58 protein-coding genes and 1 other RNA gene (1 of these 59 only partly in view) are annotated in these 57,029 nt (G+C 45.8%); 30 read left to right on the top strand and 29 right to left on the bottom strand.

Annotated elements, in window-relative coordinates:
- Both relA and rlmD read right to left on the bottom strand, forming a co-directional pair.
- A protein-coding gene (relA, locus tag L1D60_RS11770; protein WP_239841237.1) for a GTP diphosphokinase crosses the window boundary here: on the bottom strand, nt 1–2,151 show its 5' portion. It extends 72 nt beyond the left edge of the window; 2,151 of the gene's 2,223 nt are visible here — the first part of the coding sequence; the start codon lies at nt 2,149–2,151; its stop codon lies off the left edge, out of view.
- Nucleotides 2,152–2,259: 108 nt separating this feature from the next.
- A complete protein-coding gene (gene rlmD, locus L1D60_RS11775) occupies nt 2,260–3,585 on the bottom strand; it encodes a 23S rRNA (uracil(1939)-C(5))-methyltransferase RlmD (RefSeq protein WP_239841238.1) in 1,326 nt (441 codons plus the stop codon).
- 165 nt (nt 3,586–3,750) lie between these two features.
- On the opposite strand from rlmD, the gene barA reads away from it, so the two are divergent.
- A complete protein-coding gene (gene barA / locus L1D60_RS11780; RefSeq protein ID WP_239841239.1) occupies nt 3,751–6,564 on the top strand; it encodes a two-component sensor histidine kinase BarA in 2,814 nt (937 codons plus the stop codon).
- 96 nt (nt 6,565–6,660) lie between these two features.
- Here the strand turns inward: barA and acpS are convergent, their stop codons facing one another.
- From acpS to rpoE, 11 genes are all read right to left on the bottom strand, one after another.
- Entirely contained in the window at nt 6,661–7,041 is a 381-nt protein-coding gene (gene acpS, locus L1D60_RS11785) for a holo-ACP synthase (protein WP_032549800.1), read from the bottom strand.
- 28 nt (nt 7,042–7,069) lie between these two features.
- The gene (gene pdxJ / locus L1D60_RS11790) at nt 7,070–7,807 is read right to left on the bottom strand and encodes a pyridoxine 5'-phosphate synthase (protein WP_239841240.1); all 738 of its coding nucleotides are present in this window, start codon (nt 7,805–7,807) and stop codon (nt 7,070–7,072) included.
- Nucleotides 7,804–8,535 (bottom strand): DNA repair protein RecO, encoded by a 732-nt coding sequence (gene recO, locus L1D60_RS11795; protein WP_032549802.1) that lies wholly within the window; start codon nt 8,533–8,535, stop codon nt 7,804–7,806. The genes pdxJ and recO overlap by 4 nt, the downstream gene beginning before the upstream one ends.
- Nucleotides 8,536–8,622: 87 nt before the next feature.
- Complete coding sequence (era, locus tag L1D60_RS11800; protein ID WP_239841241.1) at nt 8,623–9,594, bottom strand: GTPase Era; 972 nt, start codon at nt 9,592–9,594, stop codon at nt 8,623–8,625.
- Nucleotides 9,587–10,264, bottom strand: coding sequence for a ribonuclease III (rnc, locus tag L1D60_RS11805; RefSeq protein WP_032549805.1), 678 nt, complete (start codon nt 10,262–10,264; stop codon nt 9,587–9,589). The genes era and rnc overlap by 8 nt, the downstream gene beginning before the upstream one ends.
- 26 nt (nt 10,265–10,290) lie before the next feature.
- The gene (gene lepB, locus L1D60_RS11810; protein ID WP_239841242.1) at nt 10,291–11,187 is read right to left on the bottom strand and encodes a signal peptidase I; all 897 of its coding nucleotides are present in this window, start codon (nt 11,185–11,187) and stop codon (nt 10,291–10,293) included.
- A gap of 97 nt (nt 11,188–11,284) precedes the next feature.
- Nucleotides 11,285–13,078, bottom strand: coding sequence for a translation elongation factor 4 (gene lepA / locus L1D60_RS11815; protein ID WP_239841243.1), 1,794 nt, complete (start codon nt 13,076–13,078; stop codon nt 11,285–11,287).
- Between the two features lie 134 nt (nt 13,079–13,212).
- Complete coding sequence (locus tag L1D60_RS11820; RefSeq protein ID WP_239841244.1) at nt 13,213–13,683, bottom strand: SoxR reducing system RseC family protein; 471 nt, start codon at nt 13,681–13,683, stop codon at nt 13,213–13,215.
- The gene (gene rseB, locus L1D60_RS11825; RefSeq protein ID WP_239841245.1) at nt 13,680–14,645 is read right to left on the bottom strand and encodes a sigma-E factor regulatory protein RseB; all 966 of its coding nucleotides are present in this window, start codon (nt 14,643–14,645) and stop codon (nt 13,680–13,682) included. Before rseB ends, L1D60_RS11820 begins: the two co-directional genes overlap by 4 nt.
- Nucleotides 14,642–15,283, bottom strand: coding sequence for an RseA family anti-sigma factor (locus L1D60_RS11830; RefSeq protein WP_239841246.1), 642 nt, complete (start codon nt 15,281–15,283; stop codon nt 14,642–14,644). Before L1D60_RS11830 ends, rseB begins: the two co-directional genes overlap by 4 nt.
- A 26-nt stretch (nt 15,284–15,309) precedes the next feature.
- A complete protein-coding gene (gene rpoE / locus L1D60_RS11835) occupies nt 15,310–15,888 on the bottom strand; it encodes an RNA polymerase sigma factor RpoE (protein WP_032549813.1) in 579 nt (192 codons plus the stop codon).
- Nucleotides 15,889–16,277: 389 nt separating this feature from the next.
- Between rpoE and nadB the strand changes: the two genes are divergently transcribed.
- Nucleotides 16,278–17,888: an L-aspartate oxidase gene (gene nadB, locus L1D60_RS11840; protein WP_239841247.1), complete on the top strand. Its 1,611-nt coding sequence runs from the start codon at nt 16,278–16,280 to the stop codon at nt 17,886–17,888.
- Between the two features lie 404 nt (nt 17,889–18,292).
- Here the strand turns inward: nadB and L1D60_RS11845 are convergent, their stop codons facing one another.
- Nucleotides 18,293–18,553, bottom strand: a complete 261-nt coding sequence (locus L1D60_RS11845) for a succinate dehydrogenase assembly factor 2 (RefSeq protein WP_032549815.1) — start codon at nt 18,551–18,553, stop codon at nt 18,293–18,295.
- A gap of 168 nt (nt 18,554–18,721) precedes the next feature.
- Here L1D60_RS11845 and ygfZ point away from each other — a divergent pair, with 168 nt between their 5' ends.
- The 3 genes from ygfZ (at nt 18,722) to L1D60_RS11860 (ending at nt 20,950) form a co-directional block, all read left to right on the top strand.
- Nucleotides 18,722–19,693, top strand: coding sequence for a tRNA-modifying protein YgfZ (gene ygfZ, locus L1D60_RS11850; protein ID WP_239841248.1), 972 nt, complete (start codon nt 18,722–18,724; stop codon nt 19,691–19,693).
- A 6-nt stretch (nt 19,694–19,699) separates the two neighbouring features.
- Nucleotides 19,700–20,161: a YbaK/EbsC family protein gene (locus L1D60_RS11855; RefSeq protein ID WP_239841249.1), complete on the top strand. Its 462-nt coding sequence runs from the start codon at nt 19,700–19,702 to the stop codon at nt 20,159–20,161.
- 582 nt (nt 20,162–20,743) lie between these two features.
- A complete protein-coding gene (locus L1D60_RS11860) occupies nt 20,744–20,950 on the top strand; it encodes a DUF1107 domain-containing protein (RefSeq protein ID WP_032549819.1) in 207 nt (68 codons plus the stop codon).
- Between the two features lie 78 nt (nt 20,951–21,028).
- On the opposite strand, the gene L1D60_RS11865 is transcribed toward L1D60_RS11860, so the two are convergent.
- The 3 genes from L1D60_RS11865 to L1D60_RS11875 are packed head-to-tail and all read right to left on the bottom strand — an operon-like array spanning nt 21,029 to nt 24,044.
- Entirely contained in the window at nt 21,029–22,255 is a 1,227-nt protein-coding gene (locus L1D60_RS11865; RefSeq protein WP_239841250.1) for an FAD-dependent 2-octaprenylphenol hydroxylase, read from the bottom strand.
- Between the two features lie 11 nt (nt 22,256–22,266).
- Nucleotides 22,267–23,445 carry a 2-octaprenyl-6-methoxyphenyl hydroxylase gene (gene ubiH / locus L1D60_RS11870; protein ID WP_239841251.1) on the bottom strand — a complete coding sequence of 393 codons (1,179 nt, stop codon included), beginning with the start codon at nt 23,443–23,445 and terminating at the stop codon, nt 22,267–22,269.
- A gap of 23 nt (nt 23,446–23,468) precedes the next feature.
- Nucleotides 23,469–24,044, bottom strand: a complete 576-nt coding sequence (locus L1D60_RS11875) for a YecA family protein (RefSeq protein WP_239841252.1) — start codon at nt 24,042–24,044, stop codon at nt 23,469–23,471.
- Nucleotides 24,045–24,350: 306 nt separating this feature from the next.
- Here L1D60_RS11875 and zapA point away from each other — a divergent pair, with 306 nt between their 5' ends.
- The 5 genes from zapA to serA all read left to right on the top strand — a co-directional run bounded on the left by zapA (nt 24,351) and on the right by serA (nt 27,694).
- The gene (gene zapA / locus L1D60_RS11880) at nt 24,351–24,659 is read left to right on the top strand and encodes a cell division protein ZapA (RefSeq protein WP_032549823.1); all 309 of its coding nucleotides are present in this window, start codon (nt 24,351–24,353) and stop codon (nt 24,657–24,659) included.
- Between the two features lie 12 nt (nt 24,660–24,671).
- A non-coding RNA gene (gene ssrS, locus L1D60_RS11885) (6S RNA) lies at nt 24,672–24,856 on the top strand.
- Nucleotides 24,857–24,862: 6 nt separating this feature from the next.
- Nucleotides 24,863–25,462, top strand: coding sequence for a 5-formyltetrahydrofolate cyclo-ligase (locus L1D60_RS11890; RefSeq protein WP_239841253.1), 600 nt, complete (start codon nt 24,863–24,865; stop codon nt 25,460–25,462).
- Between the two features lie 82 nt (nt 25,463–25,544).
- Entirely contained in the window at nt 25,545–26,201 is a 657-nt protein-coding gene (rpiA, locus tag L1D60_RS11895; RefSeq protein ID WP_239841254.1) for a ribose-5-phosphate isomerase RpiA, read from the top strand.
- Nucleotides 26,202–26,464: 263 nt separating this feature from the next.
- Complete coding sequence (gene serA, locus L1D60_RS11900; protein WP_239841255.1) at nt 26,465–27,694, top strand: phosphoglycerate dehydrogenase; 1,230 nt, start codon at nt 26,465–26,467, stop codon at nt 27,692–27,694.
- Between the two features lie 92 nt (nt 27,695–27,786).
- On the opposite strand, the gene L1D60_RS11905 is transcribed toward serA, so the two are convergent.
- Nucleotides 27,787–28,500, bottom strand: a complete 714-nt coding sequence (locus tag L1D60_RS11905) for an oxidative stress defense protein (RefSeq protein ID WP_239841256.1) — start codon at nt 28,498–28,500, stop codon at nt 27,787–27,789.
- 110 nt (nt 28,501–28,610) lie between these two features.
- Nucleotides 28,611–29,507 carry a LysR family transcriptional regulator ArgP gene (locus L1D60_RS11910; RefSeq protein ID WP_239841257.1) on the bottom strand — a complete coding sequence of 299 codons (897 nt, stop codon included), beginning with the start codon at nt 29,505–29,507 and terminating at the stop codon, nt 28,611–28,613.
- A 140-nt stretch (nt 29,508–29,647) separates the two neighbouring features.
- On the opposite strand from L1D60_RS11910, the gene L1D60_RS11915 reads away from it, so the two are divergent.
- Nucleotides 29,648–30,283 (top strand): LysE/ArgO family amino acid transporter, encoded by a 636-nt coding sequence (locus tag L1D60_RS11915; RefSeq protein WP_239841258.1) that lies wholly within the window; start codon nt 29,648–29,650, stop codon nt 30,281–30,283.
- Nucleotides 30,284–30,360: 77 nt separating this feature from the next.
- Here L1D60_RS11915 and mscS read toward each other — a convergent pair whose 3' ends face one another.
- From mscS to epd, 4 genes are all read right to left on the bottom strand, one after another.
- Nucleotides 30,361–31,236 (bottom strand): small-conductance mechanosensitive channel MscS, encoded by an 876-nt coding sequence (gene mscS, locus L1D60_RS11920; protein WP_239841259.1) that lies wholly within the window; start codon nt 31,234–31,236, stop codon nt 30,361–30,363.
- Between the two features lie 368 nt (nt 31,237–31,604).
- Complete coding sequence (gene fbaA / locus L1D60_RS11925) at nt 31,605–32,681, bottom strand: class II fructose-bisphosphate aldolase (RefSeq protein WP_239841260.1); 1,077 nt, start codon at nt 32,679–32,681, stop codon at nt 31,605–31,607.
- A 152-nt stretch (nt 32,682–32,833) separates the two neighbouring features.
- On the bottom strand, nt 32,834–33,997 hold the full coding sequence (locus L1D60_RS11930) for a phosphoglycerate kinase (RefSeq protein WP_239841261.1): 1,164 nt from the start codon (nt 33,995–33,997) through the stop codon (nt 32,834–32,836).
- 151 nt (nt 33,998–34,148) lie between these two features.
- The gene (gene epd / locus L1D60_RS11935) at nt 34,149–35,183 is read right to left on the bottom strand and encodes an erythrose-4-phosphate dehydrogenase (protein WP_239841262.1); all 1,035 of its coding nucleotides are present in this window, start codon (nt 35,181–35,183) and stop codon (nt 34,149–34,151) included.
- 201 nt (nt 35,184–35,384) lie between these two features.
- Between epd and L1D60_RS11940 the strand changes: the two genes are divergently transcribed.
- Nucleotides 35,385–35,621: a hypothetical protein gene (locus L1D60_RS11940; protein WP_239841263.1), complete on the top strand. Its 237-nt coding sequence runs from the start codon at nt 35,385–35,387 to the stop codon at nt 35,619–35,621.
- 93 nt (nt 35,622–35,714) lie between these two features.
- Here the strand turns inward: L1D60_RS11940 and tkt are convergent, their stop codons facing one another.
- Nucleotides 35,715–37,709: a transketolase gene (tkt, locus tag L1D60_RS11945; protein WP_239841264.1), complete on the bottom strand. Its 1,995-nt coding sequence runs from the start codon at nt 37,707–37,709 to the stop codon at nt 35,715–35,717.
- A gap of 347 nt (nt 37,710–38,056) precedes the next feature.
- Between tkt and metK the strand changes: the two genes are divergently transcribed.
- The 4 genes from metK (at nt 38,057) to L1D60_RS11965 (ending at nt 41,767) form a co-directional block, all read left to right on the top strand.
- Entirely contained in the window at nt 38,057–39,211 is a 1,155-nt protein-coding gene (gene metK, locus L1D60_RS11950; protein WP_239841265.1) for a methionine adenosyltransferase, read from the top strand.
- Nucleotides 39,212–39,566: 355 nt separating this feature from the next.
- The gene (locus tag L1D60_RS11955) at nt 39,567–40,364 is read left to right on the top strand and encodes a DUF2189 domain-containing protein (protein WP_239841266.1); all 798 of its coding nucleotides are present in this window, start codon (nt 39,567–39,569) and stop codon (nt 40,362–40,364) included.
- Nucleotides 40,365–40,441: 77 nt separating this feature from the next.
- Nucleotides 40,442–40,945: a SprT family zinc-dependent metalloprotease gene (locus L1D60_RS11960; protein ID WP_239841267.1), complete on the top strand. Its 504-nt coding sequence runs from the start codon at nt 40,442–40,444 to the stop codon at nt 40,943–40,945.
- 90 nt (nt 40,946–41,035) lie between these two features.
- Complete coding sequence (locus L1D60_RS11965) at nt 41,036–41,767, top strand: endonuclease (protein WP_239841268.1); 732 nt, start codon at nt 41,036–41,038, stop codon at nt 41,765–41,767.
- A 79-nt stretch (nt 41,768–41,846) separates the two neighbouring features.
- Here the strand turns inward: L1D60_RS11965 and L1D60_RS11970 are convergent, their stop codons facing one another.
- Entirely contained in the window at nt 41,847–43,187 is a 1,341-nt protein-coding gene (locus tag L1D60_RS11970) for a hypothetical protein (protein WP_239841269.1), read from the bottom strand.
- A gap of 193 nt (nt 43,188–43,380) precedes the next feature.
- On the opposite strand from L1D60_RS11970, the gene rsmE reads away from it, so the two are divergent.
- The 5 genes from rsmE to L1D60_RS11995 all read left to right on the top strand — a co-directional run bounded on the left by rsmE (nt 43,381) and on the right by L1D60_RS11995 (nt 46,443).
- The gene (gene rsmE / locus L1D60_RS11975; RefSeq protein WP_239841270.1) at nt 43,381–44,112 is read left to right on the top strand and encodes a 16S rRNA (uracil(1498)-N(3))-methyltransferase; all 732 of its coding nucleotides are present in this window, start codon (nt 43,381–43,383) and stop codon (nt 44,110–44,112) included.
- A 13-nt stretch (nt 44,113–44,125) separates the two neighbouring features.
- Nucleotides 44,126–45,076 carry a glutathione synthase gene (gene gshB, locus L1D60_RS11980; protein ID WP_239841271.1) on the top strand — a complete coding sequence of 317 codons (951 nt, stop codon included), beginning with the start codon at nt 44,126–44,128 and terminating at the stop codon, nt 45,074–45,076.
- A 94-nt stretch (nt 45,077–45,170) separates the two neighbouring features.
- A complete protein-coding gene (locus L1D60_RS11985) occupies nt 45,171–45,734 on the top strand; it encodes a YqgE/AlgH family protein (protein WP_239841272.1) in 564 nt (187 codons plus the stop codon).
- 31 nt (nt 45,735–45,765) lie between these two features.
- Entirely contained in the window at nt 45,766–46,188 is a 423-nt protein-coding gene (ruvX, locus tag L1D60_RS11990; protein WP_239841273.1) for a Holliday junction resolvase RuvX, read from the top strand.
- A 96-nt stretch (nt 46,189–46,284) separates the two neighbouring features.
- Nucleotides 46,285–46,443 (top strand): hypothetical protein, encoded by a 159-nt coding sequence (locus tag L1D60_RS11995; RefSeq protein WP_239841274.1) that lies wholly within the window; start codon nt 46,285–46,287, stop codon nt 46,441–46,443.
- A gap of 55 nt (nt 46,444–46,498) precedes the next feature.
- Here the strand turns inward: L1D60_RS11995 and L1D60_RS12000 are convergent, their stop codons facing one another.
- Nucleotides 46,499–47,608 (bottom strand): PilT/PilU family type 4a pilus ATPase, encoded by a 1,110-nt coding sequence (locus tag L1D60_RS12000; RefSeq protein WP_239841275.1) that lies wholly within the window; start codon nt 47,606–47,608, stop codon nt 46,499–46,501.
- 15 nt (nt 47,609–47,623) lie between these two features.
- Entirely contained in the window at nt 47,624–48,661 is a 1,038-nt protein-coding gene (locus L1D60_RS12005) for a type IV pilus twitching motility protein PilT (RefSeq protein WP_239841276.1), read from the bottom strand.
- Nucleotides 48,662–48,687: 26 nt separating this feature from the next.
- On the opposite strand from L1D60_RS12005, the gene L1D60_RS12010 reads away from it, so the two are divergent.
- The 7 genes from L1D60_RS12010 to hemW are packed head-to-tail and all read left to right on the top strand — an operon-like array spanning nt 48,688 to nt 53,455.
- On the top strand, nt 48,688–49,392 hold the full coding sequence (locus tag L1D60_RS12010) for a YggS family pyridoxal phosphate-dependent enzyme (protein WP_239841277.1): 705 nt from the start codon (nt 48,688–48,690) through the stop codon (nt 49,390–49,392).
- 57 nt (nt 49,393–49,449) lie between these two features.
- Nucleotides 49,450–50,268 carry a pyrroline-5-carboxylate reductase gene (gene proC, locus L1D60_RS12015; RefSeq protein ID WP_239841278.1) on the top strand — a complete coding sequence of 273 codons (819 nt, stop codon included), beginning with the start codon at nt 49,450–49,452 and terminating at the stop codon, nt 50,266–50,268.
- A 54-nt stretch (nt 50,269–50,322) separates the two neighbouring features.
- A complete protein-coding gene (locus L1D60_RS12020; RefSeq protein ID WP_239841279.1) occupies nt 50,323–50,880 on the top strand; it encodes a YggT family protein in 558 nt (185 codons plus the stop codon).
- Nucleotides 50,880–51,170, top strand: coding sequence for a DUF167 family protein YggU (yggU, locus tag L1D60_RS12025; protein ID WP_239841280.1), 291 nt, complete (start codon nt 50,880–50,882; stop codon nt 51,168–51,170). The genes L1D60_RS12020 and yggU overlap by 1 nt, the downstream gene beginning before the upstream one ends.
- 28 nt (nt 51,171–51,198) lie before the next feature.
- Nucleotides 51,199–51,630, top strand: coding sequence for a DUF4426 domain-containing protein (locus L1D60_RS12030; RefSeq protein ID WP_032549854.1), 432 nt, complete (start codon nt 51,199–51,201; stop codon nt 51,628–51,630).
- A gap of 38 nt (nt 51,631–51,668) precedes the next feature.
- Entirely contained in the window at nt 51,669–52,268 is a 600-nt protein-coding gene (locus L1D60_RS12035) for an XTP/dITP diphosphatase (protein ID WP_239841281.1), read from the top strand.
- On the top strand, nt 52,268–53,455 hold the full coding sequence (gene hemW / locus L1D60_RS12040; RefSeq protein WP_239841282.1) for a radical SAM family heme chaperone HemW: 1,188 nt from the start codon (nt 52,268–52,270) through the stop codon (nt 53,453–53,455). The genes L1D60_RS12035 and hemW overlap by 1 nt, the downstream gene beginning before the upstream one ends.
- A 200-nt stretch (nt 53,456–53,655) precedes the next feature.
- On the opposite strand, the gene glsB is transcribed toward hemW, so the two are convergent.
- Entirely contained in the window at nt 53,656–54,576 is a 921-nt protein-coding gene (glsB, locus tag L1D60_RS12045) for a glutaminase B (RefSeq protein ID WP_150869313.1), read from the bottom strand.
- A 165-nt stretch (nt 54,577–54,741) separates the two neighbouring features.
- The gene (trmB, locus tag L1D60_RS12050; protein ID WP_239841283.1) at nt 54,742–55,461 is read right to left on the bottom strand and encodes a tRNA (guanosine(46)-N7)-methyltransferase TrmB; all 720 of its coding nucleotides are present in this window, start codon (nt 55,459–55,461) and stop codon (nt 54,742–54,744) included.
- 165 nt (nt 55,462–55,626) lie between these two features.
- Between trmB and mutY the strand changes: the two genes are divergently transcribed.
- Both mutY and L1D60_RS12060 read left to right on the top strand, forming a co-directional pair.
- Nucleotides 55,627–56,688, top strand: a complete 1,062-nt coding sequence (gene mutY, locus L1D60_RS12055) for an A/G-specific adenine glycosylase (protein ID WP_239841284.1) — start codon at nt 55,627–55,629, stop codon at nt 56,686–56,688.
- A 28-nt stretch (nt 56,689–56,716) separates the two neighbouring features.
- Complete coding sequence (locus L1D60_RS12060; protein WP_032549860.1) at nt 56,717–56,989, top strand: oxidative damage protection protein; 273 nt, start codon at nt 56,717–56,719, stop codon at nt 56,987–56,989.
- Nucleotides 56,990–57,029: the final 40 nt, after the last annotated feature.

Genomic DNA, 57,029 nt, shown 5'->3' on the forward strand with positions numbered 1-57,029 from the left:
AATGTTGGTCACCTCTAAGTCAAAGTCCATCACTGACAGCTGACGCTTGTAGTCGGTGCGACTCTTCATAGTCGTAACACTTATCTTCTCATTCGCGAACAGCGATGTGATGTCTTTTAATAGACCACTGCGCTCTAGCGCTTCAACACGCAGCGTTAGGATGTAAGAGCCGACGAAACCATTACCCCAAACCGTATCAATAATACGCTCTGGCGCGTGGATTCTTAGCTCGCTCAACTGTTCACAGTCGCTACGGTGAACCGAAATACCACGACCTTGAGTGATGTAACCCTTGATGCTGTCACCTGGAATTGGCTGACAACAGCGAGCAAGGTGCGTCATTAGGTTATCGACACCTTCCACCACTACCGCGTCTTTCTTAGGGCGGCTCTGCTGAGCTGGCTTGTTCTCTGACTCAAGCAGCTTCTCTAGCGCTTTTTGATCTTCCTCTTCCGCCGTTGGTTTATTCACCAAAGCGTTGATGTGGTTGATCACTTGGTTGATACGCAAATCACCGCTACCGATACCGGCATACAGCTCATCTGGCGTATTCACGTTGAAACGCTTCAGGGCATATTGGTCTGCATCTTTGAGCGTTGCGCCAATTTTATGCAGCTCACTCTCTAGAATGTCACGACCTGCCTCGAGGTTTTTCTCACGGCTTTGTGCACGGAACCAAGCGTTAATCTTGGCGCGAGCACGACCTGAATGAACGAAACCTGTGGTTGGGTTTAGCCAATCACGTGAAGGGTTTGGTTCTTTCTGAGTGATGATCTCAACCTGATCGCCCATCGAGAGTTTGTGAGTAAATGGAACGATACGTCCACCTACTTTGGCACCGATACAACGGTGACCGACCATTGAGTGGATATGGTACGCGAAGTCCAATGGAGTTGCGCCCATTGGTAAGTCGACCACATCACCGCGTGGTGTAAATGCATATACACGGTCATCAAAGACTTGGCTACGAACTTCATCCAGCATCTCGCCAGAGTCCGACATCTCTTCTTGCCAATCGATCAGCTTACGCAGCCATGTGATCTTCTCATCGTAACCACTGCGACCACCTGATGAGCCTTCTTTGTACTTCCAGTGCGCCGCCACACCCAGTTCTGAGTCTTCGTGCATCTGTTTAGTACGGATCTGGATCTCGATGGTTTTGCCTTCTGGTCCCAGAACCACGGTATGGATAGATTGGTAGCCATTCGGTTTCGGATTCGCGACATAGTCATCGAACTCGCTTGGCAGATGTTTGTATTTGGTATGAACAACACCGAGTGCTGCATAACAGTCTTGCAGTTGGTCTGCGATGATACGTACCGCACGCACATCGAACAGCTCGTCAAAGGCCAAGCCTTTCTTCTGCATTTTGCGCCAGATACTGTAGATGTGTTTCGGACGACCACTCACTTCGGCATTGATGCTAGAGCGCCCCATTTCAGACGTAAGATCATCAACGAAGTCAGTGATGTACTGTTCACGAACGATACGACGCTCAGAAAGCTGTTTAGCAATCTGTTTATAGGTGTCTGGTTGTTGGTAACGGAAGGCGTAATCTTCGATTTCCCATTTAAGCTGACCAATACCAAGGCGGTTTGCTAGGGGAGCGTAAATGTTGGCACACTCTTTCGCTGCCGCTCTACGCACCTCATCTGGGGCTTTTTTCACCTCGATAAGGTTACAGATACGCTCAGCAAGCTTGATAACAACGCAACGGAAATCATCCACCATCGCCAATAACATGCGACGCACGTTATCAACCTGACCCGACGCTGCACTACCCTCAAGGGTAACGTTGAGTTGGCCAAGTGCCGCCATCTCTTCAACGCCATCAATCAGTTTAACGATCTCTTTGCCGTAGCTCTCTTCAAAGGCTTCTCGCTCAAATACACCACTGGAGACAACTGGGAAAAGCTGAGCCGCAACGAGTGTCGCGCGATCCATTGATAGCGTCACCAAGATTTCTATCATCTCTCGGCCACGCCACAATAGCAGTGAGGCTTGCTCATGCTCTTTTAGCAGTTCTTCACAGTGACGATAAACCTTGATCAGTTTATTCGACGTTTTGGCATCCTGATTTAAAGATGCAATCCAGCTTTCTAGCTCAAACTGTTCGCTTGGGTTTAAATGTGCGCTTCGTACCGCAACCATCATGCCTTCCTAGTTATTATGTTTTATACCCAACTCAGTATGACTAACCGCGTCCAAGTTAGTTCGACTCATACTGGTAATAAGACGTTTCTTATACGCCTTTTCGTTTTATGAATTCTCTTTGACAAATAGTGCCATAGATTCCAAATGACTGGTATGCGGAAACATGTCTAACATACCCATTTTGACCATTTGATAACCTTGATTTTGCAAGCTTGCCGTGTCTCTAGCTAGAGTAGCAGGATTACATGAAACATAAACCACGCTCTTAGCCCCTAGCGCTGAAATTTGGTCGACGATCCCACTTGCTCCGGCACGTGCTGGATCAAGCAACACCTTATCGAATTTCTCTTTCGCCCACGGCTGAGAAGAGAGCTCTTCCTCTAGGTTCGCTTGGTAAAAAGTCGCGTTGCCAAGCTGATTGATTTCGGCATTACTCGTTGCTTGTTTTACCATTTCATCGACACCTTCGACACCAACCACCAGCGCCGATTGTTTTGCGATAGGCAAACTGAAGTTACCTAAGCCACAAAATAGATCGAGAACACGCTCATCAGCTTGTGGATTCAACCATTCAATCGCTTGTGCCACCATCTTCTGATTCACTTGTTGATTCACTTGAATAAAGTGATTCGGCTCAAACGGCAGCGTAACGCCTGTTTCACTGTATGTCGGCGCCTCACCCACTAAACGAATCAGCTGATCCGTTTCTGGCATTGAATACAAGATTGCACCCTGCTCTGTCGCTAAATCGATAAGCGCTTGCTGGTCTTTGTCCGCTAGCGGTTTAAGATGACGCAGCACAATCACAGGGCCTTTGTCAGACAGAACCAACTCTACGTGACCTAGGTTCATCGGCTGGCTAAAGGTATCAAGTAGCGCTTTCAGTTTTGGTAGTAGTGCATTCAAGCTTGGCTCTAGTACCGCACAGTCCGTCACGTTCTCGATGTGTTTGCTCTGTTTTTTACGAAAGCCAAACTGCAGCTGTTGATTCTTTCTATCCATAAACAGGCTGACGCGCGCACGACGACGATACCCCACCTGCGGGCCAGTAATTGGCTCAGCTATTTCGGTGGTTGGCGTTTGGTACTGATTCATCAAGTGGCTAAGCGATTGTCCCTTATGCTCCACTTGCGATGCGTAATCCATATGTTGTAAATGACAACCGCCACACTGATTAAAGTGCTTACAGAAAGGCTTCAGTCGCTGTTCACTTGGCTTTAAGAGTTTGATCAGTTTCGCACGAGCAAACTTACTTTTGCTTTCCGTTAGTTGAATCACGACTTGCTCGCCTGGCAGCGCGCCATCAATAAACACAGGTTTGTTTTTCTGATATGCGATACCTGCGCCATTGTGATCCATTCGTTCAACCAAAACCGATTGATGCTTGGTCTCGAATTGAGTTTTCTTTTTTGGTTGAAAAAAACGTGCCATTGCTTGTGCCTAAACTATCTTTTAATCATTTATTTGTATCCAGGACTCACTATTATGCCTTGGAATCATTGTCGAACGTGGCGGCTTTGATTAAGCTTACCGTTCACTTAGCCACCATTGTGTGCGTTATTTTCCCATATCCAGACCTCGATGTAATTAAAGAACATGACCAGATATGGCTTGAGAGCCCGTGTAATTACCCTAACTCTAGCTCCGACCCTGATTATAGGGTTGTTATTGAGTGCATTCTTCTCATTTAACCGCTATCAAGACCTCGAAGGACAAGTTGTCAACACAGGTACCAGCATTATAGAACCTCTTGCGATTGCAAGTGAGTCTGGCATGCAATTAGAGAGTCGAGAGTCGGTTCGTCAGTTAATCAGTTACGCCCACCGCAAGAACTCGAAATTGGTGCGCAGTATCGCGGTGTTCGATGAGCGTCATGAGCTGTTTGTAACCTCAAACTTCCACCCTGACTTTGAAAGTCTGACTTATCCAAAAGATAAACCTATCCCGCATCTTAGTTCGTCGAAGTTACTCGATAATACGCTGATTTTAAGAACTCCTATTATTGCCGAAGGTCAGTTCATGAACTCTGCTAACGGGCAATCTCAAGCGAATCAGGCTGTCGGTTACATCGCTATCGAGCTAGACCTTTCTTCACTGCGTTTACAGCAGTACCAAGAGATCTTCTCAGCATTCCTGGTGCTTATTTTAGGTCTTGGTTTATCGGGGGTGTTTGCGTTCCGTCTCATGCACGACGTCACCCAGCCGATCACACACATGAAGAATATGGTTGACCGAATTCGTCGTGGTCACCTAGATGTACGTATCGAAGGTAAAATGCACGGTGAGTTAGACTCACTAAAGAACGGTATCAACGCGATGGCGGTGTCACTGTCGGAGTACCACGTTGAGATGCAGCACAGCATTGACCAAGCGACATCCGATTTACGTGAAACTCTCGAGCAGTTAGAGATTCAGAACGTTGAATTAGATATCGCGAAGAAGCGTGCACAAGAAGCGGCTCGCGTGAAATCAGAGTTCTTAGCCAACATGTCACACGAGCTAAGAACACCACTGAATGGAGTGATTGGCTTTACTCGTCAGATGCTAAAAACACACTTGTCTACCAGTCAGACCGATTACCTACAAACCATTGAGCGCTCAGCCAATAACCTATTGAGCATCATTAACGATATCCTTGATTTCTCGAAACTCGAAGCAGGTAAACTGGCACTAGAGAACATCCCGTTCGAGTTCCAATCTAGCCTTGAAGAAGTAGTGAACCTGCAAGCCACTAATGCTCATGAGAAAGGCCTTGAGCTCACTCTGAAAGTCGACCCGAAAGTACCTGCAGGTCTTGTTGGTGACCCGCTACGTATCCAACAAATTCTGACTAACCTAGTAGGTAACTCTATCAAGTTTACCGAGCGCGGTAACATCGATATCAGCGTTGAACTACGCTCTCAATCAGAAGATAACATCGAGCTACAGTTCATGGTGCGCGATACGGGTATCGGTATCTCTGAGCGTCAGCAAGCACAACTGTTCCAAGCCTTCAGCCAAGCAGATGCGAGTATCTCACGTCGCTATGGCGGTACTGGCTTAGGTCTAGTTATCACCCAAAAGCTGGTGAGCCAGATGGGCGGCGAGATCAGTCTAACCAGTCGCCTGCACCAAGGTTCAACATTCTGGTTCACGCTAAGGCTATCAACAACTGATATGCCGATGACGGAACTGATCGAGACGCAGTGTCTGCAAGAGAAGCAGCTGCTATTGATCGAACCAAACATGCAAGCGGCATCAATCACTCAGCAAGTCCTAACTCAAGAAGGGTTGGTGGTGACCTACCGTTCGGTGATGCCAGAGGAATCAACCAGCTACGATTACGTTCTCCTAAACCTTGCAGCGAACCAAGACTATGAATTAGAAGTGGTTCAGCAATGGGCAAACCGCGCTAGGGAGATCTCGCAAAACGTTATCATTGGCACCCCAAGTACAGAATTGGCATTGGGTGAGCAGCTGATGAAAAATGTCGATGTACAGTGCATTACCAAACCGTTGTCTCGTAAGAAGCTGCTGCAAACTCTGGTTTCTAACCAAGCACCACTGCTCAACGCGCCAGTCATTGAGACGCACAGTGACGAGAAGTTGCCACTGACGGTCATGGCAGTCGATGACAACCCAGCAAACTTAAAACTGATTACCGCACTACTGCAGGAACGTGTGGAGACGGTCGTCAGCTGTACTAATGGCCAACAAGCGATTGACCGAGCGACAGAGCAGACATTCGATATCATCTTCATGGATATCCAAATGCCACAAATGGATGGTGTGACCGCGTGTAAGCACATTAAAGAGCTAGAAAACAACGCCAATACACCTGTGATTGCCGTAACAGCCCACGCCATGAGTGGCGAGCGCGATCGCTTACTTGCTGCAGGTATGGATGATTACCTGACCAAACCGATTGAAGAACATGTATTGCAACAAGTTCTGATCCACTGGAGCCCAGAGTCCGAAGTGGAGAATGTGGAAAAGATCGACCCTGAGCACCCTGCCGTTGGCGTAGAGGTTGAGAGCCACGCTATCGAAAGTGAAAGTAGCCAACACAAAAACATCATCATTGATTGGCAAGCCGCACTTAAACAGGCAGCGAATAAAGAAGACCTTGCACGCGACATGCTGCAGATGTTGGTTGACTTTATCCCAGAAGTATATGACGCAGCAGAGAAAGCCATTGAAGAGCCTGATTACCCAGTCGATGAGCTGATACACATCATTCACAAGATGCACGGTAGCAGCTCATACAGCGGCGTACCAAGACTCAAAGCAGTGTGTGCCACCATAGAGAAGGAGCTGCGCTCGGGCACTCAAATAGAAGATATCGAACCAGAGCTGTTCGAACTTCAGGATGAGCTAGATAAGGTGCAGGCCACGGCTATTCACTACCTAACACCAATTCAGCCGAGTTAGCACTCGACTCTCACAAAATATTAAGTAGCTAAAACCAAAAAAGCAGAGCCAGTGGCTCTGCTTTTTATTATGTAATTTTCAAGGCTTAGCGCGATCTTAAGACTCGAACAACACCGTTGCTACCGCGTAGTGGCGCTCATCTGAAATGGTGATGTGGATAGAGTTAACACCAATACTTGCGGCTAACTCTTTCGCTTTATTGTGCAAGGTAAGAACTGGCTTACCATGCTCATCGTTCGCGACCTGAAAATCATGAAAGGTCACACCCATTGCGATACCCGTACCTAATGCCTTTGAAGCGGCCTCTTTGGCGGCAAAGCGCTTAGCTAAAAAGCGCCCTTTCTGCTTCAAAGAGTGAAACTGTTCAAGCTCCACCTCACTTAAGATACGCTCCGCAAAGGCTGCGCCACTGCGTGCTAATGCCTTTTCAACTCGCTCAATCTCTGCGATGTCTGTACCAAGGCCAACCACTGCCATGACTCTTTAACCTTTCAATTATTATCAATTAAGCGTTGTTACGCGCGTTTTCCATTACCGCTTTCATATCTGATACCGCTTTCGCTAGACCATCAAATACGGCACGACCAATCACTGAGTGACCAATGTTCAACTCGTAGATCTCAGGCAGAGCAGCGATTGGCGCTACGTTGTGGTAAGTCAGACCATGACCTGCATTCACAGTGATGCCTAGGTCGTCTGCGTAGCTTGCGCCCGCTGCGATTTTCTTCAACTCATCTTGTTGATCTTCTTCAGTCTTCGCTTCTGCGTAGTGACCTGTGTGCAGCTCGATGAATGGCGCACCACATGCTTTCGCAGCATCAATTTGCTCGCGGTCTGCATCAATGAATAACGACACTTTAATGCCCGCTTCAGTTAACTTTTGCGTCGCTGCTTTTACTTTCTCAAGTTGACCAACGACATCCAAACCACCTTCAGTTGTTAGCTCTTCACGCTTTTCAGGAACAAGGCAAACAAACTCAGGCTTAGTATCTAGTGCAATCTGAACCATCTCATCAGTGACGGCCATTTCTAGGTTCATGCGCGTCTGAATAGTTTCAGCCAGAATACGAACATCACGGTCAAGGATATGACGACGGTCTTCACGTAGGTGAATAGTAATACCGTCTGCACCTGCACGCTCAGCAATCTCTGCAGCATGAACTGGATCTGGGTATTGAGTGCCACGCGCATTACGTAGGGTTGCAACGTGGTCGATATTAATGCCTAAAAGGATTGAGCTCATTTTCCAATACTCCGTGCTCTAGAGAGACCTATTTGTGGCATAAACAGCTCTCTACTTTTTAATGGTTTGCCGCCAAGATACGGCTTTAAGGCTATGCGTGTAAAGCGTTTTGCCGCTTTTAACTGCTCTTTCGTTATAAATCTACGTTCACTGATCGCTATCAGTTCATCGCCCATGAAGGTCAGGTTGTCACGACGCACCGAGGCGATAAACCCCTTCTGCTCGCGATAGCGATAAGTCATTGTCGGATCAATAGGTTCTCCGGTACCGGCACAGTGTAGAAAATCAACGCCGTAGCCCATTGCCGATAATAGAGCGAGTTCAAAGCGTCGCAATGCAGGCTCTGGGTTCTCATTATGCGCCAGTTCTGTTAAAGCATTAAGATAATCATGAAAAAGTGCGGGCATCGGCACTTCTGCCATTAAAACTCGCCCGATTAATTCATTCACATACATAGCGGAATAGAGGTTAATCCCAGTTAATGGCAAGCCAAGGCTGATCGGTTCCGCTTGGCGCAGTGTTTTCATTGAGCCATTGCCAGACCATTTCAGCAGCAGCGGGGTAAACGGCTGCAGCGCTCCCTTGAGGTTGGAACGCTTACTGCGTGCCCCTTTAGACATCAGTGTCATTCGTCCGAACTCTTCACTGAACACATCTAAGATCAGGCTAGATTCACTGTATGGTCTGCGATGTAGTACAAAGCAGCGCTGTAACCCTTCTGAAGACATATCACCTTCTAAATAGAAAAAAGGAGCCTAGTTGGCTCCTTTTATAATGGTTTTGACCCGGAGCGAAGCGCTTGCGCCTCTTGCGGGTTATAAGTCGTCGATGTAGCCCAATGAACGCAGTGCACGCTCATCGTCAGCCCAACCAGACTTCACTTTAACCCAAGTTTCTAGGAATACTTTACGACCGAATAGCTCTTCCATATCCAGACGAGCTTCACGACCAATTGTCTTGATCTTCTCGCCGCCTTTACCAATGACCATCTTCTTCTGGCCACTGCGCTCAACTAAGATAAGTGCATTGATGTGGAAGCCATCGTTATCTGGATTGTAGTCAAAGCGCTCGATCTCAACCGTTACTGAGTAAGGCAGTTCATCGCCCGTAAAACGCATTAGCTTTTCACGAATGATCTCTGACGCCATGAAGCGTTGAGAACGGTCTGTCACGTACTCTTCAGGGAAGTGGTGTGTCGCTTTCGGTAGGTGCTCACGAACATGCTTGCGCAGCACATCTGTGTTCTTACCGTGTTTTGCCGAAATTGGCACAACATCGATGAAGTCCATCTTCTTAGACACTTCCATCATATGCAGCATCACGTCGTTACGATCTTGAACGTTATCGACTTTGTTCACACACAACACAACAGGGAAGTTCGCTTTCTTCAGCTTGGTTAGTACCATCTCATCGTCGTCAGTCCAGTGCGTACCGTCAACGAGGAAAAGTACCAAGTTAACATCGCTCAACGAGCTGTTTGCTGCACGGTTCATCAGACGGTTGATAGCACGCTTCTCTTCGATGTGAAGTCCTGGAGTATCAACGTAAATCGCTTGGTAATCCCCTTCCGTCTCTACCCCCATAATACGGTGACGAGTCGTTTGAGGTTTACGCGATGTGATCGAAATCTTTTGACCCAGAATATGGTTCAGAAGAGTTGACTTACCTACGTTCGGACGACCGACGATAGCGATGAAACCACAGTGCTGGTTTTCCGGTAGGCTAGGTTCTTTGTTATCAGACGCAAAGAATGCATCGATATCGAATTCTTGGTTGTTATCAGACATTGCTTAGTTGCTCTAATGCTGTTTCAGCAGCCGCTTGTTCTGCCTTGCGGCGGCTAGTGCCTTTACCGATAACAGGTTTATCCACACCTGCCACTTTACACTCAACCGTAAACTCTTGGTTGTGTGCTTCACCTTTAATATTAGTCACTGTGTAGACAGGTAGCGGATTTCTTCGACCTTGCAGGAACTCTTGCAGACGCGTTTTCGGGTCTTTTTGAGAAACACCAGGCTGAATCGCTTCTAGGCGAGTTTTGTACCAGCTTAAGATAATGCCGCGAATCGTTTCAGTATCGCTATCTAGGTAGATAGCACCGATGATCGCTTCGACAGCATCAGCCAGAATAGAGTCACGACGGAATCCGCCACTCTTTAACTCACCTGGACCTAATTTTAAGTAATCTCCTAGGGCGAATTCACGACCTAGTTCAGCCAATGTATGTCCACGTACCAAAGTAGCACGCATACGGCTCATATCACCCTCGTTTACTTTCGGGAAACGGTGGTAGAGATCATCAGCGATGACAAAACTTAAAATTGAATCGCCCAGAAACTCAAGACGTTCGTTGTGCTTACCTGCAGCGCTGCGGTGAGTCAGCGCCAGGTGAATGAGATCGGTATCTTTGAATTGATAGCCGATCTTTCTCTCTAGTTTATCAATTGGAGAATTCATGCTCTCTCGATGTATTTAGTGATCGATTAATTAATGCCACCGATGCGGTTGAAACGCACACCAGTTGGGATCCAAGAAGGTAAAACACTGTCTGAGCCGCGCTCGAATTCAAAACTGATCCAAATCGCAACCGCTTTACCTACTAGGTTTTCTTCAGGGACAAAGCCCCAGTAACGGCTGTCTGCACTGTTGTCACGGTTATCACCCATTACAAAGTACTGCCCTTCTGGAACGACCCATTCGTTAACACCCGGACGAGGTTGGTACGATTGCACACGGTCACGACGCAGTGGGTTAACTAAAACTTGGTGCTCGACTTCACCTAACTTCTCATTAAGCTGGATCAGAGGCACACCATCTTGAATAAATTGGCTCTCTTCAACGTTACTCAGCTTCACAGGTTTACAGCCTTGTGTGCCTTTGGTTTGAATACACAGCTCTTTGTTACTGTTGTAACGAATCATATCCCCCGGTAGGCCAACTACACGTTTAATGTAGTCAATGTTTGGCTGTGGCGGGTATTTGAATACGATTGAATCACCACGCTCTGGTTTACCAGTCTCTACCAGTTGAGTGCGCCATACTGGATCTTTCAGACCGTAAGCGTATTTCTCAACTAGGATAAAGTCACCTACAAGTAGGGTTGGCATCATTGAGCCTGATGGGATTTGGAACGGTTCATAGATAAATGAACGCAGCACCAGAACAAATGCAATTACTGGGAAAATGGATACGCTATTTTCAACCCACCAAGGCTGAGCCGTCACTTTTGCACTGGTTTCAGCATCTAAACCGTTAGTTTGAGCTGCAACGCTAGCCAGTTTCAGTTGGCGCGTCTTAGCCCAAACAAACTTTTCTAACGCCCATACAACACCAGTCACTAAGGTGACGATCACTAAAATAAGCGAAAATGTATTAGCCATTTATATCCCTTAAATTTCATTTCTTTAAAAATAACGAAAGTGAAAGAATAGCGAGCTACCCTTTCACTTTCAATTATTCGTTTAACGCTGGATAAGCTTAGTCTTTGCCAACGTGAAGAATTGCTAAGAACGCTTCTTGAGGCAGTTCTACATTACCGATCTGCTTCATACGTTTCTTACCTTCTTTCTGTTTCTTCAGAAGCTTCTTCTTACGACTCACGTCACCACCGTAACATTTCGCGATAACGTTCTTACGTAGTTGCTTAACCGTAGAACGAGCGATGATGTGGTTACCGATAGCCGCTTGAATTGCGATATCAAACATCTGACGAGGGATGAACTCTTTCATCTTCTCTACTAGCTGACGACCACGAGTCTGAGACTGGTCTTTGTGCGTGATCATTGCTAGTGCATCAACAGTATCGCCGTTTAGAAGAACGTCTACACGAACCATGCTAGATGCTTCAAAGCGTTGGAAGTTGTAATCCAGTGACGCGTAGCCACGAGATGTTGATTTCAGACGGTCGAAGAAATCCAGTACCACTTCAGCCATTGGGATGTCATAAACAACCGCTACTTGGTTACCGTGATAAATCATATCAACCTGAACACCACGTTTCTCAACACACAGGGTGATTACGTTACCTAGGTAGTCAGCTGGAACTAGGATATTACAACGAGCAATCGGCTCACGAATCTCATCGATATCGTTGATAGCAGGAAGCTTCGCTGGGCTATCTACGTAAAGTAGCGTGCCGTCTGTTTTCTCAACTTCGTAAACTACCGTTGGCGCAGTTGTGATCAGATCTAGATCGTATTCACGCTCTAGACGCTCTTGGATGATCTCCATGTGCAGCATACCAAGGAAGCCACAACGGAAACCGAAACCTAGAGCTGCAGAGTTCTCTGGCTCGTAGAATAGTGACGCATCGTTCAGGCTTAGTTTGCCTAGTGCATCACGGAAGTTTTCATAGTCATCAGACGATACTGGGAACAGACCTGCGTATACCTGTGGTTTTACTTTCTTAAAGCCCGGTAGCGCTTTTTCACAGCCGTTTTTAGCCAGTGTTAGCGTATCACCTACTGGTGCACCAAGGATGTCTTTAATACCACAAACAACCCAGCCTACTTCGCCAGTTTGCAGAACTTCAGTATCCACCTGTTTCGGTGTGAAGATACCTAGACGGTCTACACCCCAAACTTGGCCAGTGCTCATTACTTTGATCTTGTCGTTCTTTCTCAGAGAACCGTTCTTGATACGCACTAGCGACACAACGCCAAGGTAGTTATCGAACCAAGAGTCAATGATAAGCGCTTGCAGCGGCGCGTCAGGATCGCCCTCTGGAGCAGGAATTGCTGAAACAATGTTTTCTAGTACATCGTCAACACCGATACCTGTTTTCGCAGAACAGCGAGTCGCTTCCATCGCGTCGATACCAACGATCTCTTCGATCTCTTCAGATACGCGCTCTGGATCTGCAGCTGGTAGGTCAATCTTGTTTAGGATTGGCACAACTTCCAGATCCATTTCGATCGCTGTGTAACAGTTTGCTAGTGTCTGAGCTTCTACACCCTGACCCGCATCGACAACCAGTAGCGCACCTTCACAAGCCGCTAGAGAACGTGATACTTCGTAGGCGAAGTCAACGTGTCCTGGAGTATCGATGAAGTTTAATTGATAAGTTTCACCATCTTTAGCAGTGTAGTTAAGAGTCACACTTTGAGATTTGATAGTGATGCCACGTTCACGCTCCAGATCCATCGAATCAAGGACTTGCGCAGCCATTTCACGATCGCTTAATCCTCCACAAACTTGGATTAGACGGTCAGATAGGGTCGACTTACCATGGTCGATGTGGGCGATAATCGAAAAGTTACGAATGTGCTTCATAATTTGGTGTGACAAACTCTTTAAATTAGGACGGTAAGAAAGCCGCGCATCGACCGCATTTCATAGGCTGCGGTGGCGGCATTTCAATCAAGTTGGCAGATTCTACCCAATTTAACCGCAATACGCATCATAAATTAGACAAGCGGCTCACCAAGGATTCGAATCAACACGACTTGTTGCTTCGATTTATCTTCCATTGGTTTGGCCAAACGTTTCGCAAGGGCAATACCACCAGCTGTAAATATAGCAGCAGACAGAATAACTGCGCCCTCTCCTACTCCAAGTAAAGGCACTAAGAGTAGCTGACCAAAGGCGGCACCTAACATCATCATAAACAGCGGAACTAGGTAAACCAAAGCGGCAGACTGCAGCAAGCTCCTTTCAGGAAAGCCTATTTCGACGATTTGTCCGGCTTTCACAAGGTTCTTAGTCGTGAGTTGCCAGAAAAGGGACTTGTTGCCAACGGCCTTGGTCACAATACCTGTACCGCAACTCTTTTGAGAAGAACAGCTGCTGCAACTGGTCTGTTGCTCGCAGCTTAATTGAACGTGATAGTGAGCGCCTTGTTTCTCAACGGCGCTCACTGTAGCCAACGCGGTCATCATTGGCTTGAACCTTGGTTTGTAGCAAACTGCACCGATTGTGCGATACGTTGAGCAGTTGCTGGCGGAATATCACCGACGACAGAGATCTCATTGTCACCGCTCACAAGGCTATGCAAGGTGCGGCGACCTTGACGCACAAGTTGCCCTTTTAGCGAGTGTTCATCTTTGTCTGCGATATAAACCGAGAAGCTAAATAGCCCATCGCTGAACATTTGGCTTTCAACCATCTTATTGGTCGTTGCCATCGGGTAGCGGTTTAGCTCTTTCGCTTCAAAGCCGTCTGGAATCCAAGAAACGCGCCAATCGCTTTCTCCAACCACACCATCAGGCAGTGAGAGAACTTTTGGTAACTGAGCATTGTTCAGCCCAGCCATCGCTTCTGCAATCTTGTCATTGACCACGTAAGAAATCGTTCGGTATTGCTCAAGAATTTCACCATCACGGTCAAGCAAGTCTGCTCGTAGCGGAAGGTTGGTATTCTCATCGACCCACAACACGTAGGAGTATCGCAGACCGTCTTTTGGCACTACACGCAATACTTGCGTCGTGGTACCAGCTTCACGCGCACGCCCTACCTTCACGAAGTCGTAATACTCGTTTAGGATATCAATGTCGTTGTTCAACATCGGAATGACAGGCGCCACCATGTTGCCAGACTCAATCGTAAAGGGTTCAGTACCCGGTTCGATGTAGCTCACTTCATTGCCGCGTCGAATAACTTCACGTACAGGGCCACTTAAATAGACAAGGTGAGCGAGTTGTTGCTCATCACTGACAGCATGACGATACAAGAGCGGTTCAATACTGCTCTTTTTGATCAATATGTAGGAAAGTTCGTAATTTAAATGCTGACTGGCCTCGTTCATTTGATGCAATAAGGCCTTTGCAGACGGTTCTTCTGCAAAGGCGCTTGGAGAGATCAAGCTGAACAGTGTCAGTGCACTGACCAGGAATTTCTTCATTCAATATCCGATTCTAGACGCGACTCACTATCCGTTGACGCATCGTTGTTTAATCTCAATTGTAACTCGTAGTCTTGCAACATAGCATGTACGCGTTTGCGCTGCTCTTGCAAATTAGCGTCTGTTGCAGGCTTCTCAACAGATTCACGAGTAAAGCTTACAGGTTCCACAGAACCGGCAAACGGGATCGTTTGTAGTACAGGCAGTTGTTCTGCTTCAGGTGCGGCTGGATCGCTACCACCATACTGTTGAACACCCAAAATAACCGCCAACGATACACAAGCCGCCACTGCGACTTGACCAAACTGCTGCAGCCAAGCTGGCATTTGGCGTTTGGCTTGTTGAGGTTTAGGTTGTTCTTCTTGCACTTCTGGAGCAACAGTTTGTGACTGCTCTGGGCGCAGTGAATGTACATTGTCGAGTTTGTTGTGTGCAGGCTCGTTCTCAAGCGCCGCAGCGACACTGTCCGCAATGTTCCACTCTAGCGTTTCTGGCGCATCGCCTCGCATAACGTCACCGATTAAATGGTAACTCTGCCAGGTATCCTTGCTTTCTTGATCGGACTCCAACTCTGCAATCAGAGCTTTATCGATCGTTTCACCATCCATGAGTGCCGAAAGCTTTTCTTTATCAGCCATTATTTTCACCATAATTATTACAAGTTTTAGCGCTGTAAAAGAGGTTTAATCTTCTTTTCCACCGCTTCACGAGCACGGAAAATACGCGAACGTACGGTTCCTACGGGGCAATCCATTACTTCTGCAATCTCTTCGTAACTCAAACCTTCAAGTTCACGTAAGGTCATGGCAGTTTTCAAGTCTTCCGGTAGCGCTTCAATCGCACCGAAAACCACTTCTTTCAATTCTTTCGACAGCGTTAAGTTCTCAGGGTTCGAAATTTCTTTCAATGCGCTGCCAGTTTCAAAATATTCTGCATCATCTGCATCTACATCGGTTGCAGGAGGCCTACGGCTCTGTGCAACTATGTGATTTTTTGCTGTGTTCACGGCAATTCGGTACAACCATGTGTAGAAGGCACTCTCGCCTCTAAAGTTTGGTATCGCGCGGTAAGCCTTTATAAATGCTTCCTGTGCCACATCAGCCACATCACCGGAATTATTCACGTAGCGAGAGATAAGATTGCAAACTTTGTTTTGATACTTAACCACTAACAGATTAAATGCTTGCTTATCTCCACTCTGAACTCGCTCAATCAACACTTGATCGGTTAGCTGCTCGTTCATTCGAGCGGGTACTCCTATTGTTATCACCCTTACCTTCTCAGATATGGGTACTAATTATGCGAAATGTAGTATTGACACCACTGTCTACATGAGCACTATTGTGACTAGGTCAAATAAGGAAAGTTCCAACTTTCTTAAAATTATTTGCCATTATTGTTTCACAATGTGATGTAATAAAAATAGCTACCCCTATCAATTTGGGGAAACTTAAGCAAAAGCAATGGTATTGAGCAATTAAATATTTCTAGATAGCTGTCTATATCTTGATTCTGCATTGTCTTTAAGGACTCATTGAGACTGAGTATAACAGTCGTTAAAGCCCTCCTGAAACAAGACAAAGTCAATTTAGAGTGGACAACTCGACTATAGCCCGGGATTTAAAAAGTTTTATGAACGCAAACCGTGAACATCAGTGTGATGTATTAGTGGTGGGGAGTGGTGCTGCTGGCTTGTCATTAGCCTTACGCGTCGCTGAACATGCAAAAGTCATCGTATTAAGCAAAGGACCACGTAGCGAAGGATCGACGTACTACGCACAAGGTGGTATCGCGGCCGTATTTGACGAATCGGACAGCATTGAATCGCACGTTGAAGATACGCAGATTGCTGGCGCTGGGTTATGTGAAGAAGACACCGTTCAATTCATTGCTGAGAACGCTAAAGAGTGTGTGCAGTGGCTAATCGATGGCGGAGTGCCTTTCGATAAAGATGAAAACAGCACCGAAGGCCAGCCTAAATACCACCTGACTCGTGAAGGCGGCCACAGTCACCGACGTATCCTACATGCAGCAGATGCAACCGGTATGGCAATGCAGACCTCACTGCAGGACAACGTTAACAACCACCCAAACATCGAGATTTTCGAGCGTCATAATGCCCTCGACTTGATCACCGAAGACAAAATCGGTGGCTCAAAGGATAAAGTTATCGGTGCTTATATTTGGAACCGTAACCAAGAGCAAGTAGAAACCGTTCGTGCGAAATTCGTCGTACTTGCTACTGGTGGTGCATCGAAAGTTTACCAGTACACCTCCAATCCAGATGTCTCTTCTGGTGATGGTATTGCGATCGCTTGGCGTGCAGGTTGTCGTGTTGCGAACCTTGAGTTCAACCAATTCCACCCAACTTGCCTATTCCACCCAGAAGCTCGTAACTTCTTGTTAACTGAAGCACTTCGTGGTGAAGGTGCGTATCTGCGCCGCCCTGACGGCACCCGCTTTATGAAAGACTTCGACGAGCGTGGTGAGTTGGCTCCTCGTGACGTAGTGGCTCGCGCGATCGACTTTGAGATGAAGCGTCTTGGTGCCGACTGCATGTACGTGGATATCAGCCATAAGCCAGAAGAGTTTATTACCGCGCATTTCCCAATGATTCATACACGCTTGATGGATTTGGGTATCGACATGACTAAAGAACCAATCCCAATTGTTCCTGCTGCGCACTACACTTGTGGCGGCGTAATGGTCAATAAAGATGGTCAGACTGATCTGCAAAACCTCTACGCGATTGGCGAAGTGAGCTACACAGGTCTTCACGGTGCAAACCGCATGGCGTCGAACTCATTGCTAGAGTGTGTGGTTTATGCTTGGTCCGCAGCGAAACACATCGTCGAGAACATCGAACAGTCTCAGCTGTGTGCGGCGCTACCAGCATGGGATGAAAGCCAAGTAACCAACAGTGATGAAGAAGTTATTATCCAGCACAACTGGCATGAGCTGCGCCTCTTCATGTGGGATTACATGGGCATCGTTCGTACTGATAAGCGTCTTGAGCGTGCTATGCGTCGTATTCAGATGCTGCAACAGGAAACTCATGAGTACTACAGCCACTTCAAGGTATCAAACAACCTACTTGAGCTGCGTAACCTTCTACAAGTCGCAGAGCTAATGGTGCGTTGTGCGATGCAACGTAAAGAGAGTCGCGGCTTGCACTATACGCTCGATTACCCAGAGCTTGCTGAAGATAGCGGTCCGACGATTCTGACGCCGAACAAAGACTAAGGCGCAAAAACATAACGACTTAAAGGGAGCATGGTGCTCCCTTTTTGTTTTTGAGCCACACAAGTAAATAACGATAATCCGCTTCTCGGCAACTGTCGCGCCATACGATCACAGGCTCACCTTCACTGAACTTCAACATCACAAAGAGAGGGCGAAAAATAGTATCGCTCGATTGAAGAACGCGTATCTCTCCATTGACCACTATTTCTTGATTAGCTCTCAGCTCTAAAGCTCCCACAGCGATTGGCCAACCAACTTGATTATCACGTATCAGAAAATAGAGAAGCACCAAGATATACAGAGTGGCGACAAGAGGGATATTTGACGTGATGACAGAAAACAAAAGGCACCACAGAGTGGCGCCTTTTGCGAATAATGCGTTATACGAAGGGCTAAGGTTGAGCTTAACGAACCTTGCTGAGGTTGTGTGCAACAATTTTGTCGACCATTGATGCGTGACCTAGGTTTTCACTACGACCGTGCCCCATCACCCATGTAAACAGATCGGGATCATCACACTCTAGTAGCGACACAAAATCACGTTGCTCCTGCTCTTGCAATGAATCAAAACATTCCTCAAAAAAGGGCATGATGACTACATCAAGCTCTAACATACCGCGACGGCAGCCCCATTTAATTCGTGCTTTCTGCTCTGCAGTGTACATTGGTTATCCTCACCTATTGTTTTTCTCTCTTCGAGTGTAACAACTCATAAGCGCTGCAACTACCTTAGTCGTCTCAGTCCCTATCTCAGCTCACAAAAAAACCTAAGCTGACAAAAAAAACAAACCGGATTAACATAGACACAAATCAAATTTCTCAGGAAAGGCAAAATGGATTGGAAAAACGCGTTTCAACCACTTAATCACACGTACAATGACACACTTTCAGAAGTGATGATGACGCACATCTCTGACTGGGGGGCGATTACTATGGTAGGCGACGATAAAAAGTCTTACCTACAAGGCCAAGTAACGTGTGATGTAGTCCAGCTACCAGGTGATGAGTCAACACTAGGCGCACACTGTGACGCTAAGGGTAAAGTGTGGAGCATTTTCCGCCTATTCCACCACAATGATGGTTATGCCTTACTACAACCTCAGTCTGCGATTGAAGTTGAGCTACAAGAAATCAAGAAGTACGCGGTATTCTCTAAGGTCACTATCGAGCAAACTGAAGATGTGGTGCTTGGCATCATGGGTTCACAAGCCGACAGCTTCGTCGATACTCTTTCTGAAGATCGTGGCAATGTACGTGCTATCGAAGGCGGAAGTGCCGTTAAAGTGGCTGATTCTCGTTGGGCGCTGCTTGTTACTCCTGCTGCAGCACAAGCATTAGTTGAGGGTAGCTCAGTTGAAAAAGTTTCCGAAACGCTGTGGCAATACTTTGAGATCATGGATGCTCAACCAAAGCTGTCTGCAGCAGAGCAGAATGAACACATCCCACAAGCACTGAACCTACAAGCGATTGGCGGCATCAGCTTTAGCAAGGGTTGTTACACTGGCCAAGAGACCGTTGCTCGCGCGAAGTATCGTGGCATGAATAAACGTGAAATGCGCATTGTATCTGGTACAACAGAGCAGCCACTCACATTGGATTCCGCAATTGAACTCGAGCGCAGCGTTGGCGAGAACTGGCGTGGTGCTGGTCGCCTTCTGAATGTCTACCAATTCTCTGACAACACCGCTGTTGGCCTGATTGTACTGCCGAATAACTTGGACGATGACGTTGAATTACGCCTTACAGAGCAACCAGATCACAAATGGACTATCCAACCTCTACCTTATAGCTTGGAAGAAGAGTAATTTCCTTTGAAAACGGTTATTACAGATTGGTTGGATCAACAGCAGGTGGAGTACCGCCTGCTGTTGCAAGATAAAGAAACCACTTCGATTGAAGAGACGGCACAGGCTCGGGGTATTGAGCCTTCTCAGATGGTCAAATGCATTCTGCTTCGAGATATGGGCAATCAGTACGCGTTGGCATGTGCTCCGGGTGACAGAGCGATTGACCCGAAAAAAGTACGATCCGTACTGAATTGCCGTCGAATGACCTGTGTATCATTACAAGATGTTGAGTCGGTCACTGGGTTTAAAGTGGGTTGTGTTGGTCCACTGGCACTCAAACGTTATATGCCGATCATTTTCGATCATTCACTGCAACAGAATAAAATTGTCACAATCAGCTCTGGCGAGAGAATGGCTGGGATCGCCCTTGATCTCAACGATCTTATGAATCTATGTGCGCCTATTGAAGCTGAAATCTGTAAATAGCCTCAATAACAGAACGATCTTGCTCTCAAAACCATGAGATTCGATACAAGCATTCTCATAATAACTGGGACTTTTATCATATTTAACAGACCGACCAGAAAATATATTTAGTCAAAATTAAAGCATAACTAGTCACAGAGGCTATTCTAGGGTAATCTACATTGACTGGTTAGCTTTTAATCAAATCGATAACTAGCCAGTCAAAGTGAATCCACTGAGTAACGTCAGTCATCCACTTTTGTGTAATGCATCTGTGACTATTCGCCCGTTTTTGAACGGGCTTTTTTTATGCAAAAAATTTACACTTTTATTACACAAATAAATAATTTACGCCTATTCTTAACTTTGAAACATGTGCGCCGCCTAAAGCCCAGACAGGAAAGTCAGCAGGCAGTTCACTGAACCCACGTTTTTTGAGGAGAAGCTCACGATAAAAACGATATTTGCTACTGAATCTGCTTAGTACAGCACAAATATCTATTAAGAGACAACTCTACTGCATATTACTCCACGCTTATCACAATTATTCCCCCGGAGATTTTCTATAATATGCAGGCTAGGTAAAGATAAGGATAAGAAAAAATGAGACTGTTTAAGCGCTATACACCCGGTATGATTGCTAAACATGTAAGTCGACTTTTTAAAGGACGAATCTACATTTACGGCGTTGGGAAATTTGAGTTTGATAACGGTAAACTGGTTCTGCCAGAGAGGGCTGAGAAGCGCCATTTCGATACCGTAAAAGAGATAAACAATGAAATTATGAAGCTTAGGTGTGCTTACGCTTGATCCACATAATTATCAACTGAATACAGAAAAGGGTTGGCAGTGCCAACCCTTTCGCGTTTCTAAAGCCCTAAGCGGCTATCAGGAGTTAGTGCTTACTGGTCGCTTAGCAAGCTCTGGTAGATTGCCAGTTAAACCTAGCGCGCGTTTCATGATTTCATCTTTCGCACCTGGCAACTGACCCGCGAGCTTCATCCCCAAGCCACGAATCAACTTCTTAGCAGGGTTATCCCCTTCAAACAGGTCTTTAAAGCCCTGCATAGAAGCAATCATCTTCGCCGCCTCGGCCTTACGCCAGCGTTCGTAGCTGCGTAAGTTACGCTTAGTACCGATGTCTTCGCCGGCTTGCCACAGCTTGATCAACTCTTGAGCTAGGCTTGCAGCATCAAGTAAACCAAGGTTCACGCCCTGGCCTGCTAATGGGTGAATGGTATGAGCCGCATCCCCCACCAAAGCCACGCGCTCTACGGCAAAATCACGCGCGTAGCGCATACGAAGTGGGAAGGCAAAACGCTCACCAACTACGCTGCATAAGCCAAGCTTGGCATCAAACTCTGTTGTTAGGTGCTTGTTGAACTCTTGCTCAGACATCGATACCAATTTCTCGGCACGATTCGGCTCGGTTGACCATACGATTGAGCTCATATTTGGCGATTGCATCGGCAAGAATGCTAACGGGCCTTGTGGTGTGAAGATCTGACGAGCAACACTATCATGCGCAGTTTCAGTGCGGATATTCGCAACTATCGCGCTGTGTCCATAATCCCAGTGCGTCAGTGGAATATCTTGCTGCCTACGAACCCATGAGTTTGCACCATCAGCACCAACAACCAATTTTGCCGTCAGCGCCTGACCATTATCCAAAGTCAGCCACGCTTCACTCTCACCGATAGCCAAAGATTGGCATGTGGCTGGCATATAAAGGCTAACATTGTCTTGCTTCTTAACTTGGTCCAACAGCGCCAGTTGAATCACTCGATTCTCAACAATATGACCAAGATTTGGTTGAGCTAGACGAGTGGAATCAAACTCGATGCGTGCGAAGCTGTCTTGCTCCCACACTTCCATCGCTTGATATGGTGCAGCACGTCGCTGCTCAATACCACGCCATGCTCCAAGGTTACGTAATATCACTTCACTTGAGCGACTCAATGCCGACACGCGAACATCCGGCAGTTCATTCAAACCTTCGCTCGGCGCTTTACCTTCGATCACAGCAATTCTCAGGTCACTGTCTTTTAGGGCTGCGGCTAATGCCAAACCAACCATGCCACCGCCAACAATAGCGATATCAACACTTTGCATCATTATTTTCTACCTTATCTCTCAACCAAGCCCAGCGTATGACGCAATAAAGGGCCCTTAAGGGGTGAGATGTTATCCATTGCTGCTAATCCGAGATTACGACCCAAGCGTGTCGCTGGCCAATCATTTGAAAACAGGTGAACCAAGCTTGAAGTGAGTGCAATCGTGGTATCACGATCTGACTCTCGACGTTTTCTAAAGCGCGTTAACCCTGAGTAGTGACCTGCATCATCCAGCTGTTCACATACCTCTTCCGCAAGCGACGCAACATCACGAATGCCAAGATTGAACCCTTGCCCAGCAATCGGATGTAAGGTTTGGGCAGCATTGCCAACAATCGCAAAGCGATGAGAAATGTTCTGTTGTCTATGACGCAGAATCAGTGGGTAACTCGCCCTCTGTCCAACCTTCTCTAGCTTACCTAAGCGCCAACCAAAGGCGTCTTGAAGCTGCTCAAGAAAGGCGGTTTCATCCAACGCCATTACCTTATTCGCTTGTTCAGGTGGCAGACACCAAACCAAAGACAAGCGGTTATTTGTCATAGGCAATAACGCAACAGGGCCATGCTCTGTAAAGCGTTCAAATGCACGCCCAGCATGAGGTTCGCTAGCGACGATATTTGCGATGACAGCCACTTGACCAAAATCATGCTCGTTTAAAGTTATACCGAGACGTTCACAACACGTCGAGATCGCGCCATCTGCAGCAACCAACAACTTGGTAGTAATGGTTTGGCCGCAACTAAGTTCAATATCGGTATGGTCAATATGACGAGTAATCTCACTCACTGATGATGGACAAAACAGAGTGATATTACCTTCAGCCTCAAGCTTCTCTTGATAAATTCGCCCAACGTCAGCAAGTTCAACCACGTAACCAAGCGCATCCACAGCGAGTTGTTCACTAAAGATGTCTGTCATCCCTGCATGACCACGATCAGAGACATGAATATCTTTGATCGCCGTCGCTACCGGTAAAATCGATGACCACAATTGAAGAGACTCTAGGATCTGCACCGTTCCGTAAGAAAGTGCGATTGAGCGAGAGTCAAAACCGGGGTGAGCATTATGGTCAACCTGATACGGTTCAACCACAGCTATCGATAAAGAGCGTTGACTTAACTGGTTGAGCGCGAGAGCAAGTGTTGCACCTGCCATTGCTCCACCAGCAATTACCACATCAAATTGAGCCATCGTGACCTCTAAACTCGAAACAATTAGTGAATGGTTGGTACGCTGTCTTCTGATGGACGAGCACCGAACTCCGCATGAATCGTCAATGCACACGCTTTAACATGTTCAATAACCTGCTCGAGTAGCTGTGCTTGCTCATCGAGATCGTCATCTTCATCAATACCTAGCTTTGCCATCTCTTCCAGATCGGCCAATGCTTCTTTGGTTTCATCTGACGCCTTGTTCAGTTGTGCACCGACTAAGCCCAAACCTGAAATGAAGTGGTTAATCCAATCAGAGACGCCGTCAGCCAAGTCAAACAAGCTAGCACTCGCATCTTCGTCAGGAAGTAGCATTGAGAGTTCCATGCCTGAACCCGTGATTTCACTGGTGGTCACTTTAAGCGTTGCTTCCGCCAATGTTAGTACGCGATCCGGCCAACCCATTCCTTCATTGGTGTAATCGAAGATTAATGGCTGCCAGCTTTTATCTGCAAGGCTTAACCCACCGCTTAGCATTCCCGTTAGTAGTCCATGCATTTCGGCAGGCGTTACAGCTAGGCTTGCTGATTGCAATTCAGTTGCAACCGTTAGGTAGTCAGGTAAAGTAGTTTCGCTCATCAGATAACTCGCTCAGTTGTTCTTTATATCAATCTATTAATCGTACCACTTCACCCCAATTCTAGTAAGCGCAGATCCTTAGCAATTGCAGTAAGAGTGACTATCAAATGTTCAATTTGCTGAATTACTGTGTGCTCAAGCTCTCATTTACAAACAGTCACTCTGAAAAGCTTGAATCTTAATAGCGGTTTACCTATAGTTTCCTCCTCAGAGGAGTTAGCTTCCTCATCGGTGCTGGCACTTTTTCTTTCTCATAATGACAAAGGGCAACGGCCTTAGAATAGCGCGTTAAAGAGTTCATCCATCATGAGTAATCAAGCGGTAGACGTTGAAATATTAGGTAAATTGACTCGAGTTAATTGTCCTGCAGGGCAAGAAGAGTCATTAATCGCAGCGGCGGCCGATCTTGATAATCGATTGAAAGAGATGGCTGAACGTACTAAGGTAACCAATGAAGTTAAGCTGCTAACCATCGCGGCTCTTAACATCTGTTATGAGTTGCAGACGAAGAAATTCGAAGCTAACGACGAACAAAACGCACTGACCGAGCGCATGGAAAAGCTCACTGCATCGCTTTCAGATGTACTCAGTAAGGTTAAGCACGGACAGCAATAAGCGTTCACAAAATTTACCCTGGAGTGTTTGTCAGAGGATTCACGTCCCCGAGCCGATAAGCAATCCCTAAGGGTTAGTACTTGAGTGCTATTGAGCATGCTCGGCCCGTACCGAGAAGCCTACGGTAATCATTGCTGATCCGCCTTGAACTCGCTGGTTCAAGGGCCATCTATTCTCAACGGCACTTTGGGGTATCCCTTCTTATGAAGACGCTCACTCGTAACGAGTTTCGCACGCTCATCCGACAGAAACGCAAAGCACTCTCTAACCTTGAACAGCAACAAGCTGGCTTAGATCTCGTTGAACGTTGTTCGACCTTAAACGATCTTCAAAATGCACAGCACATCGCCCTCTATATTTCCACCGATGGTGAGCTTGATACGCAGCCACTTATCGAATGGTTATGGTCGCAAGGAAAAGAAGTCTACCTCCCAGTACTGCATCCTTTTTCTGACGGACATCTCCTCTTCTTGCGCTACGCGCCTGATACTCCAACGGTGCACAATAAATATGGCATTGTGGAACCAAAACTCGATCAAACTCAGGTCAAGCCAACGCGCGAGCTCGATGTTATCTTTACGCCGTTAGTTGGATTTGACTCTTACGGCCACCGATTAGGCATGGGCGGAGGCTATTACGACCGCACGTTAGCGCCTTGGTTTAACACTGGCATTGGTGCGACACCCATTGGGCTTGCTCATGATTGTCAACATGTCGAGCAGTTACCGACTGCGAATTGGGACATCCCCTTACCTAAAATCGTGACTCCGAGTAAAACTTGGCAATGGGAAATTGGTGACTAAAGCGCTATAATCCGCCCGCAAACGTTAACTTACACGTACGCTCTATTTATTCAAAAAAGCACGACCTATTCAGGAGATTGGCATGACTCAAGATGAAATGAAAAAAGCGGCTGGTTGGGCAGCACTTCAGTATGTTGAAGAAGGCAGCATTGTGGGTGTTGGTACTGGCTCTACAGTAAATCACTTCATCGACGCACTAGGCACAATGAAAGACAAGATTAAAGGTGCCGTTTCTAGCTCTGTAGCATCAACACAACGTCTAGAAGAACTAGAGATCAAAGTGTATGAGTGTAACGACGTTGCGAAACTCGACATCTACGTTGATGGCGCAGACGAAATCAACCCAACTCGTGACATGATTAAAGGCGGCGGTGCTGCTCTTACTCGTGAAAAGATTGTTGCTGCAATCTCTGAAAAGTTTGTTTGTATTGTTGATGGTACTAAAGCCGTTGACGTACTTGGCAAGTTCCCACTGCCTGTAGAAGTTATTCCAATGGCGCGTTCTTACGTAGCACGTGAGCTTGTAAAACTAGGCGGTGACCCGGTGTACCGTGAAGGTTGCATTACTGATAACGGTAACGTAATCCTAGATGTATACGGCATGGCGATTGAAAACCCGAAACAGATGGAAGACATCATCAACGGTATCGCAGGCGTTGTAACGGTTGGTCTATTTGCTCACCGTGGTGCCGATATTGTGATTACAGGTACGCCTGAAGGCGCAAAAATCGAAGAATAATAAACAGAGTAATAGTGCTACTTTCTGTTACTTCATTACATACGGTGCCTGAGGGCACCGTTTTTTTTGCTTAGCATCTGTAAAATTATGGCTTATTCCGTAATTTTCTTACCCAAATCATTTTTTTTTTGTTACTTTATTGTTCAGAAGACGCACAGGGAAAACGTTTGTCTCCTAACAAAATGGTTAATTTCATCCCCTTAAGCCATTTTGTAGCACGTGCGCCGCATTTGCCCACCTTTCCATTTTAAAGGACGAGAACAATGGCCAAAGTTTCACTGGAAAAAGATAAGATTAAAATTCTGCTGCTAGAGGGACTTCACCCTTCTTCAGTAGAAGTACTACAAGCCGCTGGTTACACCAATATTGAATATCATAAAGGCTCTCTGCCTGAAGAAGAGCTACTAGAAGCAGTTAAAGATGCGCACTTTATTGGTATCCGTTCTCGTACAAATCTATCCCAAGAAGTTATCGACGCAGCTGAGAAGCTGGTTGCGATCGGTTGTTTCTGTATCGGTACTAACCAAGTTGACCTAAACGCTGCAGCTAAGCGCGGTGTGCCTGTGTTTAACGCACCGTTCTCAAACACACGTAGTGTTGCTGAACTGGTACTCGGCCAAGTATTGCTACTTCTTCGTGGCATTCCAGAGAAAAACGCACTTGCGCACCGTGGTATCTGGAAAAAGAGTGCAGACAACTCTTACGAAGCTCGTGGTAAACGCTTAGGTATCATCGGTTACGGTCATATCGGTACTCAATTGGGTATCATTGCTGAAAACTTAGGTATGCGCGTTTACTTCTACGACATCGAGAACAAGCTATCGCTAGGTAACGCAACACAAGTTCATACCATGACTGAGCTTTTGAACAAATGTGATGTGATTTCTCTGCATGTTCCTGAAACAAACGAAACCAAGAACATGATGGGTAAAGAAGAGTTCGACCGCATGAAGCCGGGTGCTATTTTCATTAACGCAGCGCGTGGTACGGTTGTAGATATCCCAGCGCTATGTGGTGCTCTAGATTCAGGTCACTTAGGTGGTGCAGCGATTGATGTGTTCCCAACAGAGCCAAAAACCAATGCTGACCCATTTGAGTCTCCATTGATGCAGTTTGACAACGTGATCCTAACACCGCACGTCGGTGGTTCTACTCAAGAAGCACAAGAGAACATCGGTGTAGAAGTAGCGGGTAAACTAGCGAAGTACTCAGATAATGGTTCAACGCTATCAAGTGTGAACTTCCCAGAGGTATCTCTGCCTCTGCATACGGGCACATCACGCCTACTGCACATCCACGAAAACCGCCCGGGTATCCTGACGCAAATCAACACCATCTTCGCGGAAGAAGGTATCAACATTGCGGGTCAGTACCTACAAACGGCTGCCGACATGGGTTACGTAGTAATTGATGTGGAAGCAGATCGCTCTGAAGAAGCATTGCTGAAGCTGAAAGAGATTGAAGGCACTATCCGAGCTCGACTACTGCATTAATTATTTGGTGTAACAAACGTACAAAAGGCTCTCATTGCGAGAGCCTTTTTAGTATTTGGCCTACTGTAGGCATTTAGATCATGATGATCCAATTACTCTTCAAGCTGATAGATCACATCAACACGGTCACGGATCGTAATCGTAGAATCTTGATATGAGTTAGACTCCATTTTGGAATCCATCGCCATTGAGCGCATCAAAACAGGTTGTGCATACTGTGCGTTGTAATCAATACGCCACACATCACCTAGCTCTTTATCAAAGCCGTTCGCTAATGACTTAGCCTTAGTCTGTGCATCTTTAATCGCTTCTAAACGCGCCATCTCTTGATATTTAGCTTGATCACGCACTTGAAGTTGGATGTTATCGACCTGATTGATCCCTTCGCTAAGCGCAATATCTAAGTAACGGTTCAGATTGGCTAAATCTTCAACTTGGACGGTGACATTGCGAGATGCTCGGTAACCCACGAGTTCAGGCTTGCCCTCTTTTGGGTAATGGTACTGAGGAGCAAGGTATAGGTTAGAGCTTTGGATGCCGGTTTTATCAATGCCTGCCTCTTCGAGCTTATTCAGAAAAGCAGCAACGACTCTATCCACCGTTCCTTTTGCTTGTTCTGCTGTCATGGTTGACTCAACAACCTTGACTGAGAAAGTGGCCATGTCTGGCTTTGCTACGACTTCACCATAACCAGTGGTAGAAAGGTGAGGAAAACTGGTTACCTCAGCCAATGATGGGAAACTGATAACTGACAGAGCCGCAGTCAGAGTAAGAGATGTCGCTAACATATTTGGAACTAACTTCATTAGGAAAACCCATGCTAAGCAAATGTCCTTTCATCATAGAGTAATTTATGACGATACCAATCATGATATTGAACTTCTTACATAACTTTTACGCTGGAAAAACTGTCAGCTTACTGAGGAAGGTGTTGATGAGCGTAGCTCAAAATTGCCTGTGAGATCTCTTTAAGCACCCCACTCTCTAGTTGCCAGTGGTGCCAATAAATTCGATAAGAAAGCAGAAAACCCGGTGTAATATCAATCAATAAGCCGGACTCTAACTCCTCTACGATCTGTAAGCGCGGAATCAAACAGTAAGCGACACCGGACATGGCGATACGAACAAACGCTTCGGAGCTACCCACTGTGTGGTTAATGACTGCGTCTCTTGGCACATTAAAGTGCTCATGAAGAAATTTCTTATGTAGATCATCGTATTGGTCATAAGAGACAGCTGGCGCTTTCTTCAACGTTTCATAATTCACACCATCTTCAAAGTAACGCTCAAAGAATGCAGGACTGGCTACACACACGTAGTCCATTCGACCTAAATAGTCAGCTCGACAACCAGGAAGTGCTTGAGATTCAAGGCTGATCGCACCGGCAACCTCTCCATTTTTTAGTTTAGCGATCGTTCGAGACTCGCCATGAATGGCCATATTTAATTCGACTTGTCGCGTCTTCATCACGTCAGACAGTGCTGGCAATAGCCAAGTTGCGAGGCTATCTGCATTGGTTGCAATTGATACTGAAAGCGCTTGGTTGCTCTTTTCGTTCATTAACTCAGGCACTAATTCATGCTCAAGCAGGCGTACTCTTCGATACAGGCCCAGTAGTTTCTTTCCAGTAGGCGTTGGACGCGGTGGTGTCTCGCGAATCAATACCGGTTGTGCAAGCCATTTCTCGAGCTGCTTAATACGCTGTGAGACCGCAGATTGAGAGATATAAAGATGCTCTGCTGCTCGTTCAAAGCTCCGCTGATTCACAACAGAATCAAGGGCTTCCAACCATTTATAATCTAATCCACGCATTATTCACTCCCTCTAAACCCAAAAGTCACCACCTGATAAGTATCTCTAATATTATATTAAAATCATTAATTATACTTATTTAAAATCTAAGCGTATCTTCTCTGTAAATTGAGGTTTCAACAGATTACGTGGAGGTTAAAATGAGTTTTTGGGTTTTATTACAAGGGTTTGGATTAGGTGCGAGCATGATTATTCCAATCGGAGCGCAAAATGCCTATGTCTTGAATCAGGGTATCAAGCGCAATCATCACCTCACGACAGCAACTATCTGTAGCCTTTTGGATACTCTGTTTATCTCACTCGGTATTTTTGGTGGCGGCGCGATCCTATCTCAAAATGAGATTCTACTGACATCAGTCACTCTGGGCGGCATCGCTTTCTTGAGCGTGTATGGTCTGTTGTCTTTAAAAAGTGCGTTTAAAGCAGAAACAGAAAATGAATCGAAGGGAGAAGTGCTAGCACGTGGTAAGCGTACCGTTATCCTAGGTGCATTAGCCGTAACCGTACTCAATCCTCACTTGTATCTAGATACTGTGGTTATCTTGGGTTCGATTGGTGGCCAGTTTGAAGGAAACGATCGCCTTTCGTTTGCTTTAGGGACAATTCTGGCGTCGTTTGTTTGGTTCTACTCGCTCTCGCTAGGTGCAGCAAAATTAGGCCCAACACTATCAAAGCCAAAAGTGAAGAAAGGTATCGACATTGCTGTTGCGACAATGATGTTTACTATCGCGATTTTACTTAGCAAAGGACTCATCGAGCAGTACTGGTCAATATAAATAGAAAACCAGTTCGCTCAAAATGACAAAGGCGGATAACTGAGTTATCCGCCTTTTTAATACTCTAAGCTAAAACTTTATGCTTCAACTTTATTGAGATGCACATCCATTTGTGGGAATGGGATCTCGATACCTTCTTTATCCAAGCCTTCTTTGATTGCTTGCATAAGGTCGAAGTAAACACTCCAGTAATCAGCTGTCTTAACCCATGGGCGAACCACGAAGTTAACTGAAGAGTCCGCCAGTGTATGAACACCAACTTGAACACCAGGCTCTTTCAATACTCGCTCATCTGATTCACAGATCTTAGTCAACAGCTCTTTTGTTTGTTGAAGGTTAGCACCATAAGAAACACCAATCATCAAATCAACACGGCGCGTTGCATGACGCGAGTAGTTGGTAATTGGGCTACCGATAACGCTGCCGTTTGGTACCACAACCATCTTGTTATCTGGTGTTGTCAGTACAGTTTGGAAAATCTGAATAGAATCTACAGAGCCTGCAACACCACCAATCTCAACGTAGTCGCCAGACTTGAATGGACGGAACGCAACAATCAGTACACCCGCAGCAAAGTTAGATAGTGAGCCTTGAAGTGCAAGACCAATCGCTAGACCTGCCGCACCAATAACTGCAACGACAGAAGCTGTTTGAACACCCACACGACCTAATGCGGCAATCAGAACAATTACAAATAACAGGTAACGAACAAGACCATGAATAAATTCGATAACGGCTTTGTCCATTTTCTTCTTATGAAGAACTTTAGAAACGCTATTGGCTACACCTTTTACGATCAAGTTACCAATAAACAGAATCAAAAGAGCAGATATAATATTCACACCATATTGAATCAATAGGTCAGAATTATTTGTTAACCACTGTTCTGCGTGAGACAACGTATCCACAATTGGAGTTTCAATTGTTGCCATTTCTTCAGCCATAACGAGCATCCTCTATAAAATATGCTAAAAGCTAAACTGCCTTAAGCTACAAAAACCCAACGCCAAGCAGAGATAAAGAAGCTCTCGCAATAAGCATTCAGTCGAAGGGAGTAGCCAGGTCCTTTCTATAAAACGGGGTCAGACCCAATTTTTCGGCACGATATCCTATCTTTGACAGATTTCAAAGTCATATTTATGTAAGCTTTTGAATAAAGGAAACTTACGCATAAACACAAATACCGATACTTAAAAGACTACGAAATTTATTCACCATTCGCTAGAGTTTTTACATAATTCATACAAGTTTTTATCACATACAAAAAAACCCGCTCAATGAGCGGGTTTTCAAAACGTTAGCTGTACTTAATTCAAAAGAATTATAGTACGTCTACAGCGTTAAGGTCAGCGAATGCTTTCTCAAGACGAGTAACCATAGAAGCTTGACCAGCACGTAGCCATACGCGTGGATCGTAGTACTTCTTGTTTGGCGCATCTTCGCCAGTTGGGTTACCGATTTGACCTTGTAGGAATTCACGGTTTTCCGCTTCGTATGCACGGATACCATCCCATGTAGCCCACTGTGTATCAGTATCGATGTTCATTTTGATAACACCGTAGCCGATAGACTCTTGGATTTCAGCTTCAGTAGAACCAGAACCACCGTGGAATACGAAGTTTAGAGCGTTAGGTGCGATACCGAACTTCTCTGCACAGTATGCTTGAGAGTCACGTAGGATAGTTGGAGTTAGAACAACGTTACCTGGCTTGTATACACCGTGTACGTTACCGAAAGATGCTGCGATAGTGAAACGTGGGCTAACAGCGCTTAGTTTCTCGTATGCGTATGCAACGTCTTCTGGAGAAGTGTAAAGCTCAGATGCGTCCATATCAGAGTTATCAACGCCGTCTTCTTCACCACCAGTACAACCAAGTTCGATCTCGATTGTCATGTTCATTTTAGCCATGCGCTCTAGGTACTTAGCACATGTTTCGATGTTCTCTTCTAGAGACTCTTCAGAAAGGTCTAGCATGTGAGAAGAGAATAGAGGCTTACCAGTTTGAGCGAAGAACTCTTCACCAGCGTCTAGTAGACCGTCGATCCATGGAAGAAGTTTCTTAGCAGCGTGGTCAGTGTGCAGGATAACTGGAACACCGTAAGCTTCAGCTACAGCGTGTACGTATTTAGCACCAGCTACAGCACCAAGGATTTGAGCGCCTTGACCTTCAAGTTTAACGCCTTTACCTGCGAAGAAAGCAGCACCGCCGTTAGAGAACTGAACAACAACTGGAGACTTAACTTTAGCAGCTGCTTCTAGTACTGCGTTTACAGAGTCAGTACCAACAACGTTTACTGCTGGAAGAGCAAATTTGTTTTCTTTTGCTACTTCAAATACTTTCTGTACGTCATCGCCAGAAATTACACCAGGTTTTACAAAATCGAAGATCTTAGACATGGAAATAGTCCTATTTATTCTATCGTTTTAAGATTAAAAAACTTAAGTTTAAAAACTTGCAAACGTTTGCTCACAACTTATGCCATTCTAACAAAAAAGTGTGACGTGCAGCAAACGTTAAAGGCGGGTGTAATCACCCGCCTTCATATTCATTACGCCTTAGCGCGCTCTTCTAGCATAGCAACTGCTGGAAGTACTTTACCTTCAACGAACTCAAGGAAAGCACCGCCGCCAGTAGAGATGTAAGAAACGTCAGCTTTGATACCGAACTTGTCGATAGCTGCTAGCGTGTCACCACCACCTGCTACAGAGAAACCTGCAGACTCAGCGATTGCTTTAGAGATACCAGCAGTACCCGCTTCGAAGTTCTTGAATTCGAATACGCCTACAGGGCCGTTCCAAAGGATAGTTTTAGCGTTGCCGATGATTTCAGCTAGAGCCGCTGTTGATTCTGGACCTAGGTCGAAGATCATGTCATCGTCTGCAACTTCAGAAACGTGCTTGATTTCAGCTTCAGCGTTTTCGTCGAATGCTTTTGCACATGCTACGTCAGTTGCAACTGGGATAGCACACTCTTTCATTAGCTTCTGAGCTGTTTCAACTAGGTCTGCTTCGTATAGAGACTTACCTACGTTGTGGCCTTCAGCAGCGATGAACGTGTTCGCGATACCACCGCCTACAACAAGTTGGTCAGCAACTTTAGATAGAGACTCAAGAACAGTCAGTTTAGTAGATACTTTAGAACCACCAACGATAGCAACTAGTGGACGCTCTGGGTTGTCCATTGCTTTACCTAGTGCTTCTAGTTCAGCAGCAAGAAGAGGACCAGCACATGCTACAGGAGCGTGAGTACCAACACCGTGAGTAGATGCTTGTGCACGGTGAGCCGTACCGAATGCATCCATTACGAAGATGTCACATAGAGATGCGTACTGCTTAGACAGTTCTTCTTCGTTTTTCTTCTCGCCTTTGTTGAAGCGAACGTTTTCTAGAACAACAAGCTCACCAGCGTTCAGCTCTAGGCCGTTAAGGTAATCTTTAGCTAGTTTAACGTCACACTCTAGAGCGTCGTTTAGGTAGTTAACTACAGGTTGTAGAGAGAACTCTTCGTTGTACTCGCCTTCCGTTGGGCGACCAAGGTGTGAAGTAACCATTACTTTTGCACCAGCTTCTAGACAAAGCTTGATAGTTGGTAGAGATGCAAGGATACGAGCATCTGAAGTTACTTTACCGTCTTTTACTGGTACGTTTAGGTCAGCACGGATAAATACGCGTTTACCTGCTAGTTCCAGGTCAGTCATCTTGATCACAGACATGATTTGTCCTCTCAAATTTAAATAAATATAAAGTTTTGGAAACTCAGCAACCCTGCTAAGCCTATAAATTCTTCAACTGGTCATAATATGTGGATACTTGGCATTTATTTCAAGCTTAAAAATAAATAATCCGCATATTTGCTTCCGGGCCTTACTTCTCGCCTTCAGAAGCTTGCATTGCAAGTACCGTATCCAGCATTCGGTTTGCAAAGCCCCATTCGTTATCACACCACACTAGCATTTTTACTAAGTGGCCGTTGCTCACTCTAGTTTGAGTACCATCCACAATCGCGCTATGGGGATCGTGATTAAAGTCGATGGATACGAGCGGCGCTTCAGTATAGTCAACGATGTTGTGTAATGTACACTGAGATGCGTTAACAATGGTTTGATTTACGTCATTAACTTTCACATTCGTATTAATTGTGACACTTAAATCCATTGCTGTAACGTTAACCGTTGGTACTCGCACAGAAATCGCTTCAAACTTGTTAGAAAATTTCGGAAAAATTCGCTCAATACCTTTATGAAGTTTGGTATCAACCGGAATAATTGATTGGCTCGCAGCACGAGTACGACGCAAGTCCGAATGGTAAGCGTCAATCACTTGTTGGTCATTCATCGACGAGTGAATCGTGGTGATAGTGCCAGAATCGATACCAAACGCCTCATCAAGAACCTTGATGATAGGTACGATACAGTTTGTGGTACAAGAACCATTGGAAACAATGCGATCGCTGGCTTTGATGGTGTCGTGGTTAACGCCATAAATAATGGTATTATCGAGGTCGTTCGCACCTGGGTGTGAGAACAGCACCTTTTTAGCGCCAGCTTCGATATGAGCGAGGCCATCGGCTCGGCAACCATACACACCGGTACAATCAAGCACGATATCCACTTCAAGGTCGCGCCAAGGAAGCAGGTCAATTTCAGCTAAATGGAGAATGCGAACAGTATCAATTTCACCACTGTCATGATGAATATAAATATGCTCTTGATCGTTCGAGATCTTTTTGCCGAAACGGCCGTGACTGGTGTCGTATTGAAGCAGATGAGCCATAGCATCAGGTTGTGCTAATTCATTAACTGCGACGACTTTGATTTGTTGGCTTTTGCCACTTTCATAAAGCGCTCTTAGAACATTGCGCCCTATTCTTCCAAATCCGTTGATTGCGACTTTTAGCATAGTTCCATACATCTAACCAAAATTTCGTGCAACAGATGATAACTGAATCCTACCTAAAAGGCATTAGTTGAGTGATCTAACTCGCTAAAAATAATTGATAGCAACCATCAATAACAAGCTATCAATATACTGATAATGAAAATGAGCTAATCAAACCTTGCGGCTGTTTCTCCTCTCGTTTTTCAACCAAAGGGAAAGGTTATGTCTGGATATCCAGCGACTCATTTTTGTAAAACGTGCAACCAAGAGACACCTCACAGTGAGATACTTGTTCGCCAACCCAGCCGTTATGACGTAGATAAAACATGGCTAGGCAAAGTGAAATTATTTGCCCACTCCATTATCAATGGTGGTCACTACTACAACATGGATCGCTACGTGACATGTAAAGTATGTGGGACCAAAGAGCGGGATAACTGGGGAAATGAGTTCGAGTAACCTACTTTCGTTGCACTCAATAAAAAAACCGAGCTATTAAAGCTCGGTTTTCTATTTTCACATCAGCAGCAAAGCTTCAGTGAGAGACTCAAATTAAGCTAGAAGCTCTTGAGCTGTGCTTACTACGTTTTCAGTAGTGAAGCCGAACATCTTGAACAGTTCACCCGCTGGCGCAGATTCACCAAATGTTGTCATACCGATGATGCGACCGTCGAAGCCAACATACTTGTACCAGAAATCAGCAATACCCGCTTCGATAGCGATACGTGCTGTTACGTCTGATGGTAGAACTTCTTCACGGTAGGCTGCGTCTTGCTTGTCAAATGCATCTGTTGATGGCATTGAAACAACGCGTACTTTCTTACCTTCTGCTGTTAGCTGTGCTGCTGCTTCTACTGCTAGCTCAACCTCAGAACCTGTTGCGATAAGGATAAGCTCTGGCTTGCCTTCGCAATCTTTCAGGATGTAAGCACCTTTCGCGATGTTAGCAACCTGTTCTGCATCACGTGGTTGCTGTGCAAGGTTTTGACGAGAGAAGATTAGAGATGTCGGTGCATCTTTACGCTCAATCGCCAGTTTCCAAGCTACTGCAGACTCAACTTGGTCACATGGACGCCATGTGCTCATGTTTGGAGTCAGACGTAGAGAAGCCATCTGCTCAACTGGTTGGTGAGTTGGGCCATCTTCGCCAAGACCAATAGAGTCGTGCGTGTAAACTTGGATGTTCTGAACTTTCATCAGAGCAGCCATACGCATCGCATTACGTGCGTATTCCATGAACATTAGGAATGTTGCGCCGTAAGGAACGAAACCACCGTGCAGAGCGATACCGTTCATGATCGCTGTCATACCAAACTCACGAACACCGTAGTGAATGTAGTTACCAGAGAAGTCATTCGCTTCAAGAGACTTAGAACCAGACCACATAGTTAGGTTAGAAGGTGCTAGGTCAGCAGAACCGCCCATGAATTCTGGTAGCATTTGACCAAACGCTTCTAGTGCGTTTTGAGACGCTTTACGTGATGCGATGTCAGCAGGGTTTGCTTGAAGATCAGCAATGATTGCGTTTGCTTTCTCTTCCCACTCAGCTGGTAGTTCGCCATTTAGACGACGCTTAAGCTCTGCAGCTTCTGCAGGGTAAGCCGCTGCATATGCTTCAAACTTCGCGTTCCAAGCTGCTTCTTTCTCAGCGCCCGCTTCTTTTGCATCCCATTCAGCGTAGATGTCTGCAGGAACTTCAAATGGACCGTGCGCCCAACCTAGAGCTTCTTTGGTCGCTGCGATTTCGTCATGACCTAGTGGTGCACCGTGACAGTCGTGAGAGCCAGACTTGTTTGGAGAACCAAAACCGATGATAGTCTTAGTACAGATTAGCGTAGGACGTGGATCTGCTTTCGCTGCAACGATAGCTGCGTTGATCGCTTCTAGATCGTGACCATCTACAGCAGGAATTACATGCCAGCCGTATGCTTCAAAACGCTTAGGCGTGTCGTCCGAGAACCAACCTTCAACTTCACCGTCGATAGAGATGCCGTTGTCATCCCAGAAAGCGATAAGCTTACCAAGACCTAGCGTACCTGCTAGAGAACATGCTTCGTGAGAGATACCTTCCATCAGACAGCCATCACCCATGAATGCATAAGTGAAGTGGTCAACGATGTCGTGGCCTTCTTTGTTGAACTGAGCAGCCAGTGCTTTTTCAGCCATCGCCATACCAACAGCGTTAGTGATGCCTTGACCTAGAGGGCCAGTCGTTGTTTCGATACCCGGTGCGTAACCGTACTCTGGGTGACCTGGCGTCTTAGAGTGCAGTTGACGGAAGTTCTTAAGATCTTCGATAGATAGCTCATAACCGCTTAGGTGAAGCAGAGAGTAAATCAGCATTGAACCGTGGCCGTTTGACAATACAAAACGGTCGCGGTCTGCCCACTCTGGATTTGCTGGGTTGTGGTTCAAGTGACCACGCCAAAGAACTTCAGCGATGTCAGCCATACCCATAGGTGCGCCTGGGTGGCCTGAATTAGCTTGTTGAACACCGTCCATACTAAGTGCGCGGATTGCATTTGCGAGATCTTTACGAGAAGGCATGTCTGCTCCTGAGTGCATAAGCGATTTGAAAAATGAGAAATAATTGCTAGTTATTAGCGCGGTTATTCTCTCAAACGGCCATGGCGACTGCAAACGTTTTACTGAGGTTTTCAATGTCAGTTTTCGCACTTTTACAACATTTCCCTCGTTTTTAACGGGCTAGCACAAATGAGAAAGCAATCGTTTGGTTATGACATATCATAAAAAAGAGCTTGTAATTCGACCGTTGGAATTTAGAATAGACGTCTAGATGTAGAAACACCTACAGAAATTATTGAATTTAATCTCGGCGCAGCCTCTGCGACGCAGATAGAAACTTTGCACCTAATACTAAAAGTGGAGCTCTCATGGCTAAGCACCTTTTCACTTCTGAATCTGTTTCAGAAGGCCATCCAGATAAAATTGCAGACCAAATCTCTGATGCTGTTCTTGATGCCATCTTAGAACAGGATCCAAAAGCACGTGTTGCTTGTGAGACATACGTGAAAACGGGCATGGTTATGGTTGGCGGTGAAGTAACAACGTCTGCATGGGTTGATATCGAAGAGATCACTCGTGAAACAGTTCGTGAAATTGGTTACGTTCATTCTGACATGGGCTTTGATGCTGACTCTTGTGCAGTACTAAACACAATTGGTAAGCAGTCTCCAGACATCAACCAAGGTGTTGATAAAGCAGACCCTAAAGAGCAAGGTGCAGGCGACCAAGGTATCATGTTTGGTTACGCAACAAACGAAACTGAAATCCTAATGCCAGCTCCAATTACTTACTCTCACCTACTTGTTAAGAAGCAAGCTGAAGTTCGTAAGAGCGGTAAACTAGACTTCCTTCGTCCAGATGCGAAATCACAAGTTACTTTCCAGTACGACCAAGGCAAGATCGTTGGTATCGACGCTGTTGTTCTTTCAACTCAACACTGTGATTCAGTAACAACGCCGGATCTACGTGAAGCAGTAATGGAAGAGATCATCAAGCCAGTACTGCCTTCTGAGTGGATCAACAAAGACACTAATTTCTTCATCAACCCAACAGGCCGTTTCGTAATCGGTGGTCCAATGGGTGACTGTGGTCTAACAGGTCGTAAGATCATCGTTGATACCTACGGCGGCGCAGCTCGTCACGGTGGCGGTGCATTCTCTGGTAAAGATCCATCGAAAGTAGACCGCAGCGCAGCTTACGCAGCACGTTATGTAGCGAAAAACATCGTAGCAGCTGGCATGGCTGACCGTTGTGAAATCCAACTGTCTTACGCTATCGGTGTTGCTGATCCAACATCTATCATGGTGGAGACTTTCGGTACTGAAAAAGTATCTCACGACATCATTATTGAAGCCGTTCGTCAAAACTTCGACCTACGCCCATACGGTCTCCAAGAGATGCTGAACCTTCTTCAACCAATCTACAAGCAGACTGCAGCATACGGTCACTTTGGTCGTGAAGAGTTCCCATGGGAAGCAACAGATAAAGCAGCAATCCTAGCTGACTTCGCTGGTCTAAAATAATTTAGCACCACGTAAAAAATTTCCAAAAGCCCTTACTCTTTAGTAAGGGCTTTATTTTTATACAGTTACCTCAAATCACCCGCCTTATTTCATCAACTTCTCTGCTTAACCCCCACTCAAAAACACCCTCGATAATTTGTGTTTTTTGATAGTAGTGACAATAGTTAAAGTACTCCTAGGCGATCAAGCTCACATTTGGTGCAACAACTGGTTAGGTTACACCCCGTTAGGAAACACGAGACAACTCTCTAGGACATGCTATTTCAATAACAACTCGACCAAGATGACTCGCTGCCAACTGCAGCTAGAAAACACAAGGTTGAATCTAGGACGTTATTTTAACTAAGGGGAAGTTATGCCTCGTACCGCAAATCCATCCGACTTTAAAAAAGACAAGAATAGAGTGAGTGACAGTGAATACGCTCGCACTATTCCGTGTAACCAAGTCAGTATTTCCGCTCCTTTTCATTGGCTTTCACTCGCACTGCACGACCTAGTACGTATGCCGATGATCAGCGCGTTTTATGGCTTATGTTTTATGGCTGCTGCCGTTGCGATTGTTCAGCTTGTTCAGTGGCAAGGTACGCATCTAGTGGTGATGCCAAGCTTAATTGTCTACATGCTAATCGGTCCATTCTTGGCGCTCGGCTTATACGATGCTAGCTGGGAAAGAGAAAAGGGACACAACGCTAGCCTATTCCATTCAATGAAGGCCATCACACGCAACTCTACACACCAATGGGCATTTGCCATTGTATTAATGGTGGCAATGATTTTCTGGATGAGAATCGCTGCACTGCTACATGCGCTCTACCCATCGGTTCAGGGCGCACCGCTAACTGAGTTTGCACCATTCTTAATCACGGGGTCAGTTGTAGGCTTTGTGATTGCTAGCCTTATTTTCAGTATCTCTGCCTTTTCAATCCCATTAATGATGGAGCGTCGAGTTGACGTAATGAGTGCGATATTCACTAGTTTTAACGCAGTGAAATCTAACCTACCCGCCATGGTAGTCTGGGCTGCCATCATTTGTGGCGGTATCTTGATTGGGTTTGCCACTTATGGCGTGGGTATGATCGTGACTATGCCGCTACTCGGCTACGGTACGTGGCACGCTTATCATGAGACCATCAAGAAAAAGCATCACATGTAATGCCTGATCTCAATCAGGAGCAATGATAGGATAAGACCTTAGCATCGAGCTAAGGTCTTTTGTTTGGAGTTTCATTTTTGTCGTCTTACAGTCCATTGCATCACCGTGCCAACAAGAAATTGGCTGAGTGTATTCACACCGCAAACTCGCACTTCTCTCGTCAATTTCCAATACCAAAGCTGACCTATCAAGTGCGTGGAAAGGCTGCCGGCAAAGCCTACTTACAACTCAATGAAATACGCCTCAACTCGGTGCTGTTCAATGAAAACCCTGACGCTTTCATTGATGAAGTGATTCCTCACGAGATCGCCCATCTAGTCACTCATCAAGTCTTTGGCCGTGTAAAGCCACATGGGAAAGAGTGGAAGTTCGTTATGGAGCAGGTATTCAAGGTACCAGCAAAGACCACACACAGCTTTTCAGTCGCTTCAGTACAAGGCAAAACGTTCGAATATCGTTGTGACTGTACTCTCTATCCTTTAACCATCCGTCGCCACAATAAAGTTCAACGAAATCAAGCCAGCTACCGCTGTCAGCAATGCAAACAGCTTTTAACTTTCACTGGTACACAGCTCAGCTAGGCGTAATAAACGCTGAGATAAAATGTAATAGAGAAAAGTGTTATTTGAGTGCTAGACTGATAATTATCATACTTTTATCAGTCTTTTTATATGAAAAAACCACCTTCAAAAGCATTTGGCCTATCGGTGTCTTTTTGCCTTTCTATACTATTTGGCCTACTGGTAACCCAAAGCGTTTTCGCCGCTCCCCCAAGCTCATTTTCTAAAGCAAAACGAGAAGCCGTAAAGATCTATCTAGACCACCCAACTTCCTTCTATTGTGGCTGTGACATTACTTGGAAAGACAAAAAGAAAGGGATTCCAGATCTTGAGGGCTGTGGTTACGAAGTAAGAAAGCAGAAGAAAAGAGCTTCTCGTATTGAATGGGAACATGTGGTCCCTGCATGGCAATTCGGCCACCAGCGTCAGTGTTGGCAAAATGGTGGTCGTAAGAACTGCACCCGTAATGACAAGGTTTTCAAATCAATGGAGGCGGATCTTCATAACCTAACACCTGCAATTGGTGAAGTGAACGGTGATCGCTCCAACTACAATTTCAGTCAATGGAATGGCACTGATGGTGTAAGCTATGGGCAATGTGAGATGCAGGTTAACTTCAAGCAGCGTAAGGTTATGCCACCAGACAGAGCAAAAGGTTCAATTGCTCGTACCTACCTCTATATGAGCCAAGAATACGGTTTCAAACTTTCTAAGCAACAAACTAACTTGATGATGGCATGGAATAAGCAATTCCCTGTCGATGAGTGGGAGTGTACTCGCGACGAACGTATTTTCCGCATTCAAGGCAACCATAACCCGTTCGTTTACGAGAGCTGTAAGTAATTGAACCATTGAGTATTATTAGAAAAGTACCCACAGAAAAACAAAAGGCTCTTCAAAATTAAAGAGCCTTAGTCGTTAATTAATGTTCAAAATCTTCTAAGTAGCGCAAGTCATCCATGACGACTTTGTTGCCTTCCCACTGTACAGAGCGAGAAGCGGCCATCACACCTGATTGACGGCTATTACACCACCCCGTTCCCTTAGCAAACGCACTTGGGCCATCTGGTAAGTTCGTGAGTTCCGCGCGAATCGTAGTGGTAGGTTTACTCAAGATTCGATTAGCAACAAATACAGCTCTATCTTGAACATCTTGATCTGACAATCGAGAACGTTGTCCCCATTGGATCTTCCATTCATCACATGACGGATTGCTTGATTGCGGGATGCTTACAAACGCAAAATCAGAGATGGCATTGTATTTCTTATACATCATGTACGCTTCAAATAGCATCGCGACATCTTCTGCAGGATGAGAGTAAGAATAAAACGCCGCAGCTTTGTCTCCCTCGAATTCCATGCCAGCGGCTTCACCGGTCAAGTTACGGACATCATCGGTCATCGCCTTGCCACGAAACGCAACTTGTGCTGCGTCTATCAATGTTGTTGAAGTTAACGGATTGCTATCAAACAAATCTCGATTCAATGTCTGTAGTGTCTTAAGGTAGTTAGAGATAGTGCCTGAGTTTGGCGTTTGTATTAAGTCACTTGCCGGTAAAAAGTCATTAGCATGAGCTAACTCGTGCGCCAGCAATCGAAACAGCCCTGGTGCAACGTGCTCAGCTCGACGCTGATGGTTAGTCGCTGCATTGTAGGTATTTGAATAGGTTACGTAATTATAAGAGTTTTGCTCAACGTAACGCTGCGCTTTATCGAATTTAAACTCTGTTTGGAAGTTCTTGCGGTAATCATCTTGTTGGTAAATAGAATCCCATTCACTTTTAGTACGCCACACATACCTCGGGTCAATATACATTGATGCCGTAGCGGTATTATAAAAAGATGGGCGAACATCATAGCTAAGCACAATACTGTTGAGTGGCTTAAACAGGTTGAGTAAGTCCTGATCGTTAATTTCTCTCAATGCTGCAATAAAGCTTTCAGCCATCCATGAGTGAGAAACAACCAACCGTTTTTCTATTTGTTCAATCGTGACATCCGCACCATCAACTCCGATAGGTTGAATCACCGATAAATCACAAGATCTCTTATCTAAGAATGCCTTCGCACAATCAACAATCTCGGACGATGATGCGGTCGTTTTCACTGTCGATACAGATTCTAAAGAGGGCGTGCCATTCACATTGGGAGAGGCGATACTACTCGGAGCATCCGATGACGAACCAGATCCTCCACCACAACCGACCAGCAATGCGCTAATAATAGAGCCAGCTAAGATAGAACGTTTTTTCATTTGCAACATAAATAAGCCTAATTTAATTATATTTATTTTCAATCAGTTAGATTCTATTCCTCAAATTTATAAATTACAAATCACCACTTAGAAACCTAAGACAAGAAGCCTATTTATGTCAGCCACTTGTTTTTTCTTCATTGCGCATCCATGTTAGGCTGAGATACTAAACCCCAGATAAACTATTTACAGGTCAACCAACATGAGAATCCCTCGAATTCACCACCCTGAACCCATTCATCAATTAGGTTCTCTTGCACTTGGCGAGGATGCTGCGGGGCATGTTGGGCGTGTATTACGCATGAAAGAGGGTCAAGAAGTTCTACTTTTTGATGGCAGCGGCGCTGAGTTTCCGGCTGAAATCACCGAAGTCTCGAAGAAGAATGTGACGGTTAACGTGACAGAGCGTATCGAGCGTAGCAGTGAGTCACCACTCGACCTGCACCTTGGTCAAGTTATCTCTCGCGGCGATAAGATGGAGTTCACCATCCAAAAATCGGTAGAGCTTGGCGTCAACACCATTACCCCACTTATCTCTGAACGATGTGGTGTGAAGCTCGATGCAAAACGCTTCGAGAAAAAGCTGGCGCAATGGCAGAAGATTGCGATTGCAGCCTGCGAACAGTGCGGCCGTAATACCGTACCAGTAATCCGCCCAATCATGCAGCTTGAAGAGTGGTGTAGTGAGCCAAGCGAAGCGCTTAAGCTGAATCTGCACCCTAGAGCAAAGTACTCAATTAACACATTGCCTGAGCCTATCAACAAGGTTCGCCTACTCATTGGCCCAGAGGGTGGATTGTCCGCTGAAGAGATCAGCATGACAGAAGAATACAAATTTGAAGAGACGCTACTCGGTCCACGCGTGCTGCGTACAGAGACAGCGGCTCTAACTGCAATTACAGCTTTACAAGTTCGTTTCGGCGATCTTGGTTAAACGGAGAAAAATAATGATCAAACTCGGTATTGTGATGGACCCAATCTCGTCCATCAACATCAAAAAAGACTCTAGCTTTGCCATGATGCTTGAAGCGCAACGCCGCGGCTACGAAATCCACTACATGGAGATGAATGATCTTCACCTCGATCAAGGCGTCGCAATTGCAGACACAAAAGTCGTCGAGCTAAAAGAAGATCCAAACGGCTGGTATGAGTTCAAATCAGGACAAACGATCGCTTTGGCTGATTTAGATGCGGTTCTAATGCGTAAGGATCCTCCGTTTGATACAGAATACATCTACGCAACTTACATTCTCGAGCGTGCCGAAGAAAACGGTGCACTCATTGTAAACAAACCGCAAAGCCTTCGTGACTGTAACGAAAAACTATTCACAGCATGGTTCCCAGAGCTAACTCCAACGACGATCGTAACGCGCAAAGCAGAAAAGATTAAAGAGTTCCGTGAGAAGCATGGCGATGTGATCCTTAAGCCTCTTGATGGTATGGGTGGCGCTTCGATCTTCCGCGTTAAAGAAGGCGATCCAAACGTCTCAGTGATCATCGAGACGCTGACTAACCACGGTCAAAACTACGCAATGGCGCAAACTTTCGTTCCAGACATCAGCAATGGTGATAAGCGCATTCTTGTGGTTGATGGCGAGCCGATGCCTTACTGCTTAGCACGTATCCCAGCGAAGGGCGAAACTCGCGGTAACCTAGCTGCTGGCGGTACCGGTGAAGCTCGTCCTCTTAGCGAAACCGACTGGGAAATTGCTAAAGCCGTCGCTCCAGCTCTGAAAGATAAAGGTCTTATTTTTGTTGGCCTTGATGTGATTGGTGATAAGCTAACAGAGATCAACGTAACCAGCCCTACCTGTATTCGCGAAATTGAAGGTGCCTTCGATATCTCAATCACAGGTAAGCTAATGGATGCGATTGAGCGCCGCATTAGCGCAAAATAACCTAAGCTAATAATTAGACAATAATATTAGCTGACAGAGTTAGCATGAGAGCGGCGACCAAGCCGCTCCGTTTCCCTTTAGAGCAGGAGGTACTATGAATCTCACTAACCATTTTCTGGTCGCAATGCCTGGAATGAAAGATCCTTACTTCCAAAACTCAGTGATCTACCTTTGTGAACACAACGACGAAGGCGCGATGGGGTTGATGATTAACGCCCCTATTAATGTCACTGTAGGCAATATGCTCAAGCAAGTTGAAATCGACGCAACTCAGCCTAAGTTGAACCAAGCTAGCTTAGACAAACCCGTCTTAAGTGGCGGCCCAGTTGCCGAAGATAGAGGCTTTATCCTGCATAAGCCCAGCGGCAATTACCAATCCAGTATCAGCATGACGGATCAGCTATCTGTCACAACATCACGCGATATTCTGACGGTTCTGGGCACTGAAGATGAACCTCAACATTACCTTGTCGCTTTAGGTTATGCTGGTTGGGAACCGGGGCAGCTAGAGACTGAACTGACAGAAAACTCTTGGCTTACCGTTGAAGCCGACCCTAAAGTCATTTTTGACACCCCTATCGCAGAACGTTGGAAGGTTGCCGTACAGATGCTCGGTATCAACGCAGCACAACTGTCTGCTGAATCTGGTCACGCATAACCTTTATCCATCTCATCAATTTGGAAACACTATGTCACGTACAATTATGGCATTCGATTACGGTACAAAAAGTATCGGTAGCGCTATTGGTCAAGAAATTACTGGGACAGCCAGCCCACTAAAAGCCTTCAAAGCAAAAGATGGCATCCCAAACTGGGACGATATCGAAAAGCAGATTAAAGAGTGGCAGCCTAACCTGATTGTTGTTGGGTACCCGACCGATCTTCATGGCAAAGAACTAGAGACCATTACCCCACGAGCAAAGAAATTTGCTAACCGCCTCAAGGGCCGTTTTGGGGTCGATGTTGAATTACATGATGAGAGACTTTCTACAGCTGAAGCTCGCTCGGAGCTGTTTAATATGGGCGGCTATAAGGCGCTGAGTAAAGGAAATGTCGATAACCAGTCTGCTGTCGTCATTCTAGAAAGCTGGTTTGAAGCACAATATTCTTAGTAAAAATTAAGTGGTCGATAATTCGACCTTTTTATGATCTCACTCTTAACTCATGACGTAGTACTGGTGCTATTCATAGTCAAAGTGGGAGTTCATATGAAGATTTTTCTCGTTGTCTTTGCCGCTCTAACAATCTCTGCTTGCAGCTCATTAACTAGCTCAGCAGGCTACAGCGGTAATCAGTACCCTGAAAAAATAAAGCTTGAGAAAGAGAGAGGCTATTCCTCTGACAACCGCAGCTCTTTGCACAACTAAGTTTTCTCAAGTGAAAGGATTATAAAGCCCTGGACTCGTTCAGGGCTTTTGTTATTTATCCCATATCAATCTTAACACCAGCCAAAGATCCGCTGCCGTAGTCATCGTCACCACGCTGAGTTTTCAGCATCAAGCGTAGGTCGTTTGCAGAATCAGCACTGTGAAATGCATCCTCTTCACTGATTTTCCCTGCTACGACTAAGTCATACAAAGCTTGGTCAAAAGTCTGCATGCCGATCTCTTTTGATTTGGCCATCGTTGCTTTGAGCTCATGCAAATCACCGCGACGAATCAGATCAGATACACGTGGGCTGTTGAGTAAGATCTCAAACACACCATGACGACCACTGCCATTTTTATCACGAATTAACTGCTGAGCGACGACACCCCGTAGGTTCATCGACAGGTCGAACAGGAACTGCTCTTTTTGCTCTTTAGGGACCAAGTGAAGAATACGTTCTAACGCTTGGTTAGCATTGTTGGCGTGCAATGTGGCCATACAAAGATGACCCGTTTCAGCAAAGGTCATCGCGTATTCCATGGTTTCACGGCTTCGAATTTCACCAATCAAGATCATATCTGGCGCTTGACGTAACGAGTTCTTCAGTGCCACCTCATAGCTTTCAGTATCTAAGCCCACCTCACGCTGGGTGACAATACACTTCTTATGCTCATGCACAAACTCAATCGGGTCTTCTACCGTGAGGATATGACCGGAGCGATTGCTATTACGGTAGCCTGTCATTGCTGCCATAGACGTCGACTTACCAGAGCCTGTTGCACCAACCACCAGCACAAGACCGCGTTTAGCGATGGAGAGATCTTGCAGAACATCAGGTAGCTTCAACTGCTCAAAGGTTGGAATATTCGTTTCAATGCGACGAATCACGGCTCCTGGTAGCTCTCTTTGAAAGAAAGCACTGACACGAAAGCGACCACTGTCTCGAACAATGGCAAAGTTTGCTTCACGCGTTTGACGGTACTCGTCACGTCGTTCTTGATCCATCATTGCATCAAGAAGCTGTGACACTTGAGTCGCATTGAGCACTTCACCTTGCGGGCGCAACTCACCATCGACACGAAACAGCACAGGCGCATCAACCGTAATATAAAGATCGGACGCTTTTTGTGACAGCATTCCTTCGAGGATCTGATTTAATTCCATATTCGATACCCTTGATTAAAACAGCGCTGTTTCGATTTCAATTTTCTTTTGGACTTCTTCTGAGTCAACCACTCCCTGAGCAATCAACTGTTTCGCGTTTTGCTCCATGGTCTGCATGCCGTGTGCGGCACCAGTTTGAATGATGGAATACATCTGAGCGACTTTGTCCTCACGAATCAAGTTACGGATTGCTGGCGTTGCCATCATGATCTCATGACAAGCGACACGCCCACCGCCTACTCGCTTCAGTAACTTCTGAGCAATCACCGAGCGTAAAGATTCAGAAAGCATAGAGCGAACCATGTCCTTATCGCTGCCAGGGAAGACATCAATAATACGGTCAATGGTTTTAGCCGCAGAGCTCGTATGCAGCGTGCCAAAAACTAGGTGACCAGTTTCGGCTGCGGTCAACGCTAAGCTGATGGTCTCTTGGTCACGCAGCTCGCCGACCAAGATAACATCAGGATCTTCACGTAGGGCGCTTCGAAGAGCCGCTTTGAAGCTGTGAGTATCACGATGAACCTCACGCTGGTTCACAAGACACTTGTTGTTGGTGTGAACAAATTCGATAGGGTCTTCAATGGTAAGGATGTGTTTGTTGTAGTTACGGTTTACATAATCAACCATCGCCGCCAGTGTCGTTGACTTACCCGACCCCGTTGGACCTGTAACTAACACCAAGCCTTTCTCAAAATTAGCGATCTTTTCAAAGATATCAGGAGCGCCTAACTGCTCCAGCGTTGGGATTTCAACAGGGATGGTTCGAAATACCGCAGAACAACCGCGCGATTGGTTAAACGCATTCACACGAAAGCGACCAACATTCGGCAGCTCAAATGAAAAATCGACTTCTAGCTTCTCTTCAAACTCACTGCGCTGTGAATCGTTCATGATCTCAAAAACCAAACGATGAACATCAGCATGGCTCAAAGCCGGTATTCCAAGCTTCCTAACTTCACCATCTATACGTACCATTGGAGATACACCCGCAGAAAGATGTAGATCTGACGCGTTATGCTTTACACTAAAATCCAGTAACTCAGTGATATCCATTTATTTTCCCTTAAGTAAAGTCAGCTATGAGTAGTATTCAACAAAATATCGAGCAAATCACCTCGCAGATTCGAACTGCAGAGAAAAAATGTGGCCGAACTCCAGAGTCGGTGCAACTTTTAGCCGTTAGTAAAACAAAACCGAATGACGCGATCCTTGAAGCGGCACTCGGTGGACAGGTTGCCTTTGGTGAAAACTACGTTCAAGAAGGTGTCGATAAAGTAAAACACTTTTCAGAACAACATTCTAACCTTAATTTAGAGTGGCATTTTATTGGACCAATTCAATCTAATAAAACGCGACCAATTGCAGAAAACTTCCAGTGGGTGCACTCCATTGAGCGCGATAAGATTGCCCAACGTCTAAACGATCAACGTCCTGCTAATCTAGAACCACTACAAGTACTGATTCAGGTTAATACCAGTGGTGAAGATTCAAAATCAGGCACCGATGAAGAATCAGTTTTTGCACTCGCAGAGTTGATTTCATCACTTCCAAACCTCACTTTAAGAGGGTTGATGTCAATTCCTGCTAACGTGTCAGATTATGAGTCACAGCTTGCTGCATTTAACCAGCTATCAAGCTTGCAGCAGAAACTGAGCTCAAAGTATGACAACATTGATACGCTCTCCATGGGAATGAGTGGAGATATGGAAGCAGCAGTTGAAGCAGGAAGCACCATGGTACGTATTGGTACAGCAATATTTGGTGCACGTAACTACGCAAAATAGAATTAATCGTTTTATCTCATCAGCGTTCAACTGGTGATGAAGCTCAGGATTGCATATATGGAACATAAGAACATCGCCTTTATCGGCGCAGGCAACATGGTACGTTCTATCGTGGCTGGTTTAGTCGCGAGTGGTTACCCTGCCGATAAGATTACCGCAACAGCACCATCAGAAACGCGCAGAGTGCCACTGGAAAAAGATTACGGTATCAATACAACCAGTAACAATATCGACGCAGCCACGCAGGCTGACGTAGTGGTACTCTCTGTAAAGCCACAAATGATGGAAGAAGCGTGTAAGCCACTGCAGCAGGTCGATTTTAGCAACAAGCTTGTTATCTCCATTGCGGCGGGCATCAACGCAGCTCGATTTGATGAAATGCTAGACTCTTCGTTAAGCCTTGTTCGAGTAATGCCAAACACGCCATCGCTCGTCGGCAAAGGCATGAGCGGTTTGTTTGCCAATACTAAAGCCACTGAAGACGATAAAACCTTTGCTGCGCAGCTTATGCAGGCAGTCGGCAAAGTCACTTGGGTTGAGCAAGAGTCTGGAATTAACAATATCATTGCTGCCGCAGGTAGTGCTCCAGCTTACTTCTTCCTATTTATGGAAGCGATGCAAGCAGAAGCCATCAAGCAAGGCTTTGCACCTGAAACTGCACGCCAATTAGTTCAGCAATCCGCACTCGGTGCAGCAGAGATGGTGGTAGCAAACTCAGACACTGAGCTTTCTACATTGCGTGAACAAGTCACATCTAAAGGAGGCACGACAGCAGAAGCTTTGCGCACCTTTAATGAAAATCACCTATCAGAGATTGTGGCCAAAGCGATGCAAGCTGCGGTTGCAAGAGCTGAAGAGATGGAAAAACTATTTTAAGAACAGCATAGCGATCACTGGATCGCTATGAATTACTCCGAAAAAGGAACCTATATGAACTCGATGAGCTTTTTGATCTCGACCGTTTTTGATCTCTATATCATGGTGGTGATCTTACGTATTTGGTTACAAGCATCACGCGCCGATTTCTACAACCCATTCTCACAATTCATCGTAAAAGCCACTCAGCCAGTCGTTGCGCCACTGCGTCGTGTCATTCCGTCTATCGGTAGCATCGATATGGCGACGGTGTTATTTGCCTACGCACTTTGTGTACTTAAGTTTGTAGCGCTGAATCTGATCATCTCAGGTGGTGCGGCCGTATTTGATATAAGCTTCCTAATATTTGGGGCGCTGTCTTTGCTGAAAGCGGCTGGTGGCTTGCTGTTCTGGGTACTACTGATCCGCGCAATCCTGAGCTGGGTTAGCCAAGGCCGTAGCCCAATTGAGTATGTGTTCCATCAACTAACAGAGCCTATGCTAATCCCAATCCGCCGAATTCTTCCTGACATGGGCGGTTTCGACCTAAGTGTACTGGTTCTGTTTATTGTGCTGCAGTTTGCTAACTTCTTGATGGGTGATCTAGTTGGCCCTATCTGGTTCCAACTATAATGTCAGTAGCCGTCTGGAGAGAGGAAGACGACATTCTTCTACGGCTCTACATCCAACCCAAAGCAAGCCGAGACAAAATCATCGGCTTGCACGGTGAAGAGTTAAAAATCGCCATCACAGCACCGCCTGTTGATGGCAAAGCCAATGCCCATTTAGCCAAGTATCTGTCGAAGCAATTTAAAGTCGCGAAAGGGCTGGTTAAGATCGAAAAGGGCGAGCTAGGAAGACATAAACAAGTTCGAATATGTTCCCCTAGCCAAATACCAAACGAAATTAAAGCCATCTTGTGATGGCTTTTTGCTATTTATTGGAGTCACTATGCGTTTATGGATTACAGCACTACTTACAAGCTTGATTGCTCTGCCAACGTGGGCAGGCCAGTTCAAAAACATCAAAGATGTTGAGGTGCATTACTCTGCATTCAACTCAACATTCCTAACCGCTCAAGTTGCTAAACAGTACCAGTTAAAACGAAATGGCTACTCAGCTATCCTAAACATCAGCATTCTAGATACCTCTGCACTAGGCAAACCCGCTACGACTGCTAAAATCTCTGGAACGGCAAGAAACTTAGTCGGCAATACTCGAACTCTAGAGTTTCGTGAGATCAAAGAAGGCGATGCGATTTACTATCTCGCAGAGTTTCCCATCACACACGAGGAGAACATCACATTTGATATCGATGTAAACTCTGGCCTCAAAGGCGCAGGTCCGCTTCGTTTTACCCAAAAGTTTTATGTTGAAGAGTAATCTCTTCACTTCCACTATTTCAATTTAGAGTTACCCCAATGAATAAGATCGTTCTAGCTACAGGCAATCAAGGCAAAGTTCGCGAGATGGCAGATCTTCTGTCTGACTTCGGCTTTGAAGTTCTCGCACAAAGCGAATTCAACGTGTCTGAAGTTGCAGAAACCGGAACTACTTTCATCGAAAACGCGATCATCAAAGCGCGTCATGCCGCCAAAGAAACAGGGCTTGCAGCCATTGCGGATGACTCAGGTCTAGAAGTTGATTATCTAAAAGGTGCGCCGGGCATCTACTCGGCGCGCTACGCTGGTGAAGATGCATCAGACCAAGAAAACCTAGAGAAGCTTCTAAAGGCGATGGAAGGTGTGCCAGAAGCCGAACGTACAGCTCGTTTCCACTGCGTATTGGTATTGATGCGTCATGAGAACGATCCAACGCCTATCGTTTGTCATGGTAAGTGGGAAGGTCGCATCCTAACGGAAGCGCATGGTGACAATGGTTTCGGTTACGACCCAATCTTCTTCGTACCTGAAGATAACTGCGCATCAGCGGAACTAGAACCAACACGTAAAAAACAGCTGTCTCACCGTGGTAAAGCGTTGGCTACTCTATTCAAAACACTGAAAGAGCAAGCTCAGTAATGAGTCAAACCACATTGATTCCACCAGCACTTAGTCTGTATGTACACATCCCATGGTGTGTACAGAAGTGTCCATATTGCGACTTTAACTCGCACGCTCTTAAAGCCGATATACCGGAGAACGAGTATATCGATGCTCTGCTTGAGGATCTTGATACTGATATTGAAAGGTATCACCTCAATCAGTCACCGAGATCTCTGCACTCAATTTTCATTGGTGGTGGAACACCTAGCTTATTCTCACCTCAAGGTATCGAAAGAATGCTTAAAGGGATTGAACAACGCATCCCTTTTAAAGCTGATATTGAGATCACCATGGAGGCAAACCCTGGCACTATCGAAGCTGAACGCTTTGCGGGTTACCGAGAGGCTGGCGTCACGCGCATTTCCGTCGGCGTTCAAAGCTTTGAGCAAGAAAAGTTAGAACGACTAGGGCGTATTCATGGCCAAGATGAAGCAGTCAACGCTGCGCACCTTGCACATAAGATCGGTCTAAACAGCTTTAATCTCGATCTTATGCATGGTTTACCGGATCAAAGCATTGAACAGGCGCTAGCGGATCTTGATAAGGCGATCGAACTCGATCCACCGCATCTATCTTGGTATCAGCTGACCATAGAACCAAACACCATGTTCTACTACAAGCCACCTACGCTGCCAGACGATGATGACCTTTGGGATATCTTTGAACTGGGGCATAAGAAGCTTGCGGAAGCCGGTTATGTGCAATACGAGATCTCAGGCTACAGTAAGCCCGGATTCCAGTGTCAGCACAACCTCAACTACTGGCGCTTTGGTGACTACCTCGGCATTGGTTGTGGCTCTCACGGTAAGCTGAGCTTTAACGATGGAAGAATCGTACGTACCACTAAGGTTAAACATCCTAGAGGCTACCTTGCAGCGTACCAGAACCTCGCGAAGCCTTATCTTTCGGATGAGTTTGAGGTTGCTAATGAAGATAGGCCATTCGAATTCTTTATGAACCGTTTCCGCTTAATGGAAGCATGCCCAAAACAAGACTTCTTAGATACCACCGGTTTGGGTTTTGAAGCCGTTCAAGAGACCATAGATTGGGCTGTAGGTTTAAGCTACCTGCAAGAGACAGAGACGCACTGGCAGATCACCGAAAAAGGAAAGTTATTCCTAAACGATTTGTTGGAAGCGTTTATGGCGGAAGAAGACGAGTAATTCGAGATTCGAGATTCGAGATTCGAGATTCGAGATTCGAGATTCGAGATTCGAGATTCGAGATTCGAGATTCGAGATTCGAGATTCGAGAAAAATGATGGAAGGGTTGGCTTTAGGGTCAACCCTTTTTATTGTAAGAACCTTCTCGAAGCGAAGCGCTCTATAGGACAAAGTCCGTACTCGCATCTCGCATCTTTCTTCTAAAAAATCGAGCGACCAATACGCTCTGAAAGCAGCTCGAGAGCCTTAGTACCTGCCAATGAGTTACCAGAAGGATCAAGCTCTGGAGACCACACCGCAATCGTCATCTCACCCGGTACAATAGCGATAATACCGCCGCCTACTCCAGATTTACCCGGCATGCCAACGCGATATGCAAATTCACCAGCCCCATCGTAGAGGCCACAAGTCGCCAGTAACGCATTTAACTGTTTTGTTTGGGTTGGCGTAATCACCTGCTTTTGAGTCTGCACAGAGGTACCTTTATTCGCCAGATAGCTAAAGGTCTTCGCCAAATCAACGCAGGTCATTTTCAGCGCGCAAGCATGGAAGTAGTTGTTCAATACCGGAATCACTTCATTGTCGAAGTTACCAAATGCTCTCATCAAGTAAGCAATCGCCGCATTTCGATCACTGTGCATCATTTCTGAAGCCGCAACGACCTTGTCGTAGACAATATGCGTATCACCAGATAGCTGACGTACAAATTCTAATAAGCGTTGTCTTGGTGCAGAGAGGCGACTGTGCAATAAGTCAGAAACCACAATGGCTCCCGCATTAATAAACGGGTTACGCGGAATGCCTTGCTCCATCTCAAGCTGAATCATTGAGTTGAACGCTTGCCCCGATGGTTCTTTGCCTACACGCTGCCAAATTTCTTCTGGCTTATAAAGCACCATGGCTAAGGTCAAGCTCAGTGCTTTAGAGATAGATTGAATAGAAAACGCTTCTTCCGCATCTCCCGCTTGAATCACTTCACCTTCATTGGTGTAAACGGCAATAGCAAGCTTTTGATTCGAGACTTTGGCCAGAGCCGGAATGTAATCAGCCACTTTCCCTTGGCCAATTAAAGGGCGAACTTCTTCTAGAATCTCCGCCAGAATAGCTTGTGTCGGTTTCATGCTTGTGTACTTCTGTATTGTTATTCTTGTAGGGCTGGCGTGTCACACCATTTATTCATCAGCTAAGGACAAAAAAGCCAACATTACAACAATGTTGGCTTTAATCAATACTACAAAGTGTAGGGACAATAGCTCAGCGACTGAGCTCATTCACTCTGCTTTGAATTACTTAGTACGCTTGTACTTAATATCCCAAACACCGTGACCTAGACGGTGGCCACGAGCTTCAAACTTAGTTAGTGGACGCTCATCTGGACGAGGAATAAAATCGCCCTCTTCTGCGATGTTTTCGAAGCCTGGTGCTGCGTTCATCACTTCGATCATATGCTCTGCGTAGTTTTCCCAGTCAGTCGCCATATGGAAGATACCCGTTTCAAGGTGTAGCTTCGCGCGAACCATCTCTGCAAATTCAGCTTTAACAATACGACGCTTGTGGTGACGCGCTTTGTGCCATGGGTCTGGGAAGAATAGCTGTAGAGTATGAAGGCTGCTATCTGGGATCATGTGCTCAAACACTTCAACCGCATCGTGACACATCACGCGTAGGTTAGTTACGCCCGCGTCGCGCGCAGTACCAAGACACGCACCTACACCAGGGCTGTGAACTTCGATACCTAAGAAGTTTTTCTCTGGCGCGCTCTTCGCCATTTCAACCAGTGATGCACCCATACCAAAGCCGATCTCTAGTACTACAGGGTTATCGTTACCGAAAACTTCTTTCCAATCTAGAAGTTCTGGGTTGTAGTCGATACCCATAGTTGGCCAACACTCGTTCATCGCGTTCTCTTGGCCTTTGGTTAAGCGGCCTTCGCGGCGAACAAAGCTGCGGATCTTACGAACCAGTTTACCGTCTTCAGTATATTCGTTAGTGGTCACTTCACTCATTGATTTTTGCCTGCACATTGATTAATCAAAGCGGGGATTATCCAAAGAATTGCCGTCTGTGCAAGTCTTTCTGCTCATAAATTCCCACACAATTTGTCTGTTTTACATCCAACCACAAGTGTGGTGCAATTTCGTTTCTAATAATAGCAAAGCAATGAGCAAGTCGTGACTCCTTTCGCATCCGCCATATTAAAGTGGTATGACGCCTATGGGCGTAAAGAACTCCCATGGCAACAAAACAAAACCGCCTACTCCGTTTGGCTCTCTGAGATCATGCTCCAGCAGACGCAAGTCGCTACCGTGATCCCATATTACCAACGATTTCTGGAGCGCTTTCCAACCGTTATCGATCTTGCCAATGCAGAGCAAGATGAAGTGTTACACCTTTGGACTGGCCTTGGTTACTACGCAAGAGCTCGTAACCTACACAAAGCCGCAAAGATTGTTGCCACTGAGTATGGTGGAGAGTTTCCAACCGACATTGAAGAGATGAACGCCCTACCCGGTATTGGCCGTTCGACCGCCGCCGCCGTGCTGTCATCTGTCTATAAGCAGCCTCATGCGATTTTAGATGGCAACGTAAAGCGAACCTTAGCCAGAAGCTTTGCCGTCGAAGGTTGGCCGGGGCAAAAAAAGGTTGAAAATCAGCTTTGGGAGCATGCTGAGTCAAATACTCCCAAACAAGATGTCGATAAGTACAACCAAGCCATGATGGATATGGGCGCTATGGTGTGCACTCGAAGCAAGCCGAAGTGCACGTTATGTCCAATTGAATCGATGTGTGAGGCAAACAAGCTAGACCGTCAGCTCGACTTTCCGGGTAAGAAGCCCAAGAAAGAGAAGCCTGTAAAAGAGACTTGGTTTGTGATTCTTTATCACGACAATCAGGTTTGGTTGGAGCAACGACCGCAATCAGGCATCTGGGGAGGGCTGTTCTGTTTCCCTCAACATGAAAGTCAGGAGATTGAACACCAACTCGACATCCGCTCGATTGGCTCAGCTTCTATAGAAAACCAAGAGACTCTAATTGCGTTTAGGCATACCTTTAGCCATTACCACTTAGATATCACCCCTGTCTTAGTAAAATTAGACAAACAACCAGATTTGATAATGGAAGGGACAAAGGGTCTCTGGTATAACTTATCAAAACCTGAAGAGATAGGCTTAGCTGCTCCTGTTAAGCAGCTATTAGAAAGCCTAACCTTTGAATTAAACGATCACGTTTAAACAGACGAATACGACAAGAGGAACCATTATGAGCCGCACTGTATTTTGTGCTCGCCTACAGAAAGATGCTGAAGGCTTAGATTTTCAACTTTACCCAGGTGACTTAGGTAAGCGTATTTTCGACAATATTTCTAAAGAAGCATGGGCACTATGGCAAAGCAAGCAGACCATGCTTATCAATGAAAAGAAGCTAAACATGATGGATCCTGAGCACAGAAAACTGCTTGAGACAGAAATGGTTAACTTCCTTTTCGAAGGTAAAGATGTCGTGATTGATGGCTACACGCCACCAAGCGAATAAGACATTTATTTACACCGAGTTTAATGACATCATGGTTCGC

The sequence above is a fragment of the Vibrio sp. Isolate30 genome, assembly GCF_022397975.1.
Taxonomy (GTDB): domain Bacteria; phylum Pseudomonadota; class Gammaproteobacteria; order Enterobacterales; family Vibrionaceae; genus Vibrio; species Vibrio fortis.

What these genes read in the sequence shown, in the direction of transcription:
- rlmD (WP_239841238.1), bottom strand. Translation starts at nt 3,585, where the DNA reads ATGGCACGTTTTTTTCAACCAAAAAAGAAAACTCAATTCGAGACCAAG.
- barA (WP_239841239.1), top strand. Translation starts at nt 3,751, where the DNA reads ATGACCAGATATGGCTTGAGAGCCCGTGTAATTACCCTAACTCTAGCT.
- acpS (WP_032549800.1), bottom strand. Translation starts at nt 7,041, where the DNA reads ATGGCAGTGGTTGGCCTTGGTACAGACATCGCAGAGATTGAGCGAGTT.
- pdxJ (WP_239841240.1), bottom strand. Translation starts at nt 7,807, where the DNA reads ATGAGCTCAATCCTTTTAGGCATTAATATCGACCACGTTGCAACCCTA.
- recO (WP_032549802.1), bottom strand. Translation starts at nt 8,535, where the DNA reads ATGTCTTCAGAAGGGTTACAGCGCTGCTTTGTACTACATCGCAGACCA.
- era (WP_239841241.1), bottom strand. Translation starts at nt 9,594, where the DNA reads ATGTCTGATAACAACCAAGAATTCGATATCGATGCATTCTTTGCGTCT.
- rnc (WP_032549805.1), bottom strand. Translation starts at nt 10,264, where the DNA reads ATGAATTCTCCAATTGATAAACTAGAGAGAAAGATCGGCTATCAATTC.
- lepB (WP_239841242.1), bottom strand. Translation starts at nt 11,187, where the DNA reads ATGGCTAATACATTTTCGCTTATTTTAGTGATCGTCACCTTAGTGACT.
- lepA (WP_239841243.1), bottom strand. Translation starts at nt 13,078, where the DNA reads ATGAAGCACATTCGTAACTTTTCGATTATCGCCCACATCGACCATGGT.
- L1D60_RS11820 (WP_239841244.1), bottom strand. Translation starts at nt 13,683, where the DNA reads ATGATGACCGCGTTGGCTACAGTGAGCGCCGTTGAGAAACAAGGCGCT.
- rseB (WP_239841245.1), bottom strand. Translation starts at nt 14,645, where the DNA reads ATGAAGAAATTCCTGGTCAGTGCACTGACACTGTTCAGCTTGATCTCT.
- L1D60_RS11830 (WP_239841246.1), bottom strand. Translation starts at nt 15,283, where the DNA reads ATGGCTGATAAAGAAAAGCTTTCGGCACTCATGGATGGTGAAACGATC.
- rpoE (WP_032549813.1), bottom strand. Translation starts at nt 15,888, where the DNA reads ATGAACGAGCAGCTAACCGATCAAGTGTTGATTGAGCGAGTTCAGAGT.
- nadB (WP_239841247.1), top strand. Translation starts at nt 16,278, where the DNA reads ATGAACGCAAACCGTGAACATCAGTGTGATGTATTAGTGGTGGGGAGT.
- L1D60_RS11845 (WP_032549815.1), bottom strand. Translation starts at nt 18,553, where the DNA reads ATGTACACTGCAGAGCAGAAAGCACGAATTAAATGGGGCTGCCGTCGC.
- ygfZ (WP_239841248.1), top strand. Translation starts at nt 18,722, where the DNA reads ATGGATTGGAAAAACGCGTTTCAACCACTTAATCACACGTACAATGAC.
- L1D60_RS11860 (WP_032549819.1), top strand. Translation starts at nt 20,744, where the DNA reads ATGAGACTGTTTAAGCGCTATACACCCGGTATGATTGCTAAACATGTA.
- L1D60_RS11865 (WP_239841250.1), bottom strand. Translation starts at nt 22,255, where the DNA reads ATGATGCAAAGTGTTGATATCGCTATTGTTGGCGGTGGCATGGTTGGT.
- ubiH (WP_239841251.1), bottom strand. Translation starts at nt 23,445, where the DNA reads ATGGCTCAATTTGATGTGGTAATTGCTGGTGGAGCAATGGCAGGTGCA.
- L1D60_RS11875 (WP_239841252.1), bottom strand. Translation starts at nt 24,044, where the DNA reads ATGAGCGAAACTACTTTACCTGACTACCTAACGGTTGCAACTGAATTG.
- zapA (WP_032549823.1), top strand. Translation starts at nt 24,351, where the DNA reads ATGAGTAATCAAGCGGTAGACGTTGAAATATTAGGTAAATTGACTCGA.
- L1D60_RS11890 (WP_239841253.1), top strand. Translation starts at nt 24,863, where the DNA reads ATGAAGACGCTCACTCGTAACGAGTTTCGCACGCTCATCCGACAGAAA.
- rpiA (WP_239841254.1), top strand. Translation starts at nt 25,545, where the DNA reads ATGACTCAAGATGAAATGAAAAAAGCGGCTGGTTGGGCAGCACTTCAG.
- serA (WP_239841255.1), top strand. Translation starts at nt 26,465, where the DNA reads ATGGCCAAAGTTTCACTGGAAAAAGATAAGATTAAAATTCTGCTGCTA.
- L1D60_RS11905 (WP_239841256.1), bottom strand. Translation starts at nt 28,500, where the DNA reads ATGAAGTTAGTTCCAAATATGTTAGCGACATCTCTTACTCTGACTGCG.
- L1D60_RS11910 (WP_239841257.1), bottom strand. Translation starts at nt 29,507, where the DNA reads ATGCGTGGATTAGATTATAAATGGTTGGAAGCCCTTGATTCTGTTGTG.
- L1D60_RS11915 (WP_239841258.1), top strand. Translation starts at nt 29,648, where the DNA reads ATGAGTTTTTGGGTTTTATTACAAGGGTTTGGATTAGGTGCGAGCATG.
- mscS (WP_239841259.1), bottom strand. Translation starts at nt 31,236, where the DNA reads ATGCTCGTTATGGCTGAAGAAATGGCAACAATTGAAACTCCAATTGTG.
- fbaA (WP_239841260.1), bottom strand. Translation starts at nt 32,681, where the DNA reads ATGTCTAAGATCTTCGATTTTGTAAAACCTGGTGTAATTTCTGGCGAT.
- L1D60_RS11930 (WP_239841261.1), bottom strand. Translation starts at nt 33,997, where the DNA reads ATGTCTGTGATCAAGATGACTGACCTGGAACTAGCAGGTAAACGCGTA.
- epd (WP_239841262.1), bottom strand. Translation starts at nt 35,183, where the DNA reads ATGCTAAAAGTCGCAATCAACGGATTTGGAAGAATAGGGCGCAATGTT.
- L1D60_RS11940 (WP_239841263.1), top strand. Translation starts at nt 35,385, where the DNA reads ATGTCTGGATATCCAGCGACTCATTTTTGTAAAACGTGCAACCAAGAG.
- tkt (WP_239841264.1), bottom strand. Translation starts at nt 37,709, where the DNA reads ATGCCTTCTCGTAAAGATCTCGCAAATGCAATCCGCGCACTTAGTATG.
- metK (WP_239841265.1), top strand. Translation starts at nt 38,057, where the DNA reads ATGGCTAAGCACCTTTTCACTTCTGAATCTGTTTCAGAAGGCCATCCA.
- L1D60_RS11955 (WP_239841266.1), top strand. Translation starts at nt 39,567, where the DNA reads ATGCCTCGTACCGCAAATCCATCCGACTTTAAAAAAGACAAGAATAGA.
- L1D60_RS11965 (WP_239841268.1), top strand. Translation starts at nt 41,036, where the DNA reads ATGAAAAAACCACCTTCAAAAGCATTTGGCCTATCGGTGTCTTTTTGC.
- L1D60_RS11970 (WP_239841269.1), bottom strand. Translation starts at nt 43,187, where the DNA reads ATGTTGCAAATGAAAAAACGTTCTATCTTAGCTGGCTCTATTATTAGC.
- rsmE (WP_239841270.1), top strand. Translation starts at nt 43,381, where the DNA reads ATGAGAATCCCTCGAATTCACCACCCTGAACCCATTCATCAATTAGGT.
- gshB (WP_239841271.1), top strand. Translation starts at nt 44,126, where the DNA reads ATGATCAAACTCGGTATTGTGATGGACCCAATCTCGTCCATCAACATC.
- L1D60_RS11985 (WP_239841272.1), top strand. Translation starts at nt 45,171, where the DNA reads ATGAATCTCACTAACCATTTTCTGGTCGCAATGCCTGGAATGAAAGAT.
- ruvX (WP_239841273.1), top strand. Translation starts at nt 45,766, where the DNA reads ATGTCACGTACAATTATGGCATTCGATTACGGTACAAAAAGTATCGGT.
- L1D60_RS11995 (WP_239841274.1), top strand. Translation starts at nt 46,285, where the DNA reads ATGAAGATTTTTCTCGTTGTCTTTGCCGCTCTAACAATCTCTGCTTGC.
- L1D60_RS12000 (WP_239841275.1), bottom strand. Translation starts at nt 47,608, where the DNA reads ATGGAATTAAATCAGATCCTCGAAGGAATGCTGTCACAAAAAGCGTCC.
- L1D60_RS12005 (WP_239841276.1), bottom strand. Translation starts at nt 48,661, where the DNA reads ATGGATATCACTGAGTTACTGGATTTTAGTGTAAAGCATAACGCGTCA.
- L1D60_RS12010 (WP_239841277.1), top strand. Translation starts at nt 48,688, where the DNA reads ATGAGTAGTATTCAACAAAATATCGAGCAAATCACCTCGCAGATTCGA.
- proC (WP_239841278.1), top strand. Translation starts at nt 49,450, where the DNA reads ATGGAACATAAGAACATCGCCTTTATCGGCGCAGGCAACATGGTACGT.
- L1D60_RS12020 (WP_239841279.1), top strand. Translation starts at nt 50,323, where the DNA reads ATGAACTCGATGAGCTTTTTGATCTCGACCGTTTTTGATCTCTATATC.
- yggU (WP_239841280.1), top strand. Translation starts at nt 50,880, where the DNA reads ATGTCAGTAGCCGTCTGGAGAGAGGAAGACGACATTCTTCTACGGCTC.
- L1D60_RS12030 (WP_032549854.1), top strand. Translation starts at nt 51,199, where the DNA reads ATGCGTTTATGGATTACAGCACTACTTACAAGCTTGATTGCTCTGCCA.
- L1D60_RS12035 (WP_239841281.1), top strand. Translation starts at nt 51,669, where the DNA reads ATGAATAAGATCGTTCTAGCTACAGGCAATCAAGGCAAAGTTCGCGAG.
- hemW (WP_239841282.1), top strand. Translation starts at nt 52,268, where the DNA reads ATGAGTCAAACCACATTGATTCCACCAGCACTTAGTCTGTATGTACAC.
- glsB (WP_150869313.1), bottom strand. Translation starts at nt 54,576, where the DNA reads ATGAAACCGACACAAGCTATTCTGGCGGAGATTCTAGAAGAAGTTCGC.
- trmB (WP_239841283.1), bottom strand. Translation starts at nt 55,461, where the DNA reads ATGAGTGAAGTGACCACTAACGAATATACTGAAGACGGTAAACTGGTT.
- L1D60_RS12060 (WP_032549860.1), top strand. Translation starts at nt 56,717, where the DNA reads ATGAGCCGCACTGTATTTTGTGCTCGCCTACAGAAAGATGCTGAAGGC.